The sequence below is a fragment of the Streptomyces sp. NPDC001508 genome (assembly GCF_040298665.1).
GTDB lineage: Bacteria > Actinomycetota > Actinomycetes > Streptomycetales > Streptomycetaceae > Streptomyces.
The window spans coordinates 1-57,671 of the sequence record NZ_JBEPAP010000022.1; the positions used below are offsets into that span (position 1 = coordinate 1).

Genomic DNA, 57,671 nt, shown 5'->3' on the forward strand with positions numbered 1-57,671 from the left:
CCGCCCTGGGCGGCTCCCCGCCGGGCCGCCGCCGCGCCCGCGGCGGCCTGCGCGGCGGCCGGGCCGCCCGTGGCGGGCACGCCCGGCTTGCCCGGAGCGGGCTTCTTGCCGCCCTGGGCGACATCGACGGGCAGCATGACCAGCGCCGTCGTGCCACCCGAGTCGGACGGGCGCAGCTGGATGCGGATGCCGTGCCGCTGCGACAGCCGGCCGACCACGAACAGGCCCATGCGGCGGGAGACGGAGACATCCACGGTGGGCGGCGAGGCGAGCCGCTCGTTGATCGCCGCGAGGTCTTCGGGGGAGAGGCCGATGCCGGTGTCGTGGATCTCGATCAGCACCCGGCCGTCGGGCAGCGCGTGACCGGTGACCTTGACCTTCGTCTGCGGCGAGGAGAACGAGGTCGCGTTCTCCAGCAGCTCGGCGAGCAGGTGCACGAGGTCGTTGACGACGCGTCCCGCGACCTCGGTGGTCGGCACCGAGGCCAGCTCGATCCGCTCGTACTGCTCCACCTCGGAGGCGGCGGCGCGAAGCACGTCGACCAGCGGGACCGGGCGGGTCCAGCGGCGGCCGGGCTCCTCACCGGCGAGGACGAGGAGGTTCTCGCCGTTGCGTCGCATACGCGTGGCGAGGTGGTCCAGCTTGAACAGCGAGGACAGCTGGTCCGGGTCGGCCTCGCGGGACTCCAGTTCGGAGATGAGCGACAGCTGGCGCTGGATGAGGCCCTGGGAGCGGCGCGAGAGGTTGGTGAACATCGCGTTGACGTTGCCCCGCAGCAGGGCCTGCTCGGCGGCGAGGCGGACCGCCTCGCGGTGCACGTCGTCGAAGGCCGAGGCCACCTGGCCGATCTCGTCCCGGGAGTGCACACCGACCGACTCCACGGACGTGTCGACGTCCTGCGGGTCCGCCTCGGAGAGCTGCTTGACCAGCTCGGGCAGCCGGTCCTTGGCGACCTTCGTCGCGGTGTCCTGGAGCCGGCGCAGCGAGCGGATCATGGACCGGGCGACGACGAACGCGCCGACCAGGGAGACACCGAGCACGATCAGGATCAGCACACCCGAGATGATCGCGTCGCGCTCGGTGGCGCTGCGCAGCTCGCGGGCCTTCTGCTCCATCTCCTCGAGCAGCGTGTGCTCGATCTTCTTCATCTGCTCGATCTTGGTCGAGCTGTCGTCGACCCAGTCGCGGTAGGAGCGCTTCGGGAGCCCGCTGATGCCCTCTTCGCCGCCGAGCGCGCGCTTGGCGTAGGTGTCCGCGGACTCGATGGTCGGGTTGCCCTCGTCGATGGGCTTGAGCAGTTCCTCGGCGCCCTGCGTGGCGTAGAGCTTGCGGAAGATGTTCAGCTCGGAGGACTCGCTCTCCAGCGCCGAATCGCCGTAGAGCCGGTCGTTGTCGGAGAGGTTGCCGACCGTCTTGTTGCTGTCGGGCAGGGCCGCGGCGATGACGGCGCGCTGCACGGACGCGTACTCCTTGGACGTGGAGAAGGCCGCCAGGGCGCGGGTGCGCTGGATCATCTCCGGGTTGCTGGACGCCTGCGCCATGTCCGAGGAGAGGCCGATCAGCTGGGTGATCAGCCGGTGGTACGCCTCGATGGTCTGGGTCGAGTTGTCCTTGGCCTGGTACGCGGAGCGGCGGATCTTGGCCAGGCCGTCCAACTGGCCTGCCAGGCCGACGAGGCTGTCGCGGACGCCCTGGAGGTTGCCGTCCTTGCTCGCGGAGTCGATGTCCTCGGAGGCGTTGAGGAAGTTGGTCAGGGCCCGATCGGTGCGGTCCTGGTAGCCCTTGACTGTGAAGTTGTCCGTCTTCAGGCCGTGCGCCAGCGGTCCGGCGGACTGGTCGCGCTCCTCCTGGAGCGCCGCGGCGAGTTCGGTCGCCTGCTTCGTCATCGCCGTCAGCAGCTTCATGTTGTCGAGCTGCTGGATGTCGTCCAAGGACTGGTTGATGCGCAGCGCGCCCAGCGAGGTGGCCGCGACCACGGGCAGCGTGAGCAGCGACACCAGACGCGTGGAGATACGCCAGTTGCGCAGGGCTATGCGCGATCCGGGGCCGGTCGGACTCTTGGCGGGCTTGACCGGCGGCGCGGAGCGCGGCGGTGTGGACGGGGCACCGGGGCGCTCCGCGCCGTCGCCGGACGCGGCCGGGCCCGGGTTCTGGGCGTGCTGGGGCGAGGCGCCGCGGTCGGTCGAGCCGCGCGCCTCCGGCTCCGCCGGAGCGCTGCCATCCCTCTTGAAACGTCCCTGCACTAGCGTCGCAACCTCTGGACCAGGCGCCCCTCCGTGTGAACGGGCGGGCGGTGTCGGCGTTGTCGGGAAGCGCCCTGAATACGCCCCCCGGGTGGTCGTGAGTAACCGGCGCTGGCTCCCCCTGTCTCGCCGCCACTCGGCGCTGCTTCGCGCCCCCTGAGCGCCGGCTCGATTCCCGCGGCGGTCCGTGGAATTCCAGCACAGTGCCGGATCTCCAACAAGGCCCGTGGGCCAGCCCGTGACCTCTGTGACAGGGTGTGAGTGCGGGGTCACGAGACGTGGAAAAAGATCTCGCACATAACGGACTTACTCCAGCGAGTCGCCGACCGTCGGAGCGTGCCCCGGTCGCGATGATCAGGAGCGGAATGCCAGCTTCAGGGCTGCAATGTCCGTTTCTCCGGGGTGAGTTGACGGTCAGGATTGACCGCTTTGTACCTGGATTCGTGAGCAAACTCACACGCTCATCACGCGCGCTTCACGACGGCGCCGGGGAATCGGATGTTTAGCCTGACGCTTTACAAGAGGGAAGTTTCTGCCAACCCACACAGGACAGGGTTCCTACAGCCGTGAAGACCACGATGATGTTCCGCACCATAGCCAACCCGCGTCGCACCACTCTCGCCCACCTCGACGACGCCGACGGGCTGTGGGCACCGGAACAGCCGGAGCACTCCCTCGACCTGCCCGCCCAGACCGCCAACCCGCGGCGCACGGTCCTCATGGAGGTTCCGGCCGCGGCCACCCCCGCGGAGTAGTACCCGCAGGGGCCGCGCACCACGCGGCAGGGCCCGCCGCACGGCACGGGCGCCACTTCCCGCAGTGGCGCCCTTCGGCGTGCCGGTAATCCGCGAGGTCATGACCCCCGTGCCGCGTTAGCCTGGAGCGTCAGACTCCAGCCGACATCCAGCCGGTCGCAAGCCGACGCGGGTCTTCTGAGTTAAGGGGCGCAAGCATCCCGTGCGCATCGCCAGGTTCTCCATCGACGGGAACGTCGCCTTCGGCGCGGTCGAGGGCGACAAGCAGGACGAACTCGTCCTCGACATCATCAAGGGCATCCCGTTCGCGGACCATGAGCTGTCCGGGACCAAGGTCCCGCTGAGCAAAGTCCGGCTGTTGCCTCCGGTGCTCCCCAACAAGGTCGTGGCCTTCGGCCGCAACTACGCGGAGCACGCGAAGGAACTGGGCAACGAGGTGCCCGACGCCCCGTTCGCCTTCTTCAAGCCGTCCACCTCGGTGATCGGCCCCGGCGACGAGATCCAGTACCCGTCGTTCTCCACGGAACTGCACCACGAGGCCGAACTGGCGGTGGTCATCGGCCGGATGTGCCGCGAGGTCCCGCGCGACCGCGTCAAGGACGTGATCTTCGGTTACACCTGCGCCAACGACGTCACCGCCCGTGATGTCCAGCGGCGCGAGAAGCAGTGGGCCAGGGCCAAGGGCTTCGACACCTCCTGCCCGCTCGGCCCCTGGGTGGAGACCGACCTGGACCTGGAGCGGGCGAACGACCTCACCCTCCAGCTCACCGTCAACGGCGAACAGCGCCAGCTGGGCCGCACGAGCGAGATGATCCACTCCATCGAGGACCTGATCGTCAACATCACCGAGGCCATGACGCTGCTGCCCGGCGACGTGGTCCTCACCGGCACCCCCGCGGGGGTCGGCCCCCTCAACGTCGGCGACGAGGTCGCCGTCACCATCGAAGGCATCGGCACTCTCACCAACAAGGTTGTCAAGCGTGGCTAGCGCACCCTCTCCCAAGCTCTCGGCTTCGCTCGAGCAGGGGGCATCCCCATCCCCCGTACGCGTCCGTTTCTGTCCCTCGCCCACCGGTAACCCCCATGTGGGCCTGGTCCGCACCGCCCTGTTCAACTGGGCGTTCGCCCGGCACCACCAGGGCACGCTCGTCTTCCGCATCGAGGACACCGACGCGGCCCGGGACTCCGAGGAGTCCTACGACCAGTTGCTCGACGCGATGCGCTGGCTGGGCTTCGACTGGGACGAGGGCCCGGGGGTGGGCGGCCCGTACGCGCCGTACCGACAGTCGCAGCGCATGGACCTCTACCAGGACGTCGCGGCCAAGCTCCTCGACGCCGGCCACGCCTACCACTGCTACTGCTCCCAGGAGGAGCTGGACACCCGCCGTGAGGCGGCCCGCGCGGCCGGCCGGCCCTCCGGTTACGACGGCCACTGCCGCGAGCTGACCGCCGCGCAGATCGAGCAGTACCAGGCCCAGGGCCGCACCCCGATCGTCCGCTTCCGCATGCCGGACGAGACGATCACCTTCACCGACCTGGTCCGCGGCGAGCTGACCTTCACCCCGGAGAACGTGCCCGACTACGGCATCGTCCGCGCCAACGGCGCCCCGCTGTACACACTGGTCAACCCGGTCGACGACGCCCTCATGCAGATCACCCACGTTCTGCGCGGCGAGGACCTGCTCTCCTCCACCCCCCGCCAGATCGCCCTCTACAAGGCCCTGATCGAGCTGGGCATCGCCCAGGGCATCCCGCAGTTCGGCCATCTGCCGTACGTGATGGGCGAGGGCAACAAGAAGCTCTCCAAGCGGGACCCGCAGTCGTCCCTGAACCTCTACCGGGAGCGCGGCTTCCTCCCCGAGGGCCTGCTCAACTACCTCTCCCTGCTCGGCTGGTCGCTCTCCGCCGACCAGGACATCTTCACCGTCGGCGAGATGGTCGCGGCCTTCGACATCGCCGATGTGAACCCCAACCCGGCCCGCTTCGACCTGAAGAAGTGCGAGGCCATCAACGCCGACCACATCCGGCTGCTGGACGTGAAGGACTTCACGGAGCGCTGCCGCCCCTGGCTCCAGGACCCGTTCGCGCCCTGGGCGCCCGAGGCGTTCGACGAGCCGAAGTGGCAGGCCATCGCCCCGCACGCGCAGACCCGTCTGAAGGTCCTGTCGGAGATCACGGACAACGTCGACTTCCTGTTCCTGCCGGAGCCGGTCTTCGACGAGGCGAGCTGGGCGAAGGCGATGAAGGAGGGCTCCGACGCCTTGCTCCGCACGGCTCGCGAGCGGCTGGAGTCCGCCGACTGGACGTCCCCCGACTCACTGAAGGAGGCCGTCCTGGCGGCCGGCGAGGCCCACGGTCTCAAGCTGGGCAAGGCCCAGGCCCCGGTGCGGGTCGCGGTCACCGGCCGCACGGTCGGCCTGCCCCTGTTCGAGTCCCTGCAAGTGCTGGGCGAGGAGCGGACGCTGGCCCGCATCGACGCGGCCCTGGCACGGCTCACCGCATAACGGAACGGCGCATGACGACGGCGCGCGGCCCGGCCGCGCGCTACCGTCGGCCTGTGAGCATCCGAGCCGTGGTCTGGGACGTCGACGACACCCTTTTCGACTACACGTCCGCCGACCGGGCCGGCCTGCGGGCCCATCTGGCGGCGGAGGGCCTGCTGCCCGCGCACGACGGCGTGGAGCAGGCCCTCGCGCGCTGGCGGGAGATCACCGACCTGCAGTGGGCGCGGTTCGGAGCCGGCGAGGTCGGCTTCGAGGAGCAGCGCCGTGACCGGGTGCGGGACTTCCTGGGGGCGGAGCTGACCGACGACGAGGCCGAGGCATGGTTTCGGCGCTACATCGCGCACTACGAGGCCGCCTGGAGCCTGTTCCCCGATGTGCTGCCCGTCCTCGACGCACTCGCCGGGAGCCACCGGCACGCCGTGCTGTCCAATTCGAGCATCCATGTCCAGGAGCACAAGCTGCGCGCCCTCGCGGTGCGCGACCGCTTCGAAACGGTGCTGTGCGCGGCGGAACTCGGCGTCTCCAAGCCCGCCCCCGAGGCGTTCTGGGCGGTCTGCGCGGCCCTGGAACTGCCACCGCACGAGGTGGCGTACGTCGGCGACCACCCGGAGATCGACGGACGGGGCGCGGCCGAGGCCGGGTTGCTGTCCGTGTGGATCGACCGGGGCGGGGTGCCGGCCGTCGCCGCGGCCGTCGCCGCGGCCCACCGGATCTCCTCGCTGGCCGAACTTCCCGCGATCGTCCGCGCGGATACCCGTTTTGGAGCCCCGTCCACCTTCGGGTAATGTTCTTCCTGCGCCGCGGTGAGCGGGCCGGAAGGCCAAGGAACCGGGCGCACAACTAGAACAAGATCCCCTCAGGGGCTTGCGTTCCAGTGGCCTATGGTGTAATTGGCAGCACGACTGATTCTGGTTCAGTTAGTCTTGGTTCGAGTCCAGGTAGGCCAGCTCGCAGAGTTCATCTGCATCTGCGGATCTCATCCGCAAGCCCCCGTTGTGTAGCGGCCTAGCACGCTGCCCTCTCAAGGCAGTAGCGCCGGTTCGAATCCGGTCGGGGGTACGGTCCCGATCCTGTCGGGATGCTAGGGCCCCCGTTGTGTAGCGGCCTAGCACGCCGCCCTCTCAAGGCGGTAGCGCCGGTTCGAATCCGGTCGGGGGTACTGAACTGGTCTAAACCATCATTGGTCTATGGTGTAATTGGCAGCACGACTGATTCTGGTTCAGTTAGTCTTGGTTCGAGTCCAGGTAGACCAGCTCGGATCTGCGGAAACGCATGATCCTCGCCCCCGTTGTGTAGCGGCCTAGCACGCCGCCCTCTCAAGGCGGTAGCGCCGGTTCGAATCCGGTCGGGGGTACGGGACGATGGCTCTTCGCCTCAGCCGATGCGCTGAGGTGGGGGGCCATCTCTGTTGTGCGGCCTGCGGGGGCGTATGTGGGTTGGCCGTGCCGTTCCCCGCGAGCCTCGGGTGGGGCGTTGTTCGGTCCCCGGGTCGTATGTGCGGTTTCTCGCGGTCCTGTGGGTGGGGCGTTGTCCGGTGATCCCGGGGGCGTGCGTGGTTGGGCGTGCGGTTCCCCGTGGCCCTGGGGCGGGACGGGTCCCCGCCGGGTCGATCCGCCGCGGCGTTGAGGCTGATCTCTTCCGACGGGGTACGGCGTTCCACTCCCGCTCAGCCCGAGCGGCGCAGGGCCTCGGAGAGCCGGGCGGCGGCATCGATGATCGCCTGGGCGTGCATCCGGCCCGGGTGCCGGGTGAGTCGCTCGATGGGGCCGGAGACGGACACGGCCGCCACGACACGGTTCGAGGGGCCGCGCACCGGCGCGGAGACGGACGCCACACCCGGCTCGCGCTCGCCGATCGACTGGGCCCAGCCGCGGCGCCGCACGCCGGACAGAGCCGTCGCGGTGAAGCGCGCGCCCTGCAGACCGCGGTGCAGCCGCTCGGGCTCCTCCCAGGCGAGCAGGATCTGCGCGGACGAGCCCGCCTTCATGGTGAGCGTGGAGCCGACCGGGACCGTGTCCCGCAGTCCGGACAGCCGCTCCGCGGCGGCCACACAGATGCGCATATCGCCCTGGCGCCGATAGAGCTGTGCGCTCTCGCCGGTGATGTCCCGCAGATGCGTGAGCACCGGGCCCGCCGTCGCCAGCAGGCGGTCCTCGCCCGCCGCCGCGGCCAGCTCGGCCAGTCGCGGTCCGAGAATGAAACGGCCCTGCATGTCGCGTGCCACCATGCGGTGGTGTTCCAGCGCCACGGCCAGCCGGTGGGCCGTGGGTCGTGCCAGTCCGGTGGCCCCGACCAGACCCGCGAGGGTGGCCGGACCGGACTCCAGAGCGCTCAGGACGAGGGCCGCCTTGTCCAGAACGCCGACGCCGCTACTGTTGTCCATGCAACGATACTCGCGTCTCACTCTGTGAAACGCAAGTTCAATTTTCGGTGGAACACGCCACCCTGGAAGACACAGTGGCCCGCGGACCGACGGGCTTGGCGGCGGACGCCCGGGGAAACAAGGGGCGCGGGCGCCGTTTCCGGAGAAATCTCTAGTTGAGCCGGTGCAGCACTGCCGGCCGGAGGGAAAGCGATGGGTAGGACACTCGCGGAGAAGGTCTGGGACGACCATGTCGTCCGGCGCGCCGAGGGCGAGCCCGACCTCCTCTTCATCGATCTGCACCTGCTGCACGAGGTGACCAGCCCGCAGGCCTTCGACGGCCTCAGGCAGAACGGCCGCCGGGTGCGCCGCCTCGACCTCACCATCGCGACCGAGGACCACAACACCCCGACCCTCGACATCGACAAGCCCATCGCCGACCCGGTCTCCCGCGTCCAGCTGGAGACGCTGCGGGGGAACTGCGCCGAGTTCGGGGTGCGGCTGCACCCGCTGGGCGATGTCGAGCAGGGCGTGGTGCACGTGGTCGGCCCCCAGCTGGGCCTGACCCAGCCCGGTACGACGGTCGTCTGCGGCGACTCCCACACCTCCACGCACGGCGCCTTCGGCGCGCTGGCGTTCGGCATCGGCACCTCCCAGGTGGAACACGTGCTGGCCACCCAGACGCTGCCCCTGGCCCGCCCGAAGACCATGGCGATCACGGTCGAGGGCGAACTGCCCGAGGGCGTCACCGCCAAGGACCTGATCCTGGCGATCATCGCGAAGATCGGCACCGGCGGCGGCCAGGGTTACATCCTGGAGTACCGCGGCTCCGCCATCGAGAAGCTCTCGATGGAGGCCCGGATGACCATCTGCAACATGTCGATCGAGGCCGGCGCCCGCGCGGGCATGATCGCCCCCGACGAGACCACCTTCGCCTACCTCAAGGGCCGCCCGCACGCCCCCGAGGGCGCCGACTGGGACGCCGCGGTGGAGTACTGGAGGACGCTGCGCACGGACGAGGACGCGGTCTTCGACGCCGAGGTGGTCATCAAGGCCGACGAGCTGGCGCCGTTCGTCACCTGGGGCACCAACCCCGGCCAGGGCGCGCCCCTTTCGTCGGCGGTCCCCGACCCGGCTTCGTACGAAGACGCCTCGGAGCGGCTGGCCGCCGAAAAGGCCCTGGAATACATGGGGTTGGAGGCCGGGCAGACGCTGCGTTCCATCCTGGTGGACACCGTCTTCGTAGGCTCGTGCACCAACGGCCGCATCGAGGACCTGCGGGCCGCCGCCGACGTCCTCAAGGACCGCAAAGTCGCCGACGGCGTACGGATGCTGGTCGTCCCGGGCTCCGCGCGGGTCGGTCTGCAGGCCGTCTCCGAGGGCCTGGACGTGGTCTTCAAGGAGGCCGGCGCCGAATGGCGGCACGCGGGCTGCTCGATGTGTCTGGGCATGAACCCCGACCAGCTCGCCCCGGGTGAGCGCTCCGCGTCCACCTCCAACCGCAACTTCGAGGGCCGGCAGGGCAAGGGCGGCCGTACGCACCTGGTGTCGCCGCAGGTCGCGGCCGCTACGGCGGTCCTGGGCCACCTCGCGTCCCCCGCCGATCTGTCCGACGCCGACACCCGTACGCCCGCTGGAGTCTGAGAGCCATGGAAGCATTCACCACGCACACCGGCCGGGCCGTCCCGCTGCGCCGCAGCAACGTCGACACCGACCAGATCATCCCCGCCCACTGGCTGAAGAAGGTGACGCGGGACGGATTCGAGGACGGGCTGTTCGAGGCCTGGCGCAAGGACCCTCAGTTCGTCCTCAACCGGCCCGAGCGGCAGGGCGCGACCGTGCTGGTCGCCGGCCCCGACTTCGGCACCGGCTCCTCCCGTGAGCACGCCGTCTGGGCGCTGCAGAACTACGGCTTCAAGGCGGTGATCTCCTCCCGGTTCGCCGACATCTTCCGCGGCAACTCGCTGAAGAACGGTCTGCTCACGGTGGTCCTGGAGCAGAAGATCGTGGACGCGCTGTGGGAGCTGACCGAGAAGGACGTCACCGCTGAGGTCACTGTGGACCTTGAGGCACGTGAGGTGCGCGCCGAGGGCATCACCGCCTCCTTCGAGCTGGACGAGAACTCCCGCTGGCGGCTGCTGAACGGACTGGACGACATCTCCATCACCCTCCAGAACGAGGCCGACATCGCCGCGTACGAGGCGAAGCGGCCCGTCCACAAGCCGCGGACGCTGAAGGTCTGAGCCAACCGGCCCGACAGGTCGAGATTCGGCCACGCCAACGCCCCCTCTGTACCCCCGATCGCCACGATCGGGGGTACAGCCATGTCTGCGCCCGAACGGCCCAGGATCGCCCCCCTCCGTCTCCCAACTCCCCACGTTACGTGGGTGATCAGCAGGGTAGACGTCCGACGAGGCGGGGGATTTTGCGGGCGTCCCGAGGGGCTTCAGCGGCGGCAGTTGCCCCCTGGGCAGGCGACAACTCGCCCCAGATGGCACAATCTGTGCATGGAACACGACGGCCAACTCCAGCTCTATGCGGCGGTCGCGGACCAACTGAAGGAAGCGCACACAAGGGTGCGCGCACTGCAAGTCCCGGAGGGCGTACGGATGGCGCTGACCCGGAAGCTGCTGGTCATTACGGCCGCGGCCAAGCACGATCTCGCCGACGCGGCAAGGCGGCTCGACCGGTTCACCGCGGACCTCGACGCGGGGCGATTCCCCGAAGAGGAGCGCTGAACAAGTCCGAGAGGACCGAGTCCGTTGCGGCACAAGGGTGATTAGCCCGTTTCGTGTTTGATTTGCGGTATATATCTGCCTAACGTGCGAAAAAGCTAGATCACTTTCGTTCTGGCGATGTCTCCGAAGGGGAAGACGTGAACAAGGCGCAGCTCGTAGAAGCGATTGCCGACAAGATGGGCGGCCGCCAGCAGGCCGCCGATGCTGTCGATCATGTCCTGGACGCCATCGTCCGCGCGGTCGTCGCGGGCGAGCGGGTCTCGGTCACCGGCTTCGGGTCCTTCGAGAAGGTGGACCGCCCCGCCCGCTACGCCCGTAACCCCCAGACGGGCGAGCGGGTTCGTGTCAAGAAGACCTCGGTGCCGCGTTTCCGTGCCGGCCAGGGCTTCAAGGACCTGGTGAGCGGCTCGAAGAAGCTCCCGCGGGGCGGCGAGGTCTCGGTCAAGAAGGCGCCCAAGGGCAGCCTGACCGGCGGTGCTTCCGTGACGGTCAAGAAGGCCGCCGCCAAGAAGACCGCCGCCAAGAAGGGCGCGGCCGCGGTGAAGAAGGGCGCGGCGAAGAAGACGACGGCCAAGAAGACCATGCCGGCCGCCAAGAAGACCACGGCGAAGAAGACGACCGCCAAGAAGACCACGGCGGCCGCCAAGAAGACCACCGCGAAGAAGGGCGCCGCCAAGAAGGCGACGGCCAAGAAGGCCCCCGCGAAGAAGGCTCCGGCCAAGAAGTCGACGGCTCGCAAGACCACCGCCAAGAAGGCCACCGCCCGCAAGGCGTAAGGGCACCCGGGGTACTCACACGCCGGGCCGGACTCCCTCGGGAGTCCGGCCCGCGGCGCGTTTTGGGGGTTCTCCGGCGTTCGCGGCGCCCCGCTCGCCGTTCAGAGCGTTTGCAGGGTCACCAAGGTGATCCGCAGCCCGGGTCCGGTCCCGGCCGCCGCTTCCGTCTCGATCCGCACCCGCTGTCCCGGCCGCAGCAGCCGCAGCCCGCCCGCGTCGAACGCCGGCGCGTCGAAGGGCACCGGGGTGCCGTCGTCCAGCAGCACCTGCCCGCTGCGGGTCTCGGGGTCGTATGTGTACGCGGTTGCCTGCATGGCGGCAGCCTACTGTCCGGGGATCAGCAGGCGCGCGGTCGCCGCCGCGGTGCGCGGGCCCACGCCGAGCGCCAGCGCCGCGCGCAGATCGTCACCGGTGTCCACGTCCTGCCGTACCGAGTCCACCGCGTCCAGCCGGAGTTCCACCGCGCCCGACGCGCCGTGCCGGGCGCGGGAATCGCCGCCGAAAGCCGGGCGCAATTCCCGGCCCGGGGCCGCCGCCAGCAGCGTCGTGCCGATTTTGGCGGCATCGGGGAGAAAGGCACGCGGGAATTTTGCGGCGGCCGCAAGTACCCGGGCCAATTCCGGCGGGCGCAGCGCCGGCAGATCGGCGTTCAGCGCCGCCACCGGGGCTTTCGGCCGTGCCGACCGAACGACTGCGGCCGCATGCGCCAGAGCGGCGTTCAGACCGCCGCCCGGCTCGTCCGGGACGATGCGGGCGCCCAGCGCCGCCAGCTCCGGGCCGGCCAGCGCGTCGTCCGTGACGACCGCCACATCCCGCACCGCCGCACAGGCCAGCGCCGCCGCCACCGTGTCCTGCGCGAACGCCAGGGCCAGCCCCGGACGCAGCCCGTCGGCTGCGGTGTCCGAGAGCCTGCTCTTGGCCAGCGCCAAGGGCTTCAGGGGGATGACCAAGGTCCACTGCACCGACGTACCGTCCCTCTCTCGTCGCGCTCATTGTCACCCGGGTCACCCGGCGGCCCGGGTGGCGGGGCGTACGGTGTTCTCGACAGACCGGCGGCCTGGAGCGACACTTGTCCGGCTCCCCAGGCTCTAGAGGAAGGTGGACGAGTGTCCCGCCGCAGAATCGGCTTCTGGTACCGCTTCGCCGCGGTGATCTGCAAACCGCCGCTGGTGGTTCTGATCAAGCGGGACTGGCGTGGAATGGAGCACATTCCGGCCGAGGGCGGATTTATCACCGCGGTGAACCATAATTCCCACATCGACCCCCTCGGGTACGCGCACTATCAGTACAACACCGGACGGGTGCCGCGATTCCTGGCGAAGAGCGGTCTTTTCAAGAAGGGATTCGTCGGCGCCGCGATGCGTGGCACCGGGCAGATCCCCGTGTACCGGGAGAGCACCGACGCGCTCAGCGCCTTCCGGGCCGCGATCGACGCGGTGGAGCGCGGCGAGTGCGTCGCCTTCTACCCCGAGGGCACCCTCACCCGCGACCCGAACGGCTGGCCCATGACGGCCAAGACCGGTGCCGCGCGCGTGGCCCTGCAGACCAAGTGCCCGGTCGTGCCCGTCGCCCAGTGGGGCTGCAACGAACTGCTCCCGCCGTACGCCAGGAAGCCGAACCTCCTGCCGCGCAAGACGCACCATGTGCTCGCGGGCCCGCCGGTGGACCTGTCGCGCTTCTACGGCCTGGAGATGACCGCGGAGGTCCTCAAGGAGGCCACCGAGGTCATCATGGCCGCCATCACCCGCCAGCTGGAGGAGATCCGCGGCGAGAAGGCGCCCGATGAGCCGTACGATCCGCGCCGGGAGCGGAACGAGCAGCGGCGCAGGACGCGGGCGCAGACCGGTCAGGAAGGGGACGGCGGCAAGTGAGCGAGCCTGTCAAGGCGGCGGTCTTCAGCGCCGGTTCATGGGGCACGGCGTTCGGGATGGTGCTGGCCGACGCGGGGTGCGAGGTCACCCTGTGGGCCCGGCGCCCGGAGGTCGCGGAAGCGATCAACTCCACGCGGACCAACCCCGGCTATGTCCCCGGTGTCGAACTGCCGGCGAACCTGCGGGCCACCACCGATCCCGCCAAGGCCGCCGCGGACGCCGACTTCACGGTCCTGTCGGTGCCCTCGCAGACGCTGCGCGGGAACCTCGCCGCCTGGGTCCCGCTGCTCGCGCCCGACACCGTCCTCGTCTCCCTGATGAAGGGCGTGGAACTCGGCTCCACGATGCGGATGAGCGAGGTGATCGAGGACGTCGCCAAGGTCGGCCACGACCGGATCGCCGTGGTCACCGGCCCCAACCTGGCCCGTGAGATCGCCGCCCGGATGCCCGCGGCGGCCGTCGTCGCCTGCACCGACGAGGCGGTGGCCCGGCGGCTCCAGGCCCACTGCCACACGCCCTACTTCCGCCCGTACACCAACACGGACGTGGTGGGCTGCGAGCTGGGCGGCGCCGTGAAGAACGTCATCGGCCTTGCCGTGGGCATCGCCGACGGGATGGGGCTCGGCGACAACGCCAAGGGCTCGCTGATCACACGCGGGCTCGCCGAGACCACCCGGCTCGGCGCGGCGCTGGGCGCCGACCCGCTGACCTTCTCCGGACTCGCGGGCCTCGGCGACCTGGTGGCCACCTGCTCCTCGCCGCTGTCCCGCAACCACACCTTCGGCACCAACCTCGGCCGGGGGATGACCCTGGAGGAGACCATCGCGGTCACGAGCCAGACCGCCGAGGGCGTCAAGTCCTGTGAGTCCGTGCTCGATCTGGCCCGCCGGCACGGCGTCGACATGCCCATCACGGAGACGGTCGTCGGCATCGTGCACGAGGGCAAGCCGCCGGTGGTGGCCCTCAAGGAACTGATGTCGCGCAGCGCCAAACCCGAACGACGATGAGCGAACCGGGCCGTATTTGGTCCGTTTGCCTTCGGGGGCGACGCTGTATGCGATCTCTGCCAACGGGTACTCTCAACGCGATATGAGCACCGAGAACCTCCCCCAGAGCCCCGGGCAGCAGCCTCGCAAGCCGCGTGTGGCCGTCGTGTTCGGCGGACGCAGCTCCGAACACGGGATCTCCATGGTCACCGCGGGCGCCGTACTACGCGCCATCGACCGCACCCAGTACGACGTGCTGCCGATCGGCATCACGCGGGACGGGCGTTGGGTGCTCACCGCGGACGCCCCGGACCGCATGGCCATCGCCGAACGGCGCACGCCCGACGTCGAGGAACTCGCCGAGTCGACCGAGGGCGCTGTGGTCCTCCCCGTCGACCCCGGCAACCGCGAGGTCGTCTACAGCGAGCCGGGCTCCGTGCCGAAGGCGCTGGGCGAGGTCGACGTGGTCTTCCCGGTGCTGCACGGCCCGTACGGCGAGGACGGCACCCTCCAGGGGCTCCTGGAACTGTCCGGTGTGCCGTACGTGGGTTCGGGCGTGCTCGCCTCGGCCGTCGGCCAGGACAAGGAGTACATGAAGCGGGTCTTCACCTCCTTCGGGCTCAAGGTCGGCCCGTACCTGGTGATCCGGCCGCGGGAGTGGGCGCGGGACGAGTCCGCCGCCCGCAGGCGGATCGTCGACTTCGCCGGGGAGCACGGCTGGCCGCTGTTCGTGAAGCCCGCGCGCGCGGGGTCGTCGATCGGCATCACCAAGGTCGAGGACCTGTCCGGGCTGGACGAGGCGATCGCCGAGGCGCAGGCGCACGACCCGAAGATCCTGGTCGAGGCCGCGCTGCGGGGCCGTGAGATCGAGTGCGGGGTGCTGGAGTTCGAGGACGGGCCGCGGGCCTCCGTACCGGCGGAGATCCCGCCGCCGGACGCGCACGCGTACTACGACTTCGAGGCCAAGTACATCGACTCCACACCCGGTATCGTGCCCGCGCCGCTGACCGAGGAGGAGACCGCCGAGGTGCGGCGGCTCGCCGTGGCGGCCTTCGATGCGGTCTCCTGCGAGGGGCTGGTCCGCGCGGACTTCTTCCTCACCGAGGACGGCGAGTTCGTCATCAACGAGATCAACACGATGCCCGGCTTCACACCGATCTCGATGTACCCGCAGATGTGGCAGGCGTCCGGGATCAGCTATCCGGAACTGGTGGATCTGCTGGTACGGGCGGCTCTGCGGCGTTCCACGGGCCTGCGCTGACCGCTCCGCGGGTTCGGCCGATGCACGGCGTCGGGTGTCTGCGGCCGCGTTCGCCGGCTGCGGCTATGTCGCGGCTGGGCGCTCCCCCAAGTTCTCGGCGCCGCTCGAACAGGAGACCCCATCGCGGCGAAGCCGCATCTCGGCCGGGCCCCGTGCCCCTTTGGAACCTTGGGGCGCGGGCCGGTCAGGTCATCGAGGCGATTCCCGTGGGGATCGTCTTCTTCACGGACGGGGCCAGGGCGACCAGTACCGCTGAACTCGACCGGTCGGCGTCCCGCTTCGGCAGGGTCACCTGCACATACGCCTCACGGTTGGCCGTGGTGAACCGCATCGTTCCGTCGGACTGCTTCTCCATCAGCCAGTCGACACCGTTCACACCGCCGCTGATCGCGTCGGCGTCGTCGCCCTTCGCGACCGCGGGGTCGATCATCTTAGGCGGCCGGGTGACACCGCAGCGCAGTATGATCGCCGGGCTTCCCCAGCCCGCCGTGAAGGCGGACCGGGGCTCGGGGTCGTCGCGGCTCCGTCCGTCCAGCGTCCGTGGCAGCGCCTTGTCCAGGTTCTGACACAACCCGGCCGTCTTCGCGTCCGGACTGGGAACCGCGACGGTGGCGTCGTCGTCTGCTGAGGAGCAGCCCGCGAGCAAGAGCAGCAGGGCCAGCGCGGGCAGACCGAGGAGCCGGTGACGGAAGATGTTCACCGGCCAAGGGTAGACGGGGGCTACAGATGGACGACCGGGCAGGTCAGGGTGCGGGTGATGCCGTCCACTTGCTGGACCTTGGCGACCACCATGCGGCCCAGATCGTCCACGGTGTCCGCTTGTGCGCGCACGATGACGTCATAAGGTCCCGTCACGTCCTCGGCCTGGATCACTCCAGGGAGCTTGCTGATCGTTTCGGCGACGGTCGACGCCTTGCCGACCTCCGTCTGGATCAGGATGTACGCCTGTACCACGGAACCTCCAGGGCGGCCACGAGGATCATGTGGGGAAAAGGAACGCCACGGTATCGCGTCGCCGCTCGCCACGGGGAGACCTGTGGAGAGCGGGACCGCGCGCCGGGGTGCAGGCAGGACGGAAGTTGACGGCCGTCTCGACCGTATCGAGGACGACAATGGAGCGCGAGCGGGCGCGGACAGGCACAGAAGGGGCGAAAGGGAAATGAAGGGCACTGTTGGTGAGCTGGGGGAATTCGGGCTCATCAGGGAGCTCACCTCCCGTCTGACGACCACCCCGGCGGTCCGGGTGGGGCCCGGCGACGACGCCGCGGTGGTCGCTGCGCCCGACCGCCGGGTGGTGGCGAGCACCGACATCCTGCTGGAGGGACGGCACTTCCGCCGCGACTGGTCGACGGCGTACGACGTGGGGCGCAAGGCGGCCGCGCAGAACCTCGCCGACATCGCGGCCATGGGCGCCGTGCCCACCGCCCTGCTGCTCGGCCTGGTCGTGCCCGCCGAACTCCCGGTCACCTGGCCCAGCGAGCTGATGGACGGACTGCGCGACGAGTGCCAGGTGGCCGGCGCCTCGGTGGTCGGCGGCGATGTGGTGCGCGGTGACACGATCATGGTGTCGATCACCGCGCTCGGCGATCTGCGCAACCAGGAGCCGGTGACCCGGGCGGGCGCGCAGCCCGGCGACCTCGTCGCGGTCACCGGCTGGCTGGGCTGGTCGGCCGCCGGGTACGCGGTGCTCTCCCGGGGTTTCCGCTCGCCGCGCGCCTTCGTGGAGGCCCATCGGCGCCCCGAGCCGCCCTACCACGCGGGTCCGGCCGCCGCGGGGCTGGGCGCGACCGCGATGTGCGATGTGAGCGACGGGCTGATCGCCGACCTCGGGCACATCGCGGAGGCCAGCAAGGTCCGCATCGACATCCGGTCCGGCGCCATCGACGTCCCGTCGCAGATGAACGACATCGGGCAGGCCGTCGGCGTCGACCCGCTCCAGTGGGTGCTGACGGGCGGCGAGGACCATGCGATCGTGGCGACCTTCCCGCCGGACGTGAAGCTGCCGGCCCGCTGGAAGGTGATCGGCGAGGTCCTCAACCCCTCGGCGCTGCCGCAGGTCACGGTCGACGGGGCGCCCTGGACCAGCAAGGGCGGCTGGGACCACTTCGGGGGCATCGAGTCATGAGCCCGCCACCGAGGGTGCTGACGGTCGCCGGCTCCGACTCCGGCGGGGGAGCGGGCATCCAGGCCGACCTGAAGACCATGCTGGCGCTGGGGGCGCACGGCATGAGCGTGATCACCGCGGTCACCGCGCAGAACTCGCTCGGGGTGCAGGGCGCCTGGGAACTGCCGGTGGCGGCGGTGCGGGCCCAGTACCGCAGCGTCGTGGACGACATCGGCGTCCAGGCCGTGAAGACCGGGATGCTGGCCTCCGCCGAACTTGTCGAGACGGTCGCCGAGTTGATCGGCGGAACGGACGCGCCGGCGGTCGTCGACCCGGTGGGCGTCTCCAAGCACGGTGACCCGCTGCTGGCCACCACGGCCCTGGAATCGGTGCGCACGAGACTGCTGCCGGTGGCGACGCTGGTCACCCCGAACCTTGACGAGGTCGCCCAACTCACCGGCGTACGCGTCGCGTCGGAGTCCGAAATGCATGAGGCCGCCGCCGCCCTGCTGGCGTACGGGCCGGCCTGGGTGCTGATCAAGGGCGGGCATCTGCCCGGGGACGCCGTTGACCTGCTCACGGACGGTTCGCGGGAGCACTGGCTGCGGGCGCCCCGGCTCGACAACCGGCACACGCACGGCACCGGCTGCACGCTGGCGTCCGCGATCGCGGTGGGGCTGGCGCAGGGCCGGTCCGTGCCGGAGGCGGTGGCCGCGGCCAAGGAGTACGTCACCGGGGCCATCGCGGGCGGGTTCGCGCTGGGCGACGGGATCGGTCCCGTGCACCACGGGTGGCGCCTGCGGCAGGGCTGAGGGCCCGCGCGGGCGTCCGGCGGACAGGTGTCACCGGTGCCCCGGGTCACCGGTGCGCGACCGCGACGTACGGCCCACATACGGACCACATACGGACGACGTACGGACGCGGCAAAAAGCCGGCCCACCCGGAAGTGGACCGGCTCGATGCGGCGAACCGACGGTGGCCGCGCGCTCAGCAGTGCGTCAGCGCGAGACCTTGCCGGCCTTGATGCACGAGGTGCAGGCGTTCACGCGCTTCGGCGTCCCGCCGACCACGGTACGCACACGCTGGATGTTCGGGTTCCAGCGACGGGACGTACGGCGGTGCGAGTGCGAGATGTTGTTGCCGAAGCCCGGCCCCTTGCCGCAGACGTCGCAGTTGGCAGCCACGGGTCACTCCAAAGACTTCAGATGCACTTACGGTTGATCCCGGCATGCCGGGATCGAGATCCTAGGATCCGAGATCTTGAGTGGCGTTGCCAGGGGAATGGCCCGATCAGATCGGGCAACCGGAGCAGCATACAACGACTGCGCCGGTACCACGAAACTACCATGGCAGCTCAGGGCCCGTGCGCGGCCCTGCTCGGGTCCGCGGGGGTCCGGGGTCTACGCTGCGTCCACGTCCGGCCGGCTCAGGGAGGCGCAGGTGGCGCAGGTGCCGCAGACATTCTTCGATGCTCTCGCGGTGCGCAGCTGGTGCGGTCACGCGCTCCGGGCGCTGGGCCGGGCCCGGGAGGAGATCGACGCGATCAACGTCTACCCGGTGGCGGACGGCGACACGGGGACGAACCTGTACCTGACGCTGGAGTCGGCCGCCGCCGCGGTCGAGGCGGTGTTCTCCGGGTACGAGGCGGGCGCCGGGGCGGACGCCGCGCCGTCGCTGGCCGAGGCCCTGCACGCCATGGCGCACGGCGCACTGATCGGGGCCCGCGGCAACTCCGGGACGATCCTCGCGCAGCTGCTGCGCGGCATGGCGCAGGTGCTCACCGCCGGCACCGGCCCGGACGGGACGGGCGGCCCGGGTGGGACGGCTCACATCGACGGGCCCGAGCTGCGGCTCGCCCTGCGGCATGCCGCCGACTCCGCCCGCCGGGCCGTGGCCCACCCGGTCGAGGGCACCGTGCTCTCGGTCGCCTCGGCGGCGGCGGAAGCGGCCGGGGACGTCGAGGGCGGCTGCGGGGCGGTGGCGCGGGCCGCCTACGCGGGGGCGTGCACGGCCCTGGCGGCGACCCCGGGGCAGCTGGCCGTCCTGGAGCGGGCCGGGGTGGTCGACGCGGGCGGCCGGGGACTGGTGGCGGTGCTCGCCGCCCTGGTGGAGACGTTCACGGGGGAGGCGCCGGGCGCCGTGGTGCCGGTACGCGGGGACTACGCGCGCGTGGCGCCCGGCACGGACACGGAGCGGCCCGCCGCACCGGCGCACGGGCCCGGGGCGGCCGGTGCCGAGGACACCGGGTGCGGCGGCGGGGCGGCGCCGGGCGGCCCCGGCTACGAGGTGATCTACCTGCTGGAGGCCGACGACGCCGCCGTGGACCGGCTGCGGGACCGGCTCGACGGTCTAGGGGACTCCCTCGTCGTGGTCGGCGGCGACGGGCTGTGGAACGTCCATGTGCACGTCGACGACGCGGGTGCCGCGGTGGAGGCGGGCGTCGAGGCCGGGCGGCCGTACCGGATCCGGATCAGCCACTTCGGCCATGGCGACGTGCACACCCGCGGCGGCGCGCTGCCGTCCCGGGAGCGGGCGCAGCGGGCCGTCGTCGCGGTCGTGCCCGGCGAGGGACTGGCCGGGCTGTACACCGAGGCCGGGGCCACCACCGTGCTCGCCCGCCCCGGCGAGCCGCCCGCGAGCGGCGAGCTGGTCGAGGCGGTACGGCAGGCCCACGCGCGTGAGGTCGTGCTGTTGCCGAACGACGCCGAACTGCGGCACACCGCCGCCGCGGCGGCCGAACAGGCCCGCGCCGAGGGCGTCCGGGTCGCCCTCATCCCGACGCGCTCAGCGGTCCAGGGGATCGCCGCGCTCGCCGTGCACGAGCCGGAGCGCCGCTTCGACGAGGACGTCGTCCAGATGACCTCCGCCGCGGGCGCCACCCGCTACGCGGAGGTCACGGTCGCCGAACGGCAGTCCTGGACCATGGCCGGCATCTGCCAGGCCGGTGACGTCCTCGGCCTCATCGAGGGCGATGTCGCGGTGATCGGCTCGGACGTCACCGCCACCGCCGAGAGCGTCCTTGACCGCATGCTCCAGGCCGGCGGGGAGCTGGTCACCATCGTCCTCGGCGACGACGCGCCCCCCGAGGCCGCCGACCGGCTGGAGGCACGCGTGCGTGAGTCGTACCTCGCCGTCGACACGGTCGTCTACCGAGGAGGGCGGCAGGGAGCGCTGCTCCTGGTCGGCGTGGAGTGACGCGGGGTGACACCGGGTGACACCGGGGCGCCGACCTCAGTCCTCGTCCTGCCGGTCCGCGAGGTCCAGCATCTGGGCCGCCTCCGCCCGCCGCTCCCGTACCGTGCGGTCCGCCTCGTCGGCTCCCTCGTACGCCGCCAGCACGGCACGCGCGCGTAGCGCCGCCGCGGCCGGGCGGCCCAGGTCGGCCTCCAGCCAGCCCGCGGCCAGTTGGGCCCCGGTGCGTTCGTGCGGGGTCTCGCCGGCCGCCGCCCCGAACACCTCGATCGCCAGCGTGATCTGGGACAGCGCCTCCTCGAACGCGGCCCGGATCGCGCCGTCGTCGGCCTCCTCGGCCACCGAGCGGGCCAGCAGATCACCGAACTGCCGGTGCGTGTGCGCGAGTTCGTACGTCAGCCGGTGCCGGGCCGGCTCGTCGCCGGCTGCCTGTCGTGCCGCCGCGCACTCCCGGACCGCCTCGGTCATCAGCCCCCGCGCCCCGTCGGCACCGGCCGTATCGCCCAGCGCCAGCCACGCCCGGGCACGCAGCGAGCGGACCAGGCCGTGGACGTCGCCGAGCGTGCGCCACAGGTCGCCCGCGCGCGCGTAGGCGCGTTCCGCCTCGGCGGGCAGCCCGGCCTGCCCGAGGGACTCGGCGGCGAGATGGGCGAGCGTGGCGTGGTCGTGCTGCTCGGGCCAGTGCCGGGCGATCTCGGCGGCCTGGAGCCGGCGTTCGGCGGCGGCCCGGTGCTCGCCGAGTTCGCTCAGGCAGTCCCCGAGCCACCACTGCGTCTGCACGATCGCGCCCTCGCCGTGTGTCTCGGCCCTCAGGTCGGGCAGCGCCGACTCCAGCACCTCGGCGGCCTCCGCGAACCGCCCCTGCCGCAGCAGGAAACCGCCCAGCTGGTGCCGGGCCCAGGAGCCCAGCGTGCCGCTCTGGGCGGCCTCGTCGGCCCAGTGCGCCGCCTCCAGCGCATGCTCCGCCGCCTCCCGCAGCTCGCCGCGGCCGCCGACGACCTCGGCGAGCTGGAGGTGCAGCTGGGCCCGGCCGACGGCCTCCACATACGGCCCGCCGTGCTCCAGGGCCGCCCGCAGTGCACGCTCCGCCTCCGCCATGTCGTCGCGCCGGTGGGCGAGGGCGGCCAGCCGTGCCTCGTACTCCACCGCGAACCACGGCAGCCCCGCGTCCACGTACCGGTCCACGGCCTGCCGGAACAGGCCGGCCGCCGTGTCCACGTCCCCGGAGTGCTCGGCGAGCTGCGCGAGCATCGCCCGCCCCTCGGCGAGGCGGGCGACCAGCCGTACATCGCCCTCCGCGCGGCCGTCGACCAGCGCCAGCAGTTCCCGTACGGCCCGCTCGGCGGCGGGGGCGGCGTCCGGCGCCTCGTGGCCCTCGTGCAGCCGCCGCATCAGGATCCGCGCCCGGCTCATCAGCACCGCCGCCGCCTGCCGCAGACCGGTGGCGTCCTCGGCGTACAGCGCGAGCACGTCGTCGTAGGGACCGGCGACCGCCGCGAGCCCCTCGTCGACGCGGCCCGACAGGGCGCGTACGTACGCCGCACGCGCGCGTGCGGCCAGTGCCTCCCCGGCATCGCCCGCCTCCGTGTACAGCTCGGCGGCCCGTTCGAACAGCTCGACGCCGTCGGGGCCGCGGTCCATCGCCGCGTGGTCGGCGATCTCCGCGCGCGTGCGCGCGTCCAGTTCGACTTCGACGCCCTTCGCGGCCCGGGCGAGCGCCGCCCACGCCTCGACGGCGTGCGGACGCAGCGTGTCCGTCAGCCGCCGTGCCTCGGCGAGCAGAGCGGGCAGGTCGGGCTCGGCCGCAGGGGCCGCCGGGGCCGCCGGGGCCGCGGCGGCGGGCGCGGGCGGTGCGGGGCTGCGCACGACGGCCGTACGCACCCCCAGCGGCAGCCGTTCCACGAGCGGGCGCTGCGCCATCCGCGCGCGGGTGCGCTCGCCGACGTACGGCGTGCCGTTGCGCCGGTCGAACCGCGCGGCCAGCTCCAGGGCCTTCGCGCGCGCGTGGACGGCGAGTTCCCCCGCGCTCCACGCCCGTCCGGCCGGGCCGGGCACCCGCTGCCCGCCGAGTTCCAGCTCGCTCATGCGGTCCATCAGCAGGGTCACCACGGCGAGGAAGTCCAGCCGGCTGCGCGGCTGCCCGGTGTCCGTGAAGTACGCCGGACGCTCGGCGAGCAGTTCCAGGCCGCGCGCCTCGTTGCCGGTCAGCGCGCAGAACTCCACATGGTCCGCGTACGCGCCGCGCATGCTCTCCATGGGCCGCACCAGCCGGAAGCCGCGCAGATGGTGGGCGCGGGCCTGCTCCGCGCGGCCGAGGCGCAGCAGCGGCGCCAGGGACGACGCGAGGACGGTGTGCGGCTCGTGGGCGCAGGTGTACTCGCCCGCCAGGACCGGCCGCCACAGCTCGATCGCCTCGGCGTCCCGGCCGCGCCGCACCTGCCAGCCGCCCTGCCCGTGCAGTTCGCACGCCTGGCAGTCGGCCATGCCGTCCCGGTCGGCGGCCAGCCACGCCGCGTACGCCCGCTCGGCGCGGTCCAGCTCGCCGATGTGCGCGGCGACGCTGAACTCGGCCGCGTGCACGGCCCGTTCGGAGTACCCGGCCAGCCTGTAGCGGTGCGCCATCTCGGCCAGCCACTTCTCGACGGAGGCGAGCGGGATGTGCGGCTGGTCCAGCATGCCGGCCGACATCCACTTGAAGACCCAGTGCAGGGAGCGGGTCTCGTACGCGTCGAAGTCCTGCGGGCGTTCGTCCCACATGCGCAGCAGCCGCGCGAACGGGACGAACATCTTGTCCTTCTCGGAGCTGTAGTTGTAGACCTTCAGCTGGTGCCCGAGCGCTTCGATGACGGCGAGCGGGATGTCCAGCCGCTCCGCGTCGGCGAGCAGTTGTTCCGCGCGCGCGTTGCGGGCCGGGCCCTCCGGCCGCTCGCCGTTCTCGGCCATCGCCCGGCGCAGCGCGTCGAAGTCCGTGATGCCGCTCATCGGTGACCGTCCTCCCCGTGTGTGGCCCACTCCAGCAGGCCGATGAACGCGCGGTTGAGCAATGCGGAGTCGGCGGGCCGCAGCGGGCGCTGCGCCATCAGCAGCGCCTGCCCGTACAGGGACTCCGTGGCCGTGCCGATCAGCTCGGCGTCCCGCAGTGCGCCGATCCTGCGGATCAGCGGACTGAGATGGTTGAGCACGAGCCGCGCGCGCGGGGCGCTGCCGCGCAGCGAGCCGAGGATGCCCGCCCACAGATCGTCGGCCTGCCCCTCGGCCTCGGCGCGGGCCTGTTCGTGCCGGGCCGCCCGGTCGTCCAGGTGCAGCGCGGGCACGGACAGCGGGTGGAAGGCGCGCAGGACCACGTCGCAGCCCAGCGGGTCCAGCCGCGCCCGGGCGGCGGCCAGGAACCCGGACAGGGCCAGCTCCTCGGCCGCGTCGACCGCGTCCAGGTGGGCGGTCACGGTGTCCGCGTCCAGTTCGGCGACCACCGTGCCCGGGCGCACCGACGGCAGGGCCTCCACCAGTTCGCTGTCGTACGTGTAGCCGCCGTTGACCACGCCGATGCCCTGCGCTGAGGCGATCGGCGCGACCTGCCGGTACTCCTCGACCGCGCGCGTGAAGTGCACCACCGGGTGGCGCCGCGCGAACTCCTCGAGGGACAGCCGCCCGTCGGTCGTCTCGAAGGGCAGCCACGGCAGCATCGTGCGCAGCATCTCCGTGTCGTGCCGCGCCAGGGACTTCACGCCGAGGTGGTGCACCGACAGGAAGGCGGCAAGCCGCTCCGGGTCGTTCGCCGCAAGTCCGGTCAGCCAGGAGCGGATCCGCTCGCCGAGCGCCTCCCGCACGGCGGCGAGGGTCTCGTCCTCGTAGAGCGATTCCCGTGAGGCGGTGGGCCGCAGGCTGTCCGTGTCCAGCACGCAGCGCACGAAGAACGCCCAGTCGGGCAGCAGCTGTTCGGCGCGCTCGGTGAGCAGCATCCCCTTCAGATGCACCCGGTGTGTGGCCCGCTGGGCGGGGCTGACCGCGGCCGGCAGCACATACGCCACCCCGCGGACGCCGGCCAGCGGCACGTCCAGGTCGATGGAGTCGAGCGGGGTGAAGCCGAACAGGTCGTGGCAGTGCCGGGCCAGCGCCACCCGGCGGGCCGCGGGGGTGGGGTGGGGCCGGTCCCAGGGCGCCGGCAGGTCGGTGACCGGCTCGTCGCCGACCCGCACGTCGTACGGCAGCAGGGAACCGAAGTCCCGTGCCAGCGCGCGGACCCGCTCCGGCGTGAGCCAATCGCCGGCCCCGGCCCGCGCCACCAGGTGGACGGTGGTGCCCGGTTCGGGCCGCTCGGCGTCCGGCAGCGTCCGCACCGTGTACGAACCGTCGTCGCGCGCGGTCCACTCCACGGGCGGTGCACCGGGCGCGCGGGCGCTGCGGCTGACCACGCGGATGCGTTCGGCGACCAGGAAGCAGGCGAGCAGCCCGATGCCGAACTGGCCGAGGAAGTCCGAGCGGGCCTCCTGAAGGCCGTCCGCCCGCTTGGAGCTGCGGCCGATCGTCGCCAGCAGGGCGTGCACGTCGGACTCGGTGAGCCCGACGCCGGTGTCCTCCACCCGCAGGGTGCGGCCGTCGGCGTGCAGCCGCACCCGGGCCGGGGCGCCGGGCTGTTCGGCCCGCCGGGCGGTGATGGCGTCCACGGCGTTCTGCAGCAGCTCGCGCAGATAGACCTTGGGGCTGGAGTACAGGTGATGGGAGAGCAGGTCCACCAGACCACGCAGGTCGACCTGGAACATATGAGGTGATGGGGATGCCTGGGACTGCTGTGAGTTCTGGGAGTCCATCGTCGCAGCGCCGGTGGGGGGACTTCGTGACGGCGCGGGGTCGGGCGGTCCCGGTGAGGCGGTGACCGCGGGCATGGGCCGGAACGCGTCATCCTAGAGCCCGAACAGCCCGTCTGACCAGGGGTTTCCCCGGACGTATACGGCATTGTCGGTGGCGTGGTGTGCAATGGATCTCGTGCCCGCACTGGAAGAACCCCTGAACCAACCGCTGAGGTCAGTGCTCGGCCCCGCCACCGCGAAGGTGATGGCCGAGCACCTCGGCCTGCGCACCGTCGGCGACCTGCTGCACCACTACCCCCGCAGATACGAGGAGCGCGGGCAGCTCACCCACCTCGCCGACCTCCCGATGGACGAGCACGTCACGGTGGTCGCCCAGGTCGCCGACGCCCGGCTGCACACGTTCGCCTCCGCGAGGGCGCCCCGCGGCAAGGGCCAGCGGCTGGAGGTGACGATCACCGACGGCAGCGGGCGGCTCCAACTGGTCTTCTTCGGCAACGGCGTGCACAAGCCCCACAAGGAACTCCTGCCGGGCACCCGTGCGATGTTCTCGGGCAAGGTCTCCGTCTTCAACCGGCGGCTCCAACTCGCCCATCCCGCGTACGAACTGCTGCGCGGCGCCGACGACGAGACCGCGGAGACCGCGGAGAGCTGGGCCGGCGCCCTGATCCCCATCTACCCGGCCACCGCCAAGATGGAGTCCTGGAAGATCGGCAAGGCGATGCAGACGGTGCTGCCCGGCGCGCGCGACGCCGTGGACCCGCTGCCCGAGTCCCTGCGCGAGGGCCGCGGCCTGGTCTCCCTGCCCGAGGCCCTGCTCAAGATCCACCGCCCGCACACCAAGGCGGACATCGCCGACGCCCGTGCCCGCCTGAAGTGGGACGAGGCATTCGTCCTCCAGGTGGCCCTCGCCCGCCGCCGGCACGCCGACGCCCAGCTTCCCGCCGTCCCGCGCAGACCCGCCCCCGACGGCCTCCTGGCCGCCTTCGACGACCGGCTGCCGTTCACGCTCACCGACGGCCAGCGCAAGGTCTCCAAGGAGATCTTCGACGACCTGGCCACCGAACACCCGATGCACCGGCTGCTCCAGGGCGAGGTGGGTTCGGGCAAGGCGCAGCCCCTCGACTCCCTCGTGCTCACGCCTGCCGGTTTCCGCCGGATGGGGGACCTGAGGACCGGGGACGAAGTCGTCGTGCCGGACGGGGAGATCGCGCCGGTCGACGGGGTCTTCCCGCAGGGAGAGCGCGATGTCTGGCGGCTGCTCCTCTGCGACGGAAGCTCCGTCGAGTGCGACGACGAGCACCTGTGGATCGTCGCCACCAGCGGTGCGTGGCGACGAGGTCAGGCTCCCAAGGTCATGACGACCCGGGAGATCCGCCTGGACACCTTCGACGCCGACGGATCTTCGAAGTGGTACCTCCCGGCAGCCACCCCGGTCGATCTCGGGGACGACTCCGGGCCGCCTGTCGACCCGTACCTGTTCGGCCTCCTTCTGGGAGACGGCTCATACGGGCACGACCTGCGTCTGTCCACGATCGACGCCGAGATCCGCGATGCGGTGGCGAGCGCCCTGGCACCCGAGTGCCACCTGGTATCGGTGCAGGGATCCGAGGGCGAGTACACGATCCGGTCGACCCGTCGTGCGGATGGCGTACGCAATCCGGTGATCCAGGTGTTGCGGGACCTGAACCTCTGGGGTGTGACCTCGCAGGGCACATTCGTTCCCGAGGGGTTCAAGAACACCTCGATCAAGAACCGTCTCGCCGTGCTCCAAGGGCTCATGGACACCGGCGGCACCGTGCACACGGATGGTTTCGGTGCCTCGTTCCGCTCGGCCTCGCCGCGGCTCGCGGAGGATGTCGCCTGGCTGGTGCGCTCCCTGGGAGGGCGGGCACGGATCCTGCCGGAGCGGGCGGGGTTCGACGTCTCCGTGTCCCTGCCCGGCCTGTACGCGCCGTTCCGGCTGACACACAAGGCCGAACAGATGGGTTCCCTCCCGACGCACCACACGTTCCGACGCGGAATCCGCGCGGTGGAGTACGTGGGGCGAAAGCCCGTGCAGTGCATCAGCGTCGCTCACCCGAGCCGTGCCTACGTCACGGACAACTTCACCGTGACCCACAACACCATGGTCGCCCTGCGCGCCATGCTGGCCGTCGTCGACGCGGGCGGTCAGGCCGCCATGCTCGCGCCGACCGAGGTGCTGGCCCAGCAGCACCACCGCTCGATCGTGGAGATGATGGGCGAGCTGGCCGAGCAAGGGATGCTGGGCGGCGCCGAGCAGGCCACCAAGGTGGTGCTGCTCACCGGTTCCATGGGCGCCGCGGCCCGCCGGCAGGCACTGCTCGACCTGGTCACCGGGGAGGCCGGGATCGTGATCGGCACGCATGCGCTGATCGAGGACAAGGTGCAGTTCCACGACCTCGGCCTGGTCGTCGTGGACGAGCAGCACCGCTTCGGCGTGGAGCAGCGCGACGCCCTGCGCGGCAAGGGCAGGCAGCCCCCGCATCTGCTGGTCATGACCGCGACGCCGATCCCGCGGACCGTCGCCATGACCGTCTTCGGCGACCTGGAGACCTCCGTCCTCGACCAACTGCCCGCCGGGCGTTCGCCGATCGCGAGCCATGTCGTCCCGGCCGCCGACAAGCCCCACTTCCTGGCGCGCGCCTGGGAGCGGGTGCGCGAGGAGGTCGCGGGCGGGCATCAGGCGTACGTCGTCTGCCCGCGCATCGGCGACGACGGCGACGAGGGCGACGAGGGCGACGATCCGAAGAAGAGCGGCGCCGGGAAGTCGCCGGAGGACGAGGCCGAGAAGCGGCCCCCGCTGGCCGTCCTCGACGTGGCCGCCCAGCTCTCCGCGGGCCCCCTGCGCGGTCTGAAGGTCGAGGTCCTGCACGGCCGGATGCAGCCCGACGACAAGGACGCGGTCATGCGGCGCTTCGCGGCCGGCGAGACCGACGTCCTGGTGGCCACGACGGTCATCGAGGTCGGCGTCAACGTGCCGAACGCCACCGCGATGGTGATCATGGACGCCGACCGTTTCGGCGTCTCCCAACTGCACCAGCTGCGCGGCCGTGTCGGCCGTGGCTCGGCCCCCGCACTGTGCCTGCTGGTCACCGAGATGCCCGAGGCGAGCGCGGCCCGCCAGCGGCTGAACGCGGTCGCCGCCACCCAGGACGGCTTCGAACTGTCCCGCATCGACCTGGAACAGCGCCGGGAGGGCGACGTCCTCGGCCAGGCCCAGTCCGGCGCCCGCTCCAGCCTGCGGGTCCTCGCCGTCATCGAGGACGAGGAGATCATCGCCGAGGCCCGCGAGGAGGCGGCCGCGGTGGTCGCCGCCGACCCCGAACTGGAGCGGCTGCCCGGCCTGCGGACGGCGCTGGACGCCCTGCTGGACGAGGAGCGGGAGCAGTATCTGGAGAAGGGCTGAGACACTGGGATCGCCACCACCCGAGCGCACCCCGCGCCCCAGCACCCCGACAAGGACCCGAGATGACCCGCGTGATCGCCGGCCGGGCCGGCGGACGCCGTCTGGCCGTTCCGCCGGGCAACGGAACCCGCCCCACCTCCGACCGGGCGCGCGAGGGGCTCCTGTCCACCTGGCAGTCCCTGCTGGGCGGCCCCCTGGACGGCGAGCGGGTCCTCGACCTCTACGCGGGCTCGGGCGCCGTCGGCCTGGAGGCGCTGTCCCGCGGGGCCGGCCACACCCTGCTCGTCGAGGCCGACGCCCGGGCCGCCCGCACGGTCCGCGAGAACGTACGGGCCCTGGGCCTGCCGGGCGCCGAGGTCAGGGCGGGCCGGGCGGAGCAGATCGTGCGCGGGCCGGCGCCGGCCGAGCCGTACGACATCGTCTTCCTCGATCCCCCGTACGCCGTCTCCGACGAGGATCTTCGGGAGATTCTGCTCACACTCCGCACGGAGGGCTGGCTCGCCACGGAAGCCCTCGTCACCGTGGAGCGCAGCACCAGAGGCGGGGATTTCCACTGGCCGGACGGCTTCGAAGCACTCCGGGCCCGTCGCTACGGCGAGGGAACGTTTTGGTACGGTCGCGCCGCCTCTACGTGCGAAGACGCACGATGACCGGATCGGAGAGCGAGGGATCACAAGTGCGCCGCGCCGTCTGTCCCGGGTCGTTCGACCCCATCACCAACGGACACCTCGACATCATCTCCCGCGCCTCCCGTCTGTATGACGAGGTCTATGTCGCGGTCATGATCAACAAGTCCAAGAAGGGCCTGTTCGAGATCGACGAGCGGATCGACCTGATCCGCCAGGTCACCGCCGAGTACGGCAACGTCCGGGTCGAGTCCTTCCACGGCCTGCTGGTCGACTTCTGCAAGGAGCGCGACATCCCCGCCATCGTCAAGGGCCTGCGCGCCGTCAGCGACTTCGACTACGAGCTGCAGATGGCGCAGATGAACAACGGTCTCTCCGGTGTCGAGACCCTCTTCGTCCCCACCAACCCCACCTACAGCTTCCTGTCCTCCTCCCTCGTCAAGGAGGTCGCGACATGGGGCGGCGACGTCTCGCACCTGGTGCCCCCGGTGGTTCTCGACGCCCTCAACAAGCGCCTCCGCAAGGACTGATGGGGCTACAGTCGTCCCGTCCGTCTCCAACACAGCTGTAGAGAGTGGCGAGCACAGGTGGACGTGCAGAAGAAGCTCGACGAGATCGTGGCCGCGGTCTCCAACGCCCGGGCCATGCCCATGTCGGCGTCGTGCGTGGTCAACCGCGCCGACCTGCTCGCGATGCTCGAAGAGGTGCGCCAGGCGCTGCCCGGCTCCCTCGCCCAGGCCCAGGAGCTGATCGGCGGCCGTGAGCAGATGGTCGAGCAGGCCCGCCAGGAGGCCGAGCAGATCATCCAGAACGCGCACGCCGAGCGCGGCTCGCTGGTCTCCGGCACCGAGATCGCCCGCCGTTCCCAGTCCGAGGCGGACCGGATCCTCACCGAAGCCCGCAAGGAGGCGGAGGAGATCCGGGCCGAGGCCGACGACTACGTGGACTCCAAGCTCGCCAACTTCGAGGTCGTCCTCACCAAGACCCTCGGCTCCGTCGGCCGTGGCCGCGAGAAGCTGCTGGGCACCGGCCCCGGCCTGGACGAGGCGGGCTACGAGGACGAGGACGCCCCCGAGCGCAGCCACGACCCGGAGACCCTGCGGCGCACCGCCGACGAGTACGTGGACGTCAAGCTCGGCGCCTTCGAGGCGGTCCTGGCCAAGACCCTGGAGGCCGTCGGCCGCGGCCGTCAGACGCTGCACGGCCGCATCGCCACCGACGACCTCGGCGCCCTCGCCGACGACACCACGACCTACCAGCACTCCAGCGACGCCGACTACCTCGCCGACCTCGCCGCCGTGTCCGACGCCCCGGCCGAGCCGTCGGCACCGCGGCAGCCCGCGCCGCCCCAGCCCGCGCAGCAGCCCGCCGCGGGATACGAGCCACAGCCCGCCTACGGCTACCAGCAGCAGCCCGACCCGTACGCGGGCTTCCCGCACCAGCAGGGCCGGCAGGGCTACGCCCCGCAGGATCCGTACGGCTACCAGCAGCCCGACCCGTACGCCGCCCCCGGCTACGCCCCCGCCGCGGACGCCGCCTTCCAGGGCTACGACGCCCAGCAGGCCGGCTACGACCAGGCCGAGGCCGCTCAGGCAGCTCAGGGCCGGCCGCCGGCCCAGCAGGGCTACGCCCTCGACGAGACCAGCCTGTTCGACACCAGCATGATCAGCGCCGAGCAGTTGCGCGCCTACGAGCAGGGCCGGGGCCGGTAGCCGGCAGCGGATTGGGCCGTGAGCGAAAGGTCCAGTATCCTGTCTCTTCGGTCGCACCCACATCCGCGATCAGCGCTGCCCCGGAACACCGCCGGGCGGCGTCCCTCTGAGTTCAGAAGATCGAAAGCAGGAATGGCCGCCCACACTCGCCTCGACCACCGCAACCCGTTCGTGTTCGACACACACGAGCTGGGGCGGCGTCCGGGCGCGCTCCAGCGGCTGACCCGCACGGTCGACGCTCCCCGGGACTTCGGTCTGCAGGGAGTCGTCGGGGTACCGGAAGGCGCCCCGGTGGAACTCGAACTCCGACTTGAGTCGGTCATGGAAGGGGTGCTCGTCACGGGTACCGCCCGTGCCGCCGCCCAGGGGGAGTGCGTAAGGTGTCTGGAGCCGGTCGAGCTGCGGCTCGAAGCGGACTTCCAGGAGATGTTCTCGTACCCTGACGCCGACGACCGGGGCCGCGTGATCGCGGAACCGGGCGACGACGCCGAGGACGACGAGAGCAGGTTCTTCATCGAGGACGGACTCATCGACCTCGAACCCGTGCTGCGTGATGCGGTGGTGCTCGCACTGCCGATGCAGCCGGTGTGCCGGGACGACTGTCCGGGTCTGTGCTCCGAGTGCGGAGCGCGGCTCGCGGACGAACCGGACCACCACCATGCCGCCGTCGACATCCGGTGGGCGGCTTTGCAGGGACTCGCCGACACCATGACGGACGGCGAGAAGGACGAGATGGGCGGCGACGTGCCTCGATCAGCACGCGCCGACGAGAAGCAGGAGAAGTAGCCGTGGCTGTTCCGAAGCGGAAGATGTCGCGCAGCAACACGCGCCACCGCCGGTCGCAGTGGAAGGCTGCGGTCCCCACCCTGGTTGCGTGTGAGCGCTGCCACGAGCCCAAGCTGCAGCACATCGCGTGCCCGTCGTGCGGCACCTACAACAAGCGCCAGGTTCTAGAGGTCTGAGCGGCTGGTGAGAGGCACTGTGTCCACGCCGAAGAAGAACTCTTCCCGCGCGAGCGGAAGCGGACCAGCGGACAACACGGCCTCGTCCCACACGCTGCTGGAAGGGCGGCTCGGCTACCAGGTCGAGTCCGCCCTTCTGGTGCGAGCACTGACCCACCGTTCCTACGCGTACGAGAACGGCGGTCTGCCGACGAACGAGCGGCTGGAGTTCCTCGGGGACTCCGTCCTCGGTCTCGTCGTCACGGACACGCTGTACCGCATCCACCCCGACCTGCCCGAGGGCCAGCTGGCCAAGCTGCGGGCCGCGGTGGTGAATTCGCGTGCGCTCGCGGAGGTGGGCCGTGGTCTCGAACTGGGCTCCTTCATCCGGCTCGGCCGCGGTGAAGAGGGCACGGGCGGCCGGGACAAGGCATCCATCCTCGCCGACACCCTTGAAGCGGTGATCGGCGCGGTCTATCTCGACCAGGGCCTCGACGCGGCGTCCGAGCTGGTGCACCGGCTCTTCGACCCGCTGATCGAGAAGTCCTCGAACCTCGGAGCCGGCCTGGACTGGAAGACCAGCCTCCAGGAACTGACCGCGATGGAAGGGCTCGGCGTGCCCGAGTACCTGGTCACGGAGACCGGACCCGATCACGAGAAGACCTTCACTGCTGCCGCCCGCGTCGGAGGCGTCTCGTACGGCACCGGCACCGGCCGCAGCAAGAAGGAGGCGGAGCAGCAGGCCGCCGAGTCCGCCTGGCGGTCCATCCGGGCCGCGGCGGACGAGCGCGCCAAGACGGGACAGGGCGCCGCGGTGGCCGTCGAGGCCGCGGGCGACGACCCCGACGCGACGGCCGCACCCGCCTGACCATCAGCACATCCGAACCGCCCGCCCCCCGACGGGGGGCGGGCGCTCGGCTTCCCACACGGTCCGTCACGGGGGTCCCATGCCCGAGTTGCCCGAGGTCGAGGTCGTACGCCGTGGTCTGGAGCGGTGGGTCGCGCACCGTGCCGTCGCCGAGACCGAGGTGCTGCACCCGCGGGCCGTACGCCGTCATGTGGCCGGTGCCGACGACTTCGCGCACCGCCTCAAGGGCCACCGCATGGGTGTTCCCCGCCGCCGGGGCAAGTACCTGTGGCTGCCGCTGGAGGACACGGACCAGTCGGTCCTCGCCCATCTCGGGATGAGCGGTCAGCTGCTGGTCCGGCCGCACGAGGCACCGGACGAGAAGCACCTGAGGATCCGTGTCCGGTTCGCCGACGACCTGGGCACGGAGCTGCGCTTCGTCGACCAACGCACCTTCGGCGGGCTGTCGTTGCACCCCACCACCCCCGAGGGGCTGCCCGATGTCATCGCGCACATCGCCCGCGACCCGCTCGATCCGCTCTTCGACGACGAGGCCTTCCACCAGGCGCTGCGCCGGAAGCGGACCACCATCAAACGGGCCCTGCTGGACCAGTCGTTGATCAGCGGCGTCGGCAACATCTACGCGGACGAGGCCCTTTGGCGGGCCCGGATCCACTACGAGCGTCCGACGGCGCACTTCACCCGGCCGCGCACGGCCGAACTGCTGGGCCATGTGCGGGACGTGCTGAACGCGGCCCTCGCCGTCGGCGGCACCAGCTTCGACAGCCTCTACGTCAACGTGAACGGCGAATCGGGTTACTTCGACCGGTCCCTGGACGCGTACGGGCGCGAGGGGCTGCCGTGCCGGCGCTGCGGCACTCCGATGCGCCGCCGCCCCTGGATGAACCGGTCCAGCTCCTTCTGCCCGACGTGCCAGCGCCCGCCGCGCGTCAGGGCGTAGCCCTACGGGCGTCGTACGCCGCGCGGGCCGTCAGGATGTCGTCCATGGAGCCCTCCACACAGTGGATGAGGGCCAGCAGGCGCTCGGCGACCTCGCGGCCCAGGGGCGTCAGCTCGTAGTCCACCCGGGGCGGGTTGGTCGGCTGGGCCTCGCGGTGCACCAGGCCGTCGCGCTCCAGCGCGTGCAGCGTCTGGGACAGCATCTTCTCGCTCACGCCGTCGACACGGCGGCGCAACTCGTTGAAGCGGTACGGGCCCTCGTGCAGGGCGCCCAGGGTGAGCGCGCCCCAGCGGCCCGTGACATGCTCCAGCGTGCCGCGCGACGGGCAGGCCCGGGCGAACACGTCGTACGGGAGGCGCCACTGCGCGGGGCGCTCCTGGGTCGCGGTCATGACGCAAGCGTATGTGAGCACAGCGCTAACCGGTAGGTTGCACTAACTGCGAGACAGTGCCGCGGACCGGGTCAGTAGCCGAAGTCCTGGGTCCACCAGGGGCCGCCGGAGGCGAAGTGCACGCCGACACCCAGGGTCTTGAAGTCGCAGTTCAGTATGTTGGCCCGGTGCCCCGGGCTGTCCATCCAGGCCGCCATCACGGCGGCCGCGTCGGCCTGGCCCCGGGCTATGTTCTCGCCGCCGAGGCCGGTGACGCCCGCCGCGGTCGCCCGGTCCCACGGGGTCGCCCCGTCCGGGTCGGTGTGGTCGAAGAAGTCACGCGCGGCCATGTCCTCGCTGAACGCCTCGGCCAGCCGGGCCAGCGCGCCGTTCGCCGTCAGGGCGTCGCACCCCACCTTCGCCCGCTCCTCGTTGACCAGCCTCAGCACCTCCGCCTCGGCGGCTGCCTGCGCGGAGACCGTCGCCGGCGCGGACGCCCGCTTCGTCGGTTTCGCCGGCTCCGCGGCGGCCGGCGCCGAGGGCCGCTCGGTCTGCGGCTTCGTGGGCGTGGCGGTGGCGGTCGGCTTCGTCGTCGCCGTCCGGGACGGGGCGGGCGCCGACGAAGCCGGTTCGGACGGCGCGGGAGAGGTCGACCGGGGAGTGCCGGGGCCGGTGCCCCTGCCGGTGTCGCGGCCGGGTTCGGCGCTGCCGGAGGTGCCGCCCTGCTCGGTGGCCGTGTTGCCGGGCACCCCGTCGGCCTGCACCTTGTCGCTGCCGTCGGTGCCGCCGATCGTGTAGTCGCCCAGCCCGGGCACCACGCCCGTGGCCACCGCGACCGTGCCGAGGGCGACGGCGGCGGAGACGCCGAGCAGACCCGTGCGCACCGGCGTCGCGGCCTTCTTCTCGCGCCGGTGCCCGCGCTCACGGGCCGTGTCGTCGTCCGCGGGGGAGAACTCCGCCGCGAAGAAGCCGCGGCCGTCCGCGCCGGGTCCGTCACCGGGGTCCGCCCCGGGTCCGTAACCGTCGTCCGGTCCGGGCCCGTAACCGTCATCCCTGCCGTCGTCCGTCGCGTACAGGTACGCCGTGCTCCTCGCTCCGGCCGCGGTGTACGCACCCGGGTCCAGATAGGGCGCGACGCCCAGCGGGGCGCGGCCGTCCGCGTGCGCGTACCGCGAGTCGGGGTTTCGCGGAGCGGAGCCGCGCGGCGGGGTGACACCCGTGGTGCGACCCGCGGCGCGGCCAGCGGCGGAGCGTCGGTGGCGTCCCATGTCCTGGCCTTCCTCGGTCTCGCGGTCGACCCCCCATGCGATCCCGTGGGCCAACCCAACTCACTCGATCGAGTGAGTTTCATTGCGTCGGGACGGTATCGCATGACGCCTGGGGCGGAAGTGCCCCTGGAGACATCGGCCGGTTAGGTTGCAGCCATGAGCGAGGAAGTACGGCTGGTCGCCTGGGTGCGCGGATACGTCCAGGGCGTGGGTTTCCGCTGGTTCACGCGCGCCAAGGCCCTGGAGATCGGCGGCCTGAGTGGTTTTGCTCTCAATCTGGGGGACGGACGGGTCCAGGTGGTCGCCGAGGGCCCCCGAGAGGGCTGCGAAGGGCTCCTCGACTGGCTGCGGCGCGGCGACACGCCCGGGCGGGTGGACGGCGTCACCGAGATATGGGACACACCCCGCGGGGGCTACGAGGGATTCGCCGTACGCTGACGCCCCGACGGCGAGGCGCCGCGGGCCGAAGCGGAGGGACTGCCACCGGCACCCGCCCGAAGCAGAAATGACCTGGTGGTTGCCAAGAACCGCACGTCGTGGCAGGCTCCCCAGCACAAATGATCTCCACGCCCTGAGGACCCCGCAGGAGCCGCAGCGCAGCCCCTCCGCAGGCCGCGCGCCCCCGGGACGACCGCCAATACGGGGCGTGATCGTGTTGACCGTCAAACTTTTTGGTGAGACGCTGAAAGCCCCGCGCACCTTAGCTGTTTGGCATGGAGCATCGGCAGAGCAACACTCGACAGTGTCAAGCACCGCGGGTGCGAATCCCTCACGACCCACACCGCTTCGGTCGGTCACTCAGTGTGGAGGACCATCCATCATGGCAAAGGCGCTTCTCGGTTACGTCGGCGGCTCCGACCCTCGACTCCTCGCCGAGATGCGACGGCTCCAGCAGCGCGTCCAGGATCTGGAATCCGAGCTCGTACGGATCCAGGCCGAGAACGAGGCGCTGACGGCTGCCGCTTCTCACGACAGGATCATGGAGAGCATCGACGCACACCAGGCGGAGCCTGCGCTCACCTGATCACTGCATCGCTCCACGACGGCACACGCAGTGGTTGGGCTGCCCGTATCAACCGCTATGTTGTCAGAGTTGCAAGGGACGCCTCGGCGTCCCTTCTTTCTTCCCCGGCTCCGCCGCCCGGCCCTTTCTCTCCGCCGCGCATCCTTTCACTGTCTTTAACGTGTGGTGTGCCCTGCATGTTCATGCGTGAAACCGCGAGGGTTGCGAGGGTTCATGGAGTGAGATAGCGGCGGCGGGTAAAGTCCACCGGCGTGCACCTCAAGGCCCTGACCCTGCGCGGGTTCAAGTCGTTCGCCTCGGCGACCACGCTCCGGTTCGAGCCGGGGATCACGTGCGTCGTGGGACCGAACGGCTCGGGCAAGTCCAACGTCGTCGACGCGCTCAGCTGGGTGATGGGCGAGCAGGGTGCCAAGTCGCTGCGCGGCGGCAAGATGGAGGACGTCATCTTCGCCGGCACCACCGGCCGCCCGCCGCTCGGCCGGGCCGAGGTGTCCCTGACCATCGACAACTCCGACGGCGCGCTGCCCATCGAGTACTCCGAGGTCACCATCACGCGGATCATGTTCCGCAACGGCGGCAGCGAGTACCAGATCAACGGCGACACCTGCCGTCTCCTGGACATCCAGGAGCTGCTGTCGGACTCCGGCATCGGCCGCGAGATGCATGTCATCGTCGGCCAGGGCCAGCTCGACTCCGTCCTGCACGCCGATCCCACCGGCCGCCGTGCCTTCATCGAGGAGGCCGCCGGCGTCCTCAAGCACCGCAAGCGCAAGGAGAAGGCGCTCAGGAAACTGGACGCGATGCAGGCCAACCTGTCGCGCGTGCAGGACCTCACCGACGAACTGCGCCGCCAGCTGAAGCCGCTCGGCCGGCAGGCGGCGGTCGCCCGCAGGGCGGCCGTGATCCAGGCCGACCTGCGGGACGCGCGGCTGCGGCTGCTCGCCGACGACCTGGTACGGCTGCGCGAGGCACTGAAGGCCGAGATCGCCGACGAGGCCGCGCTGAAGGAGCGCAAGGAGGCAGCCGAACGGGAACTGAGGAAGGCGCTCCAGCGCGAGGCGCTGCTCGAGGACGAGGTGCGCCGGCTCACGCCCCGGCTGCAGCGCGCCCAGCAGACCTGGTACGAGCTGTCCCAGCTGGCCGAGCGGGTACGCGGCACGATCTCGCTGGCCGACGCGCGGGTCAAGAGCGCCACGGCCGCGCCCCCCGAGGAGCGGCGCGGCCGGGACCCGGAGGACATGGAACGGGAGGCCGCCCGCATCCGTGAGCAGGAGGCCGAGCTGGAGACGGCCCTGGAGGCGGCCCAGCGCGCCCTCGACGACACCGTCACCCACCGCGCCGAACTGGAACGCGAACTAGCCGTCGAGGAACGCCGCCTGAAGGACGTGGCACGCGCCATCGCTGACCGCCGCGAGGGCCTGGCCCGGCTGAACGGGCAGGTCAACGCGGCCCGCTCACGCGCCGCCGCGGCCCAGTCCGAGATCGACCGGCTGGCCGCTGCACGGGACGAGGCCCAGGAGCGGGCCGCAGGGGCACAGGAGGAGTACGAGGCACTGAAGGCCGAGGTCGACGGCCTCGACGCGGGCGACGCCGAACTCGCCGAGCGGCACGACGCGGCGAAGGCGGCGCTGGCCGAGGCGGAGTCCGAACTGACCGCCGCTCGGGAGGCGGCCACCGTGGCGGAGCGCCGGCGCGCCGCGACCCGGGCCCGGCACGAGGCGCTGGCGCTTGGCCTGCGCCGCAAGGACGGCACCGGCGCGCTGCTCGGGGCGAGGGACCGGCTCACCGGCGTGCTCGGCCCGGCGGCGGAACTGCTCACCGTGGCGCCGGGCCATGAGACCGCGCTGGCGGCGGCCCTCGGCGCGGCGGCGGACGCCGTCGCGGTGACCACGCCCGCCTCGGCTGCGGACGCCATCCGGCTGCTGCGCAAGCAGGACGCGGGCCGCGCGGCGCTCCTGCTCGGCGGGGCCCCCGACGACGTACCGCGGCAGCCGCACCCGGACAAAGCGCCGTACGCCGCCGATCTCGTCCAGGGCCCCGCCGAGCTGATGCCCGCCGTGCGGCGGCTGCTGCGCTGCGTCGTCGTGGTCGGCACTCTCGAAGACGCCGAGGACCTGGTCCAGGCGCACCCCGGGCTGACCGCCGTCACCGCCGAGGGCGATCTGCTCGGCGCCCATGTGGCGCACGGCGGGTCGGCCGGGGCGCCGAGCCTGCTGGAAGTGCAGGCGTCCGTCGACGAGGCGGCCGCCGAACTCGACGAGCTGGCCGTGCGTTGCGCGCGGCTGACCGAGGCGCAGGGCGCGGCGCAGGAGCGGCGCCGGGAGTGCGCCGCGCTCGTGGAGGAACTGGGGGAGCGGCGCCGGGCCGCCGACCGGGAGAAGTCGGCCGTCGCCCAGCAGCTCGGGCGGCTCGCCGGGCAGGCGCGGGGCGCGGCCGGCGAGGCCGAGCGGTCCACCGCGGCGGCGGCCCGGGCGCAGGAGGCACTGGACCGGGCCGTGCGGGAGGCCGAGGAACTGGCCGAACGGCTCGCCGTCGCCGAGGAGATGCCGATCGAGGAGGAACCCGACACCTCCGTACGGGACCGGCTGGCCGCCGACGGCGCCAACGCCCGGCAGACCGAGATGGAGGCACGGCTCCAGGTCCGCACCCACGAGGAGCGGGTCAAGGGGCTCGCCGGCCGGGCCGACGCGCTCGACCGGGGCGCCCGCGCGGAACGCGAGGCACGCGCGCGTGCCGAACAGCGGCGCGCCCGGCTGCGGTACGAGGCCTCGGTGGCGCAGGCCGTGGCCTCCGGCGCGCGGCAGCTGCTCGCACATGTCGAGGTGTCGCTGGGCCGGGCCGACGCGGAGCGCACCGCCGCCGAGGCGGCCAAGGCACGCCGGGAGCAGGAGCTGACCGCCGCACGGAACGCCGGGCGCGACCTCAAGGCCGAACTCGACAAGCTGACCGACTCGGTGCACCGGGGAGAAGTGCTCGGCGCGGAGAAGCGGCTGCGGATGGAGCAGCTGGAGACCAAGGCGCTGGAGGAGCTGGGCGTGGAGCCGGCGGGACTCGTCGGCGAGTACGGCCCGCACCAGCCGGTGCCGCCCTCCCCGCCCGCCGAGGGCGAGGAACTGCCAGACGACCCGGAGCACCCGCGCAATCGCCCGCGGCCGTTCGTGCGCGCCGAGCAGGAGAAGCGGCTGAAGGCCGCCGAACGCGCCTACCAGCAGCTCGGCAAGGTGAATCCGCTCGCCCTGGAGGAGTTCGCCGCGCTGGAGGAACGGCACAAGTTCCTCAGCGAGCAGTTGGAGGACCTGAAGAAGACGCGCGCCGATCTGCTTCAAGTGGTGAAGGAGGTCGACGAGCGTGTCGAGCAGGTCTTCACGGAGGCGTACCGGGACACGGCCCGGGAGTTCGAGGGCGTCTTCAGCCGGCTCTTCCCGGGCGGCGACGGGCGGCTGGTGCTGACCGACCCCGACAACATGCTCACCACGGGCGTGGACGTGGAGGCCCGGCCGCCGGGCAAGAAGGTCAAGCGGCTGTCCCTGCTGTCCGGCGGGGAGCGCTCGCTCACCGCCGTCGCGCTGCTCGTGTCCATCTTCAAGGCCCGGCCCAGCCCGTTCTACGTCATGGACGAGGTCGAGGCCGCCCTCGACGACACCAACCTCCAGCGGCTGATCCGCATCATGCAGGAGTTGCAGGAGGCCTCCCAGCTGATCGTGATCACTCACCAGAAGCGCACGATGGAGGTCGCCGACGCGCTCTACGGCGTCTCCATGCAGGGCGATGGTGTGTCGAAGGTCATCTCGCAGCGGCTCCACTGATACCTCATTTAAGAAGTGAACCCGGCTCATCGGATTCGCTGGCCTCTATGGGGGCACCGTGATCGAATTTGACTTCGAAACTTGAAGGCATAGTCTCTGCGACGTTGTTTTTGTCTTCAGGTGTGAGCGGTTTGATCTTGTGCGCCACTGGTACCTGAAGGGCTCACCCCCACCCCGGCGGCGTTGCCGGCGGCCCGAGGAGTATCAACGTGACCAGCACAGCGCAGGCACCCCAGTCAGGAGCCGGAACAGCTCACCCCGACCATCTCGGGCACGTCGTCTTCATCGCGGCGGCGGCCGCGATGGGCGGCTTCCTCTTCGGATACGACAGCTCCGTGATCAACGGCGCCGTGGAGGCCATCCGCAGCCGCTACGACATCGGCTCTGCGGCCCTCGCCCAGGTCATCGCCATCGCCCTGATCGGCTGTGCCGTCGGCGCCGCGACCGCCGGCCGGATAGCGGACCGCATCGGCCGCATCCGCTGCATGCAGATCGCCGCGATCCTCTTCACGGTCAGCGCCGTCGGCTCCGCGCTGCCCTTCGCGCTCTGGGACCTCGCCTTCTGGCGGATCGTCGGCGGCTTCGCCATCGGCATGGCCTCGGTCATCGGCCCCGCCTACATCGCCGAGGTCGCCCCGCCGGCCTATCGCGGCCGCCTCGGCTCCTTCCAGCAGGCCGCGATCGTGGTGGGCATCGCCGTCTCGCAGCTGGTCAACTGGGGCCTGTTGAACGCCGCGGGCGGCCAGCAGCGCGGCCGGCTGATGGGCCTTGAGGCCTGGCAGGTCATGCTCGGCGTCATGGTCGTCCCGGCCGCCCTGTACGGGCTGCTGTCCTTCGCCATCCCCGAGTCGCCCCGCTTCCTGCTCTCCGTCGGCAGGCGCGAGCGGGCCCGCGAGATCCTCGCCGAGGTCGAGGGCAAGGGGGTCGACCTCGACGCCCGGGTCGCCGAGATCGAGCACGCCATGAAGAGCGAGCACAAGTCCACCTTCAAGGACCTGCTCGGCGGCTCCTTCTTCTTCAGGCCGATCGTCTGGGTCGGCATCGGCCTGTCGGTGTTCCAGCAGTTCGTGGGCATCAACGTCGCGTTCTACTACTCCTCGACGCTGTGGCAGTCGGTCGGCGTCGACCCGACGGACTCGTTCCTCTACTCCTTCACCACGTCGATCATCAACATCGTCGGCACCGTGATCGCGATGATCTTCGTCGACCGCATCGGCCGCAAGCCGCTCGCGCTCATCGGCTCGGTCGGCATGGTCGTCGGTCTCGCGCTGGAGGCATGGGCGTTCTCCCATCACCTGGTCGACGGGAAGCTGCCGGCCACGCAGGGCTGGGTCGCCCTGATCGCCGCCCATGTCTTCGTCCTCTTCTTCGCGCTCTCCTGGGGCGTGGTCGTCTGGGTCTTCCTCGGCGAGATGTTCCCGAACCGGATCCGTGCCGCCGCGCTGGGCGTGGCCGCCTCCGCGCAGTGGATCGCCAACTGGGCCATCACCGCGAGCTTCCCGTCGCTGGCCGACTGGAACCTGTCGGCGACCTATGTGATCTACACGGTGTTCGCCGCGCTCTCCATCCCGTTCGTCCTCAGGTTCGTCAAGGAGACGAAGGGCAAGGCGCTGGAGGAGATGGGCTGACCGCTCCGCCGGTTCGGCCGAGACGGGCCGGTGTCAGTGTGCGGTTTCGTTGTGGCTGGGCGCGGGCGGGACTGGGCGTTATGGGTCGTCGGCCGGCTGCGGCTTGGTTGTGGCTGGGCGCGGGCGGGACTGGGCGTTATGGGTCGTCGGCCGACTGCGGCTTGGTTGTGGCTGGGCGCGCCGTTCCCCGCGCCCGCTGGGGGCTCGTACGGGGTCAGTTCTTCAGGGACGGGAGTACCTGGCGGGTGAACAGGTGGAGGCTGCGCCAGGCCTCCTCCAGGGGCATTCCGCCCGCCAGGGGGTGCAGCACCAGGTTGTCGAGGCCCTGCGCCACGCATTCCTCGGGAGTGAGGATCCGGTACACGCCCTCCGCGCGCAGCTCGTCCACCGTCGTGGCCGCTGAGCGCACCGCCGAGCGGATGTCCCCGGACTGCCAGGACGCGTATGTGCGGGCCTCGTGCAGGAAGTACCGGCCGTACTCGGCCCACGCCCGGTCCGGGTCCTCGGCGATGTGCAGCAGCGGGGTCTCGGCGCCGGGCATCAACGTCCAGCCCTGCGTGCCGTACTCGACCAGCCGCTCCTTGTAGTACCCCTCCAGCTCCGGCAGGTGCGCACTGGGGAAGAACGGCAGGCCGAGCCGGGCCGCCCGGCGGGCCGCGGCCCGGGAGGAGCCGCCGACCAGGAGCAGCGGGTGCGGCTCGGTGCACGGACGCGGCGTGACTCGGACCGTCCGGCCCCGGTACGCGAACTCCTCGCCGGTCCACGCCTTCAGCAGGGTCTCCAGCAGCTCGTCCTGGAGCCGGCCGCGCCGCTTCCAGTCCACGCCGCTGCGGGCGTACTCCTCGGGCCGGTACCCGATCCCGGCGACGGTGACCAGCCGGCCGCCGCTCAGCAGATCGAGCACGGCGATGTCCTCCGCCAGCCGCAGCGGGTCGTGCAGCGGGCCGATGGCCGCGGACACCGTGACCGCGATCTGCCGTGTCGCCCCGAACACCGCGCCCGCGAACACGAACGGCGACGGCATCCAGTTGTCGGCGACGCCGTGGTGCTCCTCGGTCTGGATGGTGGTGATGCCCTGTTCGTCGGCGTAGCCGGCCATCTCCAGGGCGGCCCGGTAGCGGGCGGCGAGCGCGGCGGGGGTGGCGCCGGGTTCGACGAGGTTGAAACGGACGACCGTTGCGGGCATGGAGGTCCCCCTGTCACCGGGTGGTTGGTGCGGTCGCGGGGACGTTAGCTGACGATGCGTCAGACAGCCAGAGTCGTGAACTCCTCGGCCGCCCCCGCCCCGTCCGGCGCCAGCTGCCCGCGCCCGTCGTCGGCGGCAGGACCGTGATGTCGGCGGCGATCCGGGTGGGAACGAGGCTGTGGACCGGCGCCGTGCGTTCGTGCGACGGGACCGGTTCGAGGCCGCGGATTTCGAGGCTCCGCGCGGGTCCCCTGCGGGGCGGCCCGGCGCCCTCGTGGTCGGTGGTGGTGCCCGTGCGGCGACATGGTGCGTAACCTGACAAAGCCCCCAAGGTGGCCTTTGTCGCTTGGAGGAACACACAAGCTGGGTCAGGTCGGGACCCATGGCTGATACTGGTCGGGTTATGGAAACCGTCATCCTTGCTGTAGTCATCGCCGTGGTCGTGCTCGGCGCGATCGGCGGGCTCGTCGTCGGCAGCCGGCGCCGCAGGTCGCTGCCCCCGCCGCCACCCGCCGCGCCGGACATCACCGCTCCTCCGGCCGAGCCGCATGTCGGCGACGAGGCCGAGACGCCGCACGACGAGTCGCGCCGCACGATCGAGGAGGTGGACCTCCCGGGCGGCTCGGCCCCGACCGCCGTCGAGGAACCGCCCGCCGTCGAAGAACTGCCGGCGCCCGAGATCGAGGTTCCGGAACCCACCGCCGGCCGCCTGGTGCGGCTGCGCGCCCGTCTGTCCCGCTCGCAGAACGCCCTCGGCAAGGGGCTGCTCACCCTGCTGTCGCGCGAGCACCTCGACGAGGAGACCTGGGAGGAGATCGAGGACACCCTGCTGACCGCCGACGTCGGTGTGCAGCCCACCCAGGAGCTGGTCGAGGGCCTGCGCGAGCGCGTGAAGGTGCTCGGCACCCGTACGCCCGAGCAACTGCGCGGGCTGCTGCGCGAGGAACTGCTCAAGCTGGTCGGCACCGATGTGGACCGCACGGTGAAGACCGAGCCGGAGGGCCGCAAGCCGGGGATCGTCATGGTCGTCGGCGTCAACGGCACCGGCAAGACCACCACCACCGGCAAGCTGGGCCGGGTCCTGGTCGCCGATGGGCGCACGGTCGTCCTCGGCGCCGCCGACACCTTCCGGGCCGCCGCCGCCGACCAGTTGCAGACCTGGGGCGAGCGGGTCGGCGCCTACACCGTGCGCGGGCCGGAGGGCGGGGATCCCGCCTCCGTCGCGTTCGACGCGGTGAAGGAGGGCAAGGAGACGGGCGTCGACGTGGTGCTCATCGACACCGCCGGGCGGCTGCACACCAAGACCGGGCTCATGGACGAGCTGGGGAAGGTCAAGCGCGTGGTCGAGAAGCATGCCCCGCTCGACGAGGTGCTGCTCGTCCTCGATGCCACCACCGGGCAGAACGGGCTGGTCCAGGCCCGGGTCTTCGCCGAGGTCGTCGACATCACCGGCATCGTGCTGACCAAGCTCGACGGCACGGCCAAGGGCGGCATCGTGGTCGCCGTCCAGCGTGAGCTGGGCGTCCCGGTCAAGCTCATCGGCCTCGGCGAGGGCGCGGACGACTTGGCGCCGTTCGAGCCGGAGGCGTTCGTCGACGCCCTGATCGGAGAGTGACCCCCACCCGCGACATCCCCCACAAGGCAATCGGCGCCCGCCCCGGACCCCACCCGGGAGCGGGCGCCGCCACGTAAGCGCCCGGCCCACGGCACCGGCCTGGGGCGTTTGTGGCGGTGTGGCGGCATGTGAGCCCTGGGCGCCAGCCGGCCGCCCCGCCAGCCGGCGGCGCGCGCCTGGCCCCGGGGAGTCGTGACGGTTGGGCGGGCGCGCCGGCTTGGGGGATTCGTGACGGTGGGGCGGGCGCGCCGGCTTGGGGGAGCGGTGGTGGGGCGGGTGCGTCGGCTTGGGGGGGGAGTGGTGGTGGCTTTGGGGTGTTTGGTGGCTCTGCGGCGTGGGACGGCTTGAGTGTCCGTAGGTTCGCGGCACGGTACGGACCCCGGGGCGGCTCGGGCCCGTTCGCTGCGGCACCTCTTCCGTGGGCTGGGGAGAGCGAACCGTGCGGACGCGCCGGGGCGGCTCGTGTTCGGTCGCCCGTGGCAGTCCTTGCGCCGGCGTTCCACCCGCCCGTCGCGCCGACCAGGGAAACCCCCGAAAGCCTCCGCGCGCCGTATGCCCCGGCCGTACCCCCGGAGGGTCAGGCTCGGGAGCGGTGGGCTACGTAGGCCAGGGTGCCCAGGAGCAGGCGGGCCGCCGGGGGGCCGGTCGCCGAGTCGAGGGCCGGCGGGCGGAGCCAGTGGGCCGGGCCCAGGTCGCCCCGGTCGGAGGGCGGGGCCGTGATGTACTCGCCGGGGCCGAGGCCGCGCAGGTCGAGCGCGGTCGGGTCGTCCCAGCCGAGGCGGTACAGGAGCACGGGGAGTTCGGCGGCGGCGCCGGGGGCGACCAGGAACTGGGCGCGGCCGTCGGGGGTCGCGACGACCGGGCCCAGGGGCAGACCCATCCGCTCCAGGCGGGCCAGGGCCCGGCGCCCGGCGGGCTCGGCCACCTCCAGCACGTCGAACGCGCGGCCGACCGGCAGCATCACCGCGGCGCCGGGGAACTCGCCCCAGGACCTGGTGACTTCGTCGAGCGTGGCCCCGGCGGGGATCTGGGATGCGAACTCCAGCGGATGGGCGCCCGGCTTACGGCAGTCCGGTCGGCCGCAGGAACAGGTGCCCCCCACGGTCCGTGCGCCCGGCACCACGTCCCAGCCCCACAGCCCGGTGAACTCGGCGACCGTGGTGCACTCCGACGAGCGGACGCGTCGACGCGTACCGGAGCGGATCTCGCGAATGCCGCCGATCGTGAAGCCCATGCCCCCTCCAACGGGTCCGGCACGCCGATGGTTACGACGTGGAACGAGACGGAAGCGGAACGTGACCATATGGCTCCGTCTACCCCTGCATCCCATGGGAGCCGAGCGGCGCCATGAAGCGTCCCCAGTGGTACACAGGGAACTGCGCGCCCCCGAGTGCACCGCTGCATCTACTTCCGTCCGTCCTATGTCAAGTGAATCGCGCCTGGGTGACAGTGAGTTCATTCGAAGGGGTGGCGAATGGTGGCGTTTCTGGGATCGCCATGGCAGGACGGGTGATCGTAGGATTACTTTGAGTGCACGAGGCCTGGGGCACATGCAACTTCGGGTATGCCGGAGGCAACTCGGCATCCCGTTCGAAGGGTGAGATTCGCCGGACGGGCGGCCTTGCCCACCGGCATTCTGATAGGGCTTGGCGCACGCGGTGACAAGTGGTCTCAGGAATGGGGGCGTTCCAGTGGGCGGCAACGGCGGTGGCGGGACGAACGCTGACAAGCGCCCCAATGAGCTGTTGGGCTCGTGGTTCGTGCGCAGCGGCTGGTCCAAGGGCGAGCTGGCCCGCCAAGTGAACCGCCGGGCCCGCCAGTTGGGGGCCAACCACATCTCGACGGACACCTCCCGGGTGCGCCGCTGGCTGGACGGCGAGAACCCCCGCGAGCCGATCCCCAGGATCCTGTCCGAACTGTTCTCCGAGCGGTTCGGCTGCGTCGTCTCCGTCGAGGACCTCGGCCTGCGCGCCGCCCGCCCCACACCCTCCGCGACCGGCGTCGACCTGCCCTGGACGGGCCCGCAAACAGTGGCCCTGCTCAGCGAGTTCTCGCGCAGCGACCTCATGCTGGCGCGGCGCGGCTTCCTCGGGAACTCACTGACCCTGTCCGCTGGCCCCTCCCTCATCGAGCCGATGCAGCGCTGGCTCGTCCCCTCGCCGCCCTCCCCGCGGCCCGCACCCGAGACCCCCGCCGAGTCCCGGCGCCCCGGCCGGCTGTCCAAGCCCGAGCTGGACCTGCTGGAGTCCACCGCGATGATGTTCCGCCAGTGGGACGCCCAGTGCGGCGGCGGCCTGCGCCGCAAGGCGGTCGTCGGCCAGCTGCACGAGGTGACCGACCTGCTCCAGGAACCCCAGCCGGAGGCCACCAGCAGGAAGCTCTTCAAGGTCGCCGCCGAACTCGCCGAACTGGCCGGCTGGATGAGCTACGACGTCGGGCTCCAGCCCACCGCGCAGAAGTACTTCGTCCTCGCCCTGCACGCCGCCAAGGAGGCCGGCGACAAGCCCCTCGGCTCGTACATCCTCTCCAGCATGAGCCGGCAGATGATCCATCTCGGCCGGCCCGACGACGCCCTGGAACTGATCCACCTCGCCCAGTACGGCAGCCGGGACTGCGCGAGCCCGCGCACCCAGTCCATGCTGTATGCGATGGAGGCCCGCGCCTACGCCAACATGGGACAGCCCGGCAAGTGCAAGCGGGCGGTCCGGATGGCCGAGGACGCCTTCGCCGACGCCGACGAATGGGACGAGCCGGACCCCGACTGGATCCGCTTCTTCTCCGAGGCCGAGCTGTACGGCGAGAACTCCCACTCCTACCGCGACCTCGCCTACGTGGCCGGCCGCAGCCCCGCCTACGCCTCCCTGGCCGAGCCCCTGATGCAGCGGGCCGTCGAGCTGTTCGCCACGGACCACGAGCACCAGCGGTCGTACGCACTGAACCTGATCGGCATGGCCACCGTGCACCTGCTGCGCCGCGAGCCCGAGCAGGGCACGGCGTACGCCGCACAGGCGATGAGCGTCGCCAAGAAGGTGCGCTCCGAGCGGGTGAACACCCGTATCCGAAAGACCGTCGACACGGCCGTGCGCGACTTCGGCGACCTCGCCGAGGTCATCGACCTCACCGACCAGCTCGCCAGCACCCTCCCGGAGACCGCGGAAGCGGTCTGAACCCCCAGAACCCCGGCCGCGGCCGGCCCTCCCGCACAGCCCGACTCGGCTCCCCCATGCCAGGTCATCGGAGGGTCGCCCGCGGCCGGTCCGTTTTCCCGTGCGGAAGGTTGCGCCACGATGACGATGGACGTCGTCCGATCCGGCAGTTCATCGACGCGTAACACGCACGGCGTCTTCGTCACCCCGGTGAAACAACGAGGGGCCTCGACCGAAACCGCGCTGCGCCAGTCTCAGGGCGCATAACCGGCCCATCCCTCATGGCCGGACCACAGTCAGGCTTCGCCCGCACGGGCCGTACCGACCGACGAGGAGACGCCGATGGCACCAGCCATCACGCTTGCCGCGGAGGCGCACAAGCTGTCCGCCGCGAACACAGGCTTCATGCTCATCTGCTCCGCCCTGGTGATGCTCATGACCCCCGGCCTGGCCTTCTTCTACGGGGGCATGGTCCGGGTCAAGTCCACCCTGAACATGCTGATGATGAGTTTCATCAGCCTGGGCATCGTCACCATCCTGTGGGTGCTCTACGGCTTCTCCATGGCCTTCGGCGCCGACAAGGGCTCCATCGTCGGCTGGACCTCCGGCTTCGTCGGCTTCAGCGGGATCGACAAGCTGGCCCTCTGGGACGGCTACACGATCCCGGTCTTCGTCTTCGCGGTCTTCCAGCTGATGTTCGCGATCATCACGCCCGCCCTGATAAGCGGCGCCCTCGCGGACCGCGTGAAGTTCTCGGCGTGGGCCGTCTTCCTGGTGCTGTGGGTCACGGTCGTCTACTTCCCGGTGGCGCACTGGGTGTGGGGCTCCGGCGGCTGGGCCTTCGACCTCGGCGTGATCGACTTCGCCGGCGGTACGGCGGTGCACATCAACGCGGGTGCCGCGGCACTCGGCGTGATCCTCGTCATCGGCAAGCGCGTCGGCTTCAAGAAGGACCCGATGCGCCCGCACAGCCTCCCGCTGGTCATGCTCGGCGCCGGTCTGCTGTGGTTCGGCTGGTTCGGCTTCAACGCCGGCTCCTGGCTCGGCAACGAGGACGGCGTCGGCGCGCTGATGTTCGTCAACACGCAGGTCGCCACCGCCGCCGCCATGCTGGCCTGGCTCGCCTACGAGAAGATCCGGCACGGCGCCTTCACCACGCTGGGCGCCGCCTCCGGCGCGGTCGCCGGCCTGGTCGCGATCACCCCGTCCGGTGGCGCGGTCTCCCCGCTCGGCGCGATCGCCGTCGGCGTCATCGCCGGTGTCCTGTGCGCGATGGCCGTGGGCCTGAAATACAAGTTCGGCTACGACGACTCCCTCGACGTGATCGGCGTCCACATGGTCGGCGGCATCGCCGGCTCCCTGCTCATCGGCTTCTTCGCCAGCGGCAAGGGCCAGTCCGACGTCAAGGGCCTGTTCTACGGCGGCGGCCTGGACCAGTTCTGGAAGCAGTGCGCCGGCGTCTTCGGCGTCCTCGCCTACTCCCTGATAGCCTCCGCTGTCCTCGCCTTCCTCCTCGACAGGACCATCGGCATGCGGGTCACCGAGGACGAAGAGGTCTCCGGCATCGACCAGGCCGAGCACGCCGAGACCGCATACGACTTCAGCGGCGCCGGCGGCGGAGTCGTGGGCACCGCCGCGTCCGCCCTGACCGCCATGCAGAGCAAGAAGGTGGACGCATGAAGCTCATCACCGCCGTCGTCAAGCCCCACCGGCTCGACGAGATCAAGGAAGCCCTGCAAGCCTTCGGGGTGCACGGTCTGACCGTCACCGAGGCGAGCGGCTACGGACGACAGCGGGGACACACCGAGGTCTACCGCGGCGCCGAGTACACGGTCGACCTGGTACCCAAGATCCGTATCGAGGTGCTGGCCGAGGACGACGACGCCGAGCAGCTGATCGACGTCATCGTCAAGGCGGCCCGCACCGGCAAGATCGGTGACGGCAAGGTCTGGTCCCTGCCGGTCGAGACGGCCGTCCGGGTCCGCACCGGCGAGCGCGGCCCGGACGCCCTCTGACCGGACGCGCCGTCCGGCACAAGGCCGTCCGACCAAGAAGGAAAGGAGTCGCCGGGTGACGGATACAGATGTTCGGAAAGACGCGGAGCACTCGGGACCCGGCGGCTACGCGGCGGCCCGGCTGCGCCTCCTCACCGAGGGGGCGCGGTCCGGGCCGCCGCGCCGTGCGGCCCTCGCCGAGCTGACCGACGACTGGCTGACCCGCCTGGTCACCGCGGCGGCCGACGGCATCAGGGGCGTCTCCCTCGTCGCCGTCGGCGGCTACGGCCGCGGCGAGCTGTCCCCGCGCAGCGACCTCGACCTCCTGCTGCTGCACGACGGCGGCGACACCAAGGCGGTCGCCGCCCTGGCCGACCGCATCTGGTACCCGGTCTGGGACCTCGGCCTCGCCCTCGACCACTCCGTGCGCACACCCTCGGAGGCCCGGAAGACCGCGGGCGACGACCTCAAGGTCCAGCTCGGGCTGCTCGACGCCCGGCACATCGCGGGCGATCTGGGACTCACCACCGCACTGCGCACGGCCGTGCTCGCCGACTGGCGCAACCAGGCACCGAAACGCCTGCCCGAACTCCAGGAGCTGTGCGCCGAGCGCGCCGTACGCCAGGGGGAACTGCAGTACCTCCTGGAACCGGACCTCAAGGAGGCCCGCGGCGGCCTCAGGGACGCCACCGCGCTGCGCGCCGTCGCCGCGTCCTGGCTCGCCGACGCGCCCCGCGAGGGACTGGCGGACGCCCGGCGACGTCTGCTCGACGTCCGGGACGCCCTGCACCTGGCCACCGGCCGCGCCACCGACCGCCTCGCCCTCCAGGAGCAGGACCAGGTGGCGGCGGACCTGGGCCTGCTGGACGCCGACACCCTGCTGCGGCAGGTGTACGAGGCGGCGCGCGTCATCGCGTACGCCAGTGACGTCACCTGGCGCGAGGTGGGGCGCGTACTGCGATCCCGCGCCGTGCGCCCGCGGCTGCGCAAACTGGCAAGGGAGCGAAGCGACTTCCTCAGAAGGGCGGTGGCGGGCGACGGGAGGGCGCTGGGCGGCAAACCGGTCACCGAACGCTCCCCGCTCGCCGAGGGAGTGGTGGAGCAGGACGGAGAAGTGGTGCTCGCCCGCACCGCGCGCCCCGAACGCGACCCGGTGCTACCGCTGCGCGCCGCGGCCGCCGCCGCGCAGGCCGGCCTCCCGCTCTCCCTGCACGCCGTACGGCGCATGGCGGCCTCCGTGCGCCCGCTGCCCACGCCCTGGCCCGCCGAGGCCCGTGAACAACTCGTCACCCTGCTCGGCTCGGGCCGTCCGACCGTGGACGTCTGGGAGGCGCTGGAGGCCGAGGGCCTGGTCACGCGGCTGCTGCCGGACTGGGAGCGGGTGCGCTGCCGCCCGCAGCGCAACGCCGTCCACGTGTGGACCGTGGACCGGCATCTGATCGAGACGGCGGTCCGCGCCTCCGAGCTGACCCGCCGGGTCGGCCGCCCCGACCTGCTGCTGGTCGCCGCCCTGCTGCACGACATCGGCAAGGGCTGGCCCGGCGACCACTCGACGGCCGGCGAGATCATCGCCAAGGACGTGGCCGCGCGCATCGGCTTCGACCGTGCCGAGGCCGCCGTGCTCTCCACCCTGGTACGGCATCACCTGCTGCTGATCGAGACCGCCACCCGGCGCGACCTGGAGGACCCGGCCACCGTGCGCGCGGTCGCCGACGCGGTCGGCACCCCGGGCACACTGGAGCTGCTGCACGCGCTGACCGAGGCGGACGCACTGGCCACCGGCCCGGCCGCCTGGTCGTCCTGGCGCGGCGCCCTGGTCGCCGACCTGGTGAAACGCGTCGCCGCGGTGCTCGCCGGGGACGCACCCGAGGAGCCCGAGCCCGCCGCCCCCACCGCCGAACAGGAACGGCTCGCCATCGAGGCGTTCCGCACCGACGGACCGGTGCTCGCGCTGCGCGCGCAGACGGAACCGGTCATGGCGGAGCACGTCGGCGATCCCGAGCCGCTGGGCGTCGAACTCCTCATCGCGGTGCCCGACCAGCCGGGTGTACTGCCCGCGGTGGCCGGTGTCCTCGCCGTCCACCGCCTCACGGTCCGTACGGCGGAGCTGCGCGCCCTGCGCCTGCCGGACGACGTCGACGACGGCTCGGTCCTGCTGCTGAACTGGCGGGTCGCGGCCGAGTACGGATCGCTGCCGCAGGCTGCACGGCTGCGCGCCGACCTGGTGCGGGCGCTGGACGGCAGCCTGGACATCGCGGGCCGCCTCGCCGAACGCGATGCGGCCTACCCGCGCCGCCGCGGCCGGGTGGCCCCGCCGCCCCGGGTGACGGTCGCCCCGGCGGCCTCCCATCACGCGACGGTGATCGAGGTACGGGCCCAGGACGCGCCGGGGCTGCTGTGCCGGATCGGCATGGCCCTGGAGAAGGCGGAGGTGCGGGTGCGCAGCATGCATGTGTCGACGCTGGGCTCCAACGCGGTGGACGCGTTCTACGTGACGACGCAGGCGGGCACGCCGCTGCCGGCCGGGGACGCGGCGTCGACGGCCCGGGTGCTGGAGGAGACGCTGCGTGCGTGACCTTCCCGTCGTGTCGTGCGGTCGCCTGACGTGGTCCCCGCCGACGCGGGGCTCCGGCCCCGCCCGCTGAACTCGGCGGGCAGGGCCGATTCGCTTGCGGGGCCAGATACTCTGGAAGGCGACCCAGCTTCCGACCCCGAGGACCGACACCGCCGTGTTCGACACTCTCTCCGATCGCCTCTCAGCGACCTTCAAAAATTTGCGCGGCAAGGGGCGTCTGAGCGAGGCGGACATCGACGCCACCGCACGCGAGATCCGTATCGCGCTGCTCGAAGCCGACGTCGCCCTTCCTGTCGTGCGCACGTTCATCAAGAACGTCAAGGAGCGCGCGCTCGGTGCGGACGTCTCCAGGGCGCTGAATCCTGCCCAACAGGTCCTCAAGATCGTCAACAGCGAGCTTGTGCAGGTTCTCGGCGGTGAGACCCGCCGGCTGCGCTTCGCCAAGCAGCCGCCCACGGTGATCATGCTGGCCGGTCTGCAGGGCGCCGGTAAGACCACCCTCGCGGGCAAGCTCGGCCGGTGGCTCAAGGAGCAGGGCCATTCACCGCTGCTCGTCGCCGCCGACCTCCAGCGCCCGAACGCCGTCAACCAGCTCAGTGTCGTCGCCGAGCGCGCCGGCGTCGCGGTCTACGCGCCCGAGCCGGGCAACGGCGTAGGGGACCCGGTCAAGGTCGCCAAGGACTCCATCGACCACGCGAAGTCCAAGGTCCACGACATCGTGGTGGTGGACACCGCGGGCCGCCTGGGCATCGACCAGGAGATGATGCAGCAGGCCGCGGACATCCGCGATGCCGTCAACCCCGACGAGATCCTCTTCGTCGTCGACGCGATGATCGGCCAGGACGCCGTCAACACGGCCGAGGCCTTCCGCGACGGCGTCGGCTTCGACGGCGTGGTGCTCTCCAAGCTCGACGGCGACGCCCGCGGCGGTGCGGCCCTGTCGATCCGGCAGATCACCGGCAAGCCGATCATGTTCGCGTCGAACGGGGAGAAGCTGGAGGACTTCGACGCCTTCCACCCGGACCGGATGGCCTCCCGCATCCTCGACATGGGTGACCTGCTCACCCTGATCGAGCAGGCGGAGAAGACGTTCAGCCAGGAAGAGGCCGAGAAGATGGCCTCCAAGCTGGCGTCGAAGAAGGGCCAGGACTTCACCCTGGACGACTTCCTGGCCCAGATGGAGCAGGTCAGGAAGATGGGCAGCATCAGCAAGCTGCTCGGGATGCTGCCCGGCATGGGGCAGATCAAGGACCAGATCAACAACCTGGACGAGCGGGACGTCGACCGCACCGCCGCGATCATCAAGTCGATGACCCCGGCCGAGCGCCAGGACCCGACCATCATCAACGGCTCCCGCCGCGCTCGGATCGCCAAGGGTTCCGGTGTCGAGGTCAGCGCGGTCAAGGGGCTTGTCGAACGGTTCTTCGAGGCGCGCAAGATGATGTCCCGGATGGCCCAGGGCGGCGGTATGCCCGGCATGCCGGGGATCCCGGGTATGGGCGGCGGCCCCGGCCGGACGAAGAAGCAGCCGAAGAAGGCCAAGGGCAAGCAGCGCTCGGGCAACCCGATGAAGCGCAAGCAGCAGGAACTGGAGGCGGCCCAGCGGCGTGAGGCCGCGGCCCAGCAGGGAGGCGCCTTCGGCCTGCCGCAGCAGGGCGGGCAGGAGTTCGAACTGCCGGACGAGTTCAAGAAGTTCATGGGCTGAGGCCGCGCGACCGCGAGGGCGTCCCTCCCCGCTTCGGCGGGAAGGGCGCCCTCGGCGTCGGCCGGCTGCGGGCGAACACCGGCCCGGCACCACGTCACCGTGACGGCCAAGCCCGTCGTCAGCACCACGGGTTTCCGGCCGGACTGCCGTTCGCGGCGTGCGTCTTCGCCGTGCGCCCTTGAGCCGAGCGTCTAGGGCCGCCCTAGGGGACGCGGGCGATCAGATAGCGCAGGACGTTCGGCATCCATACCGTCCCGTCCTGCCGTCGATGGGGATGCAGCGCCTCCCGCAGTTCCTTGTCCACCTGTACCTGGTCGGTGGCCGCGATCGCGGTGTCGAACAGCCCCGTCGACAGCAGTCCGCGTACCGCGCTTCCGAGGTCCGCGTACCCGAACGGGCAGGCCACCCGCCCCGAACCGGCCGGCCGCAGCCCGGCCCGCCGGCCGACCTCCTCCAGGTCGTCGCCCCGGGCCGGGCGCCAACCGGCCGCGCCGCGCAGGGGATCGGCCAGCTTGGCGGCCACCCGCAGCACGGACGAGGTGGCGCAGTGCTCCGGCGGGCCCCAGCCGGTCAGCACCACGGCCGCCCCGCGCGCGGCGAGCGGCACCGCGGCGGCGAGCAGGCCGCCGAGTTCCGCCGCGTCGCCCGCCGTGCACCCGATCGGCTGGAAAGCGGTCACCAGGGTGAACGCGGGCGTCTTTGCGTCGGCCGTGTCCCCGGGCTCGCCGTCGACGATCCGGGCGCGCGCACGCGCGCGTGCGCGCAATCTCTCCGGCGTCTCGGGCGTCTGCGGCAGCAGGCGCTGCCGCGCGAGGGCGAGCAGTTCGGGTCGGCCCAAGTCCACCCCGGTCACCGTGGCACCTCGGGACGCCGCCGTCAGCAGGGCGAGCCCCGAACCGCAGCGAAGGCCCAGCAGCCTGGTGGCGGGGCCCACTTCAAGACGTTCGTAGACCGACTCATGGAGCGGGACCAGCATCCGCTCCTGGATCTCGGACCAGTCACGCGCGCGTGCACCCCGGTCCGTACGGGGCGCGGGCCCCGCGGGGGACGGGTGCTGCCGCACGAGCGTAGGTGTCATGGATAAGCGCCCCAATCCGCCGAAGGTTGCCGGTGTGCGCGTTGCGTGGCCCCCGTGCCGTGCGTTCGCACTCTCCACGTATGCCAGGTAACTCCCGGCTCGCGACGGCGTCCAGGGGTCGTGGGGCCCGGTTTGCGGCGCCTGGGCGGCTGTGGCGAGAATTCACGTCCCGGCAACGTGGACCCGTACCATCGCGCCATGGCAAAGGCACCCGTTCTCACACCCCGGGCGGTCGACTTCCCCCGCTGGTACCAGGATCTGATCAACAAGGCCGAGCTGGCCGACAACGGTCCGGTGCGCGGCACCATGGTGATCCGACCGTATGGGTACGGGCTGTGGGAGCGGATGCAGGCCGAGATGGACTCCCGGATCAAGGAGGCCGGCGCCGCCAACGCCTACTTCCCGCTGTTCATCCCGCAGTCGTACCTGACCCGGGAGGCCGAGCACGTCGAGGGTTTCGCGCCGGAGTTGGCCGTCGTCACGCATGCCGGCGGCAAGGAGTTGGAGGAGCCCGTCGTCGTCCGGCCCACCTCGGAGACGATCGTCAATGACTACTTCGCCAAGTGGGTGCAGAGCTACCGCGATCTGCCGCTGCTGATCAACCAGTGGGCGAACGTGGTGCGTTGGGAGCTGCGCCCGCGGGTGTTCCTGCGGACGACGGAGTTCCTGTGGCAGGAGGGCCACACCGCGCACGCCACCTATGAGGACGCCCGGGACTACGCGGCGCACATCCACCGCCATGTGTACGCCGACTTCATGGAGAACGTCCTCGCCATGGACGTCCTGGCGGGCCGCAAGACCGCCAGTGAGCGGTTCGCGGGCGCCATCAACACCCTCACCCTGGAGGGCATGATGGGCGACGGCAAGGCCCTGCAACTGGGCACCAGCCATGAACTCGGCCAGAACTTCGCCAAGGTCTTCCACACCCAGTACCTGTCGAAGGACGGCCGGCAGGAGTACGTGTGGCAGACCTCGTGGGGGTCCACCACCCGCATGATCGGCGCCTTGGTGATGATGCACGGCGACGACGACGGGCTGCGTGTGCCGCCCCGCCTGGCGCAGACCCAGGCCGTGGTCCTCGCGGTCAAGGACGACGAGGCGGTCCTGGCCAAGGTCCGCGAGATCGGCGACCGGCTGAAGGCGGCCGGGGTCCGGGTGCGGGTGGACGACCGCACGGACACGCCGTTCGGCCGGCGCGCCGTCGACTGGGAGCTGAAGGGTGTGCCGGTCCGTATCGAGGTCGGCCCGCGCGACCTGGAGAACGGCACGGCGATGCTGGCCCGCCGGATCCCCGGCGGCAAGGCACCGGTCGCCCTGGACGCGCTGGCCGGGCTGCTTCCGCAGATCCTGGAAGAGGACCAGGCGCTGCTCCTGGAACAGGCCAGGCAGCGCCGCGAGTCCCGCACCACCGATGTGAGCACCGTCGAGGAGGCCGTCGAGGCCGCCACCGCCGGCGGCTGGGCGCGTATCCCGTGGGCCGATCTCGGCGAGGAGGGCGAGGCCAGGCTGGCCGAGCACGCCGTCACCGTGCGGTGTCTGGTCGCCGCGGACGGGTCGGTGCCGGACACGGACGACGCTCCCGGTAACGTCGCGGTCGTCGCGCGGTCCTACTGAGGCGACAGGTGCGCCGCGAGAGCGGCCGAAACAACTCTTGCGCATCAGCCGGCGACATCCGCCCCGGCGCGCGGACACGTTCCACGCGCCGGGTCCTGCGTCGGACTACGTACCGGCTTGGTACGAGCTGTTCCGCTTTTCCGCAGATCAGCGCACCCGCCCTCGTCAGGACGCATCAGTGGCAACTGACGGGTACGTGCAAATTATTTGGGATGCCCCGGAATCGGAACACAGCGGCACTCTGGCTCGTTGTCATTACGTGAGCACGACACAGACACCACCTGTTCTCGCCGCAGAGCTGGCGCAGGCGTGGGCCGACATTCAGCGGTACCACCCCGAGCTGCCGGACCTTGCCGCGCCAGAGTCACTGATCGGGGAGTCGTCGTCCGCGTGCGGACACGAACTCTCCTTCGAGCGACTGCTTCATGAGGCAGTCCATGGCGTCGCCGCCGCCCGCGGCGTACGCGACACGTCCCGAGCCGGCCGCTATCACAACCGGAGATTCCTCGCCATCGCCGAGGAGCTGGGCCTGGACCATCCCGACGAAC

Annotated in this window: 48 protein-coding genes and 5 tRNA genes (1 of these 53 running past the window's edge); 39 read left to right on the forward strand and 14 right to left on the reverse strand. The window is 71.5% G+C overall.

Annotated features, from left to right (window positions below; translation table 11 throughout):
• On the reverse strand, positions 1 to 2,243 hold a 2,243-nt coding region (locus ABT245_RS20620), incomplete at its 3' end, for a sensor histidine kinase (RefSeq protein WP_351735566.1).
• 566 nt (positions 2,244 to 2,809) lie between these two features.
• Here ABT245_RS20620 and ABT245_RS20625 point away from each other — a divergent pair.
• The 9 genes from ABT245_RS20625 to ABT245_RS20665 all read left to right on the forward strand — a co-directional run bounded on the left by ABT245_RS20625 (position 2,810) and on the right by ABT245_RS20665 (position 6,856).
• Positions 2,810 to 2,998, forward strand: coding sequence for a hypothetical protein (locus tag ABT245_RS20625; RefSeq protein WP_351735568.1), 189 nt, complete (start codon positions 2,810 to 2,812; stop codon positions 2,996 to 2,998).
• A 202-nt stretch (positions 2,999 to 3,200) separates the two neighbouring features.
• Positions 3,201 to 3,986 (forward strand): fumarylacetoacetate hydrolase family protein, encoded by a 786-nt coding sequence (locus ABT245_RS20630; RefSeq protein ID WP_351735570.1) that lies wholly within the window; start codon positions 3,201 to 3,203, stop codon positions 3,984 to 3,986.
• Complete coding sequence (gene gltX / locus ABT245_RS20635) at positions 3,979 to 5,502, forward strand: glutamate--tRNA ligase (RefSeq protein ID WP_351735572.1); 1,524 nt, start codon at positions 3,979 to 3,981, stop codon at positions 5,500 to 5,502. Before ABT245_RS20630 ends, gltX begins: the two co-directional genes overlap by 8 nt.
• Before the next feature lie 53 nt (positions 5,503 to 5,555).
• Positions 5,556 to 6,287: an HAD family hydrolase gene (locus ABT245_RS20640; protein ID WP_351735574.1), complete on the forward strand. Its 732-nt coding sequence runs from the start codon at positions 5,556 to 5,558 to the stop codon at positions 6,285 to 6,287.
• 90 nt (positions 6,288 to 6,377) lie between these two features.
• Positions 6,378 to 6,449 (forward strand) — tRNA-Gln (locus ABT245_RS20645).
• Between the two features lie 39 nt (positions 6,450 to 6,488).
• Positions 6,489 to 6,561: transfer RNA gene (locus tag ABT245_RS20650), tRNA-Glu, on the forward strand.
• Between the two features lie 27 nt (positions 6,562 to 6,588).
• Positions 6,589 to 6,661, forward strand: a tRNA-Glu gene (locus ABT245_RS20655).
• Positions 6,662 to 6,683: 22 nt separating this feature from the next.
• Positions 6,684 to 6,755: transfer RNA gene (locus ABT245_RS20660), tRNA-Gln, on the forward strand.
• Positions 6,756 to 6,783: 28 nt separating this feature from the next.
• A tRNA-Glu gene (locus ABT245_RS20665) sits at positions 6,784 to 6,856 on the forward strand.
• Between the two features lie 312 nt (positions 6,857 to 7,168).
• On the opposite strand, the gene ndgR is transcribed toward ABT245_RS20665, so the two are convergent.
• Positions 7,169 to 7,885, reverse strand: coding sequence for an IclR family transcriptional regulator NdgR (gene ndgR / locus ABT245_RS20670; protein ID WP_351735576.1), 717 nt, complete (start codon positions 7,883 to 7,885; stop codon positions 7,169 to 7,171).
• A gap of 192 nt (positions 7,886 to 8,077) precedes the next feature.
• Here ndgR and leuC point away from each other — a divergent pair, with 192 nt between their 5' ends.
• The 4 genes from leuC (at position 8,078) to ABT245_RS20690 (ending at position 11,378) form a co-directional block, all read left to right on the forward strand.
• The gene (gene leuC / locus ABT245_RS20675; protein WP_351735578.1) at positions 8,078 to 9,508 is read left to right on the forward strand and encodes a 3-isopropylmalate dehydratase large subunit; all 1,431 of its coding nucleotides are present in this window, start codon (positions 8,078 to 8,080) and stop codon (positions 9,506 to 9,508) included.
• A 5-nt stretch (positions 9,509 to 9,513) separates the two neighbouring features.
• Entirely contained in the window at positions 9,514 to 10,107 is a 594-nt protein-coding gene (gene leuD, locus ABT245_RS20680) for a 3-isopropylmalate dehydratase small subunit (protein ID WP_351735580.1), read from the forward strand.
• Positions 10,108 to 10,371: 264 nt separating this feature from the next.
• Positions 10,372 to 10,602, forward strand: coding sequence for an SCO5555 family protein (locus tag ABT245_RS20685; protein ID WP_351735582.1), 231 nt, complete (start codon positions 10,372 to 10,374; stop codon positions 10,600 to 10,602).
• 137 nt (positions 10,603 to 10,739) lie between these two features.
• The gene (locus ABT245_RS20690) at positions 10,740 to 11,378 is read left to right on the forward strand and encodes an HU family DNA-binding protein (protein ID WP_351735584.1); all 639 of its coding nucleotides are present in this window, start codon (positions 10,740 to 10,742) and stop codon (positions 11,376 to 11,378) included.
• Positions 11,379 to 11,479: 101 nt separating this feature from the next.
• Here ABT245_RS20690 and ABT245_RS20695 read toward each other — a convergent pair whose 3' ends face one another.
• On the reverse strand, positions 11,480 to 11,692 hold the full coding sequence (locus tag ABT245_RS20695; RefSeq protein ID WP_351735586.1) for a hypothetical protein: 213 nt from the start codon (positions 11,690 to 11,692) through the stop codon (positions 11,480 to 11,482).
• Positions 11,693 to 11,701: 9 nt separating this feature from the next.
• Positions 11,702 to 12,340, reverse strand: a complete 639-nt coding sequence (gene cofC, locus ABT245_RS20700; RefSeq protein ID WP_351735588.1) for a 2-phospho-L-lactate guanylyltransferase — start codon at positions 12,338 to 12,340, stop codon at positions 11,702 to 11,704.
• A 144-nt stretch (positions 12,341 to 12,484) separates the two neighbouring features.
• Between cofC and ABT245_RS20705 the strand changes: the two genes are divergently transcribed.
• The 3 genes from ABT245_RS20705 to ABT245_RS20715 all read left to right on the forward strand — a co-directional run bounded on the left by ABT245_RS20705 (position 12,485) and on the right by ABT245_RS20715 (position 15,496).
• Entirely contained in the window at positions 12,485 to 13,249 is a 765-nt protein-coding gene (locus ABT245_RS20705; protein WP_351735590.1) for a lysophospholipid acyltransferase family protein, read from the forward strand.
• Positions 13,246 to 14,256, forward strand: a complete 1,011-nt coding sequence (locus ABT245_RS20710) for an NAD(P)H-dependent glycerol-3-phosphate dehydrogenase (protein WP_351735592.1) — start codon at positions 13,246 to 13,248, stop codon at positions 14,254 to 14,256. The genes ABT245_RS20705 and ABT245_RS20710 overlap by 4 nt, the downstream gene beginning before the upstream one ends.
• Before the next feature lie 82 nt (positions 14,257 to 14,338).
• Positions 14,339 to 15,496 carry a D-alanine--D-alanine ligase family protein gene (locus ABT245_RS20715; protein WP_351735594.1) on the forward strand — a complete coding sequence of 386 codons (1,158 nt, stop codon included), beginning with the start codon at positions 14,339 to 14,341 and terminating at the stop codon, positions 15,494 to 15,496.
• Between the two features lie 184 nt (positions 15,497 to 15,680).
• Here the strand turns inward: ABT245_RS20715 and ABT245_RS20720 are convergent, their stop codons facing one another.
• Positions 15,681 to 16,196, reverse strand: a complete 516-nt coding sequence (locus ABT245_RS20720) for a DUF3515 domain-containing protein (protein ID WP_351735596.1) — start codon at positions 16,194 to 16,196, stop codon at positions 15,681 to 15,683.
• Between the two features lie 20 nt (positions 16,197 to 16,216).
• Positions 16,217 to 16,450, reverse strand: coding sequence for an Lrp/AsnC family transcriptional regulator (locus ABT245_RS20725; protein WP_030952852.1), 234 nt, complete (start codon positions 16,448 to 16,450; stop codon positions 16,217 to 16,219).
• A gap of 205 nt (positions 16,451 to 16,655) precedes the next feature.
• Between ABT245_RS20725 and ABT245_RS20730 the strand changes: the two genes are divergently transcribed.
• Complete coding sequence (locus ABT245_RS20730; RefSeq protein WP_351735598.1) at positions 16,656 to 17,621, forward strand: thiamine-phosphate kinase; 966 nt, start codon at positions 16,656 to 16,658, stop codon at positions 17,619 to 17,621.
• Positions 17,618 to 18,412 (forward strand): bifunctional hydroxymethylpyrimidine kinase/phosphomethylpyrimidine kinase, encoded by a 795-nt coding sequence (gene thiD / locus ABT245_RS20735; RefSeq protein ID WP_351735600.1) that lies wholly within the window; start codon positions 17,618 to 17,620, stop codon positions 18,410 to 18,412. The genes ABT245_RS20730 and thiD overlap by 4 nt, the downstream gene beginning before the upstream one ends.
• A gap of 186 nt (positions 18,413 to 18,598) precedes the next feature.
• Here the strand turns inward: thiD and rpmB are convergent, their stop codons facing one another.
• Positions 18,599 to 18,784: a 50S ribosomal protein L28 gene (gene rpmB / locus ABT245_RS20740; protein ID WP_003993230.1), complete on the reverse strand. Its 186-nt coding sequence runs from the start codon at positions 18,782 to 18,784 to the stop codon at positions 18,599 to 18,601.
• 256 nt (positions 18,785 to 19,040) lie between these two features.
• Here rpmB and ABT245_RS20745 point away from each other — a divergent pair, with 256 nt between their 5' ends.
• On the forward strand, positions 19,041 to 20,795 hold the full coding sequence (locus tag ABT245_RS20745; protein WP_351735602.1) for a DAK2 domain-containing protein: 1,755 nt from the start codon (positions 19,041 to 19,043) through the stop codon (positions 20,793 to 20,795).
• 36 nt (positions 20,796 to 20,831) lie between these two features.
• Here ABT245_RS20745 and ABT245_RS20750 read toward each other — a convergent pair whose 3' ends face one another.
• Both ABT245_RS20750 and ABT245_RS20755 read right to left on the reverse strand, forming a co-directional pair.
• The gene (locus ABT245_RS20750) at positions 20,832 to 23,774 is read right to left on the reverse strand and encodes a tetratricopeptide repeat protein (RefSeq protein WP_351735604.1); all 2,943 of its coding nucleotides are present in this window, start codon (positions 23,772 to 23,774) and stop codon (positions 20,832 to 20,834) included.
• Positions 23,771 to 25,600 carry an HSP90 family protein gene (locus ABT245_RS20755; RefSeq protein ID WP_351735606.1) on the reverse strand — a complete coding sequence of 610 codons (1,830 nt, stop codon included), beginning with the start codon at positions 25,598 to 25,600 and terminating at the stop codon, positions 23,771 to 23,773. Before ABT245_RS20755 ends, ABT245_RS20750 begins: the two co-directional genes overlap by 4 nt.
• A gap of 166 nt (positions 25,601 to 25,766) precedes the next feature.
• On the opposite strand from ABT245_RS20755, the gene ABT245_RS20760 reads away from it, so the two are divergent.
• The 8 genes from ABT245_RS20760 to mutM all read left to right on the forward strand — a co-directional run bounded on the left by ABT245_RS20760 (position 25,767) and on the right by mutM (position 34,114).
• A complete protein-coding gene (locus ABT245_RS20760; protein ID WP_351735608.1) occupies positions 25,767 to 29,027 on the forward strand; it encodes a helicase-related protein in 3,261 nt (1,086 codons plus the stop codon).
• 62 nt (positions 29,028 to 29,089) lie between these two features.
• The gene (gene rsmD, locus ABT245_RS20765) at positions 29,090 to 29,677 is read left to right on the forward strand and encodes a 16S rRNA (guanine(966)-N(2))-methyltransferase RsmD (RefSeq protein WP_351735610.1); all 588 of its coding nucleotides are present in this window, start codon (positions 29,090 to 29,092) and stop codon (positions 29,675 to 29,677) included.
• Between the two features lie 26 nt (positions 29,678 to 29,703).
• Entirely contained in the window at positions 29,704 to 30,183 is a 480-nt protein-coding gene (coaD, locus tag ABT245_RS20770) for a pantetheine-phosphate adenylyltransferase (protein WP_351735754.1), read from the forward strand.
• 57 nt (positions 30,184 to 30,240) lie between these two features.
• Positions 30,241 to 31,365, forward strand: a complete 1,125-nt coding sequence (locus tag ABT245_RS20775; RefSeq protein ID WP_351735612.1) for a F0F1 ATP synthase subunit B — start codon at positions 30,241 to 30,243, stop codon at positions 31,363 to 31,365.
• Positions 31,366 to 31,497: 132 nt separating this feature from the next.
• Positions 31,498 to 32,151, forward strand: coding sequence for a YceD family protein (locus tag ABT245_RS20780; RefSeq protein ID WP_351735614.1), 654 nt, complete (start codon positions 31,498 to 31,500; stop codon positions 32,149 to 32,151).
• A 2-nt stretch (positions 32,152 to 32,153) separates the two neighbouring features.
• On the forward strand, positions 32,154 to 32,327 hold the full coding sequence (gene rpmF, locus ABT245_RS20785; protein ID WP_007493396.1) for a 50S ribosomal protein L32: 174 nt from the start codon (positions 32,154 to 32,156) through the stop codon (positions 32,325 to 32,327).
• Between the two features lie 7 nt (positions 32,328 to 32,334).
• Complete coding sequence (rnc, locus tag ABT245_RS20790) at positions 32,335 to 33,174, forward strand: ribonuclease III (protein WP_351735616.1); 840 nt, start codon at positions 32,335 to 32,337, stop codon at positions 33,172 to 33,174.
• 79 nt (positions 33,175 to 33,253) lie between these two features.
• Positions 33,254 to 34,114 (forward strand): bifunctional DNA-formamidopyrimidine glycosylase/DNA-(apurinic or apyrimidinic site) lyase, encoded by an 861-nt coding sequence (gene mutM, locus ABT245_RS20795; RefSeq protein WP_351735618.1) that lies wholly within the window; start codon positions 33,254 to 33,256, stop codon positions 34,112 to 34,114.
• Here mutM and ABT245_RS20800 read toward each other — a convergent pair.
• Positions 34,104 to 34,505, reverse strand: coding sequence for a winged helix-turn-helix transcriptional regulator (locus tag ABT245_RS20800; protein WP_351735620.1), 402 nt, complete (start codon positions 34,503 to 34,505; stop codon positions 34,104 to 34,106). The genes mutM and ABT245_RS20800 overlap by 11 nt on opposite strands.
• 71 nt (positions 34,506 to 34,576) lie before the next feature.
• Positions 34,577 to 35,752, reverse strand: a complete 1,176-nt coding sequence (locus tag ABT245_RS20805; protein ID WP_351735622.1) for a CAP domain-containing protein — start codon at positions 35,750 to 35,752, stop codon at positions 34,577 to 34,579.
• Between the two features lie 156 nt (positions 35,753 to 35,908).
• Between ABT245_RS20805 and ABT245_RS20810 the strand changes: the two genes are divergently transcribed.
• From ABT245_RS20810 to ABT245_RS20825, 4 genes are all read left to right on the forward strand, one after another.
• Positions 35,909 to 36,190, forward strand: coding sequence for an acylphosphatase (locus ABT245_RS20810; RefSeq protein ID WP_351735624.1), 282 nt, complete (start codon positions 35,909 to 35,911; stop codon positions 36,188 to 36,190).
• A 382-nt stretch (positions 36,191 to 36,572) separates the two neighbouring features.
• Positions 36,573 to 36,776, forward strand: a complete 204-nt coding sequence (locus ABT245_RS20815) for a hypothetical protein (protein ID WP_055623302.1) — start codon at positions 36,573 to 36,575, stop codon at positions 36,774 to 36,776.
• Between the two features lie 251 nt (positions 36,777 to 37,027).
• Positions 37,028 to 40,582, forward strand: coding sequence for a chromosome segregation protein SMC (smc, locus tag ABT245_RS20820; RefSeq protein WP_351735627.1), 3,555 nt, complete (start codon positions 37,028 to 37,030; stop codon positions 40,580 to 40,582).
• Positions 40,583 to 40,791: 209 nt separating this feature from the next.
• Positions 40,792 to 42,210 (forward strand): sugar porter family MFS transporter, encoded by a 1,419-nt coding sequence (locus ABT245_RS20825; RefSeq protein ID WP_351735629.1) that lies wholly within the window; start codon positions 40,792 to 40,794, stop codon positions 42,208 to 42,210.
• A 214-nt stretch (positions 42,211 to 42,424) separates the two neighbouring features.
• Here the strand turns inward: ABT245_RS20825 and ABT245_RS20830 are convergent, their stop codons facing one another.
• Positions 42,425 to 43,396, reverse strand: a complete 972-nt coding sequence (locus tag ABT245_RS20830) for an LLM class flavin-dependent oxidoreductase (protein WP_351735631.1) — start codon at positions 43,394 to 43,396, stop codon at positions 42,425 to 42,427.
• A gap of 403 nt (positions 43,397 to 43,799) precedes the next feature.
• Between ABT245_RS20830 and ftsY the strand changes: the two genes are divergently transcribed.
• A complete protein-coding gene (gene ftsY / locus ABT245_RS20835) occupies positions 43,800 to 45,011 on the forward strand; it encodes a signal recognition particle-docking protein FtsY (protein WP_351735633.1) in 1,212 nt (403 codons plus the stop codon).
• 577 nt (positions 45,012 to 45,588) lie between these two features.
• Here ftsY and ABT245_RS20840 read toward each other — a convergent pair.
• Positions 45,589 to 46,245, reverse strand: a complete 657-nt coding sequence (locus ABT245_RS20840; protein WP_351735635.1) for a bifunctional DNA primase/polymerase — start codon at positions 46,243 to 46,245, stop codon at positions 45,589 to 45,591.
• Positions 46,246 to 46,702: 457 nt separating this feature from the next.
• Between ABT245_RS20840 and nsdA the strand changes: the two genes are divergently transcribed.
• The 5 genes from nsdA to ffh all read left to right on the forward strand — a co-directional run bounded on the left by nsdA (position 46,703) and on the right by ffh (position 54,431).
• Positions 46,703 to 48,178, forward strand: a complete 1,476-nt coding sequence (gene nsdA / locus ABT245_RS20845) for a transcriptional repressor NsdA (protein WP_351735637.1) — start codon at positions 46,703 to 46,705, stop codon at positions 48,176 to 48,178.
• A gap of 321 nt (positions 48,179 to 48,499) precedes the next feature.
• Positions 48,500 to 49,837 (forward strand): ammonium transporter, encoded by a 1,338-nt coding sequence (locus ABT245_RS20850; RefSeq protein WP_351735639.1) that lies wholly within the window; start codon positions 48,500 to 48,502, stop codon positions 49,835 to 49,837.
• Positions 49,834 to 50,172, forward strand: a complete 339-nt coding sequence (locus ABT245_RS20855; RefSeq protein WP_003997576.1) for a P-II family nitrogen regulator — start codon at positions 49,834 to 49,836, stop codon at positions 50,170 to 50,172. The genes ABT245_RS20850 and ABT245_RS20855 overlap by 4 nt, the downstream gene beginning before the upstream one ends.
• A gap of 55 nt (positions 50,173 to 50,227) precedes the next feature.
• Entirely contained in the window at positions 50,228 to 52,726 is a 2,499-nt protein-coding gene (locus tag ABT245_RS20860) for a [protein-PII] uridylyltransferase (RefSeq protein WP_351735641.1), read from the forward strand.
• 154 nt (positions 52,727 to 52,880) lie between these two features.
• Positions 52,881 to 54,431 (forward strand): signal recognition particle protein, encoded by a 1,551-nt coding sequence (gene ffh, locus ABT245_RS20865; protein WP_351735643.1) that lies wholly within the window; start codon positions 52,881 to 52,883, stop codon positions 54,429 to 54,431.
• Positions 54,432 to 54,633: 202 nt separating this feature from the next.
• On the opposite strand, the gene ABT245_RS20870 is transcribed toward ffh, so the two are convergent.
• Positions 54,634 to 55,509, reverse strand: a complete 876-nt coding sequence (locus tag ABT245_RS20870) for a class I SAM-dependent methyltransferase (RefSeq protein WP_351735645.1) — start codon at positions 55,507 to 55,509, stop codon at positions 54,634 to 54,636.
• A 198-nt stretch (positions 55,510 to 55,707) separates the two neighbouring features.
• Here ABT245_RS20870 and proS point away from each other — a divergent pair, with 198 nt between their 5' ends.
• Both proS and ABT245_RS20880 read left to right on the forward strand, forming a co-directional pair.
• On the forward strand, positions 55,708 to 57,123 hold the full coding sequence (gene proS / locus ABT245_RS20875; RefSeq protein ID WP_351735647.1) for a proline--tRNA ligase: 1,416 nt from the start codon (positions 55,708 to 55,710) through the stop codon (positions 57,121 to 57,123).
• A gap of 259 nt (positions 57,124 to 57,382) precedes the next feature.
• On the forward strand, positions 57,383 to 57,671 hold the 5' end (the start) of the coding sequence (locus ABT245_RS20880; RefSeq protein ID WP_351735649.1) for a hypothetical protein. The gene runs 308 nt beyond the window's last position; 289 of the gene's 597 nt are visible here — the first part of the coding sequence; its start codon is at positions 57,383 to 57,385; the stop codon falls past the right edge of the window.

Coding starts and splice junctions, on each gene's coding strand:
- ABT245_RS20685 (WP_351735582.1), top strand. CDS start 10,372: ATGGAACACGACGGCCAACTCCAGCTCTATGCGGCGGTCGCGGACCAA.
- ABT245_RS20780 (WP_351735614.1), top strand. CDS start 31,498: ATGGCCGCCCACACTCGCCTCGACCACCGCAACCCGTTCGTGTTCGAC.
- thiD (WP_351735600.1), top strand. CDS start 17,618: ATGAGCCCGCCACCGAGGGTGCTGACGGTCGCCGGCTCCGACTCCGGC.
- leuD (WP_351735580.1), top strand. CDS start 9,514: ATGGAAGCATTCACCACGCACACCGGCCGGGCCGTCCCGCTGCGCCGC.
- ndgR (WP_351735576.1), bottom strand. CDS start 7,885: ATGGACAACAGTAGCGGCGTCGGCGTTCTGGACAAGGCGGCCCTCGTC.
- ABT245_RS20810 (WP_351735624.1), top strand. CDS start 35,909: ATGAGCGAGGAAGTACGGCTGGTCGCCTGGGTGCGCGGATACGTCCAG.
- ABT245_RS20830 (WP_351735631.1), bottom strand. CDS start 43,396: ATGCCCGCAACGGTCGTCCGTTTCAACCTCGTCGAACCCGGCGCCACC.
- ftsY (WP_351735633.1), top strand. CDS start 43,800: ATGGAAACCGTCATCCTTGCTGTAGTCATCGCCGTGGTCGTGCTCGGC.
- ABT245_RS20870 (WP_351735645.1), bottom strand. CDS start 55,509: ATGACACCTACGCTCGTGCGGCAGCACCCGTCCCCCGCGGGGCCCGCG.
- proS (WP_351735647.1), top strand. CDS start 55,708: ATGGCAAAGGCACCCGTTCTCACACCCCGGGCGGTCGACTTCCCCCGC.
- leuC (WP_351735578.1), top strand. CDS start 8,078: ATGGGTAGGACACTCGCGGAGAAGGTCTGGGACGACCATGTCGTCCGG.
- mutM (WP_351735618.1), top strand. CDS start 33,254: ATGCCCGAGTTGCCCGAGGTCGAGGTCGTACGCCGTGGTCTGGAGCGG.
- ABT245_RS20755 (WP_351735606.1), bottom strand. CDS start 25,600: ATGGACTCCCAGAACTCACAGCAGTCCCAGGCATCCCCATCACCTCAT.
- ABT245_RS20695 (WP_351735586.1), bottom strand. CDS start 11,692: ATGCAGGCAACCGCGTACACATACGACCCCGAGACCCGCAGCGGGCAG.
- ABT245_RS20855 (WP_003997576.1), top strand. CDS start 49,834: ATGAAGCTCATCACCGCCGTCGTCAAGCCCCACCGGCTCGACGAGATC.
- ABT245_RS20715 (WP_351735594.1), top strand. CDS start 14,339: ATGAGCACCGAGAACCTCCCCCAGAGCCCCGGGCAGCAGCCTCGCAAG.
- ABT245_RS20840 (WP_351735635.1), bottom strand. CDS start 46,245: ATGGGCTTCACGATCGGCGGCATTCGCGAGATCCGCTCCGGTACGCGT.
- ABT245_RS20800 (WP_351735620.1), bottom strand. CDS start 34,505: ATGACCGCGACCCAGGAGCGCCCCGCGCAGTGGCGCCTCCCGTACGAC.
- ABT245_RS20750 (WP_351735604.1), bottom strand. CDS start 23,774: ATGAGCGGCATCACGGACTTCGACGCGCTGCGCCGGGCGATGGCCGAG.
- ABT245_RS20850 (WP_351735639.1), top strand. CDS start 48,500: ATGGCACCAGCCATCACGCTTGCCGCGGAGGCGCACAAGCTGTCCGCC.
- ABT245_RS20815 (WP_055623302.1), top strand. CDS start 36,573: ATGGCAAAGGCGCTTCTCGGTTACGTCGGCGGCTCCGACCCTCGACTC.
- ABT245_RS20730 (WP_351735598.1), top strand. CDS start 16,656: ATGAAGGGCACTGTTGGTGAGCTGGGGGAATTCGGGCTCATCAGGGAG.
- ABT245_RS20805 (WP_351735622.1), bottom strand. CDS start 35,752: ATGGGACGCCACCGACGCTCCGCCGCTGGCCGCGCCGCGGGTCGCACC.
- rsmD (WP_351735610.1), top strand. CDS start 29,090: ATGACCCGCGTGATCGCCGGCCGGGCCGGCGGACGCCGTCTGGCCGTT.
- ABT245_RS20760 (WP_351735608.1), top strand. CDS start 25,767: ATGGATCTCGTGCCCGCACTGGAAGAACCCCTGAACCAACCGCTGAGG.